Here is a 57671-nt window from a genome sequence, read left to right on the forward strand (position 1 = left end):
CCTCCTGCTGAGAAGTGGCACCATCACCAATGGCCGTATAATACATCTTCAGGTCGGGCACTTTAGTATGCGAGGCGGCTGGCAGGTACTCGTAGGCCAGGGTGTACATCAAGGCTATGTACTGTGGGCTCTGAATGGTCTGCTGAATGTACTCGCGGTATTCTGCTTCGCGCTCTTTGTACTCATTGGCCAGTACATACGGCGCTACCTTGTCGCGGAGCTTGATGCGGCGCAACGAATCATTCTTGGGCATGTACACCGTCTCCAGGGCCTTGCGGTAGCTTTCTAGGGAGTACACCGAAAGCGGATCGGGGAGAAACGTGTTGCGTATGTAGGTTTTGTTGCCGGGCAGGTTAATGAACTCGGTCCAGTCTTTATCAGCAATGGGGCGGTTTTGGCGCAGCTCGTCGGTGAGTTGCCAGAACCGGGTCACCGCATCGGTATTAATAGACTGAGCCATGGCGCCGGTGCTGGCCAGCAGGCACAAGAACAGCCCCACCAGCCGGCGGGAAAAAGAAATGGCTAGGGCCAACACGATAGACGGGCAATTATTCATGGCTCAATTCTCTTAGGTGAGATAGTGAGAGCAAAGAACCCTGGTAGCCACTACCGCCCGAAAGTATTTCGACCAAGTCTGGTCGGCACACCACCAAACCACGAAACGGGCTGCATTTTTGGCCCATCTACACACGCTAGGCCAGGGGCCTCGTCTTGAAAGCGCAGCTTTTGGGTTTAAGCCTGACACATACAAAGCCCTCAAGCAAAACAGCCCCGCTGCACAGGGCAACGGGGCTGTTCAGAACATAATGAGCGGCGGCGCACTAGGCCACTTTCTCGGTCTCGCTCACCAGCTTCACCGAAGCCGAGTTGATGCACAAGCGTAGGCCACTTGGTGGTGGCCCATCGGGGAAGACGTGCCCCTGGTGGGCGTCGCAGGTGTTGCAGAGCACTTCCACGCGGGTCATGCCGTAGCTGGTGTCTTTCTTGTACCTGAGGGCGTTTTCCTTCACTGGCTGCGTGAAGCTAGGCCACCCCGTACCCGACTCAAACTTGGTGCGCGAGTCGTAGAGCGGCGTACCGCAGCATACGCAGGCGTAGAGGCCAGCCTCATGGGCTTCGCAGTACTCGCCGGTGAAGGCCCGCTCGGTGCCGTGCTCTCGCGTAACGTGGTACTGCTGGGGCGTGAGCTGGGCGCGCCACTCAGCATCGGTTTTTTCTACTCGCTTATCGGGGGCCGGACTGCCGTGGTTGGCCAGCCGGATAACATCATTCCAGGTTTGCATGGGTTGTGAAGCTTAGGTCGGAGAATCAGTTGCTATTGCAAACGCGGCAGGTTGGCCGGAAGTTTTCAACCGTTGAGCCTGGTTATCTAAAACTGGTCAAACCCATCTCGTACCGACCACTTGCGCCACTGCTGCCGGGCAAAGCGCAGAAACATCGCCGGAGCTTTCCGAAACTCCTTTTCTGACTCATAACGCCCGGCCAGCAGCTCGTAGCCATCAGGCGCGTTTAGCTGGCGTTGGCTGATGCTATCGAGGCAGCATGGATTAGCAGGTGCCCGCCCACTTACCGGCACAGAGTCGTAGGCCACTACCATTTGTCCGCGCAACGCATACTTAGCGGCGCCTTCGTGCATAATCAGCTTCAGGTCCGAGGGGCTTACATCGCTGCGGCAGGTGAGCTTGTAGAGAAGAGTGGTTTCCGATAGGCCATCCCCGTCGAGGTCGGTCACGGCGGTAGAACCGGGGAGCAGGCCTAGCCACAAATCAAATGGGCAGTTCCGGACGGCATCTTGCAGGCGCCATAGTTGCTGCCAGCTTCCGGCCCGCTGCACATATTGGCGGGCAAACAGCTCCACGTACGACTCTTCGTCGGTGTACTTCGTGGTCTTCTCCGCAAAAGGCCCATTACGGAATACTACCAGCATATTTTCCCCATTGGTATCCGTCCAGCGCCACGCTTCCAGTAACTGGCCCGGCATCCGTAAGGCGGCGGGTAGTTGGGCAAGAGGCACGGCCTTCATGTGGCTGCTGTCTGCAGTGGCCGCTGGTGCTACGACCTCCGCGGTAGGGCTTGTAGGGGGAGTGGCTACTCGTTTCGCCTGCTCTGTTTGCTGCTCTGAACAACTTCCTGCGAGGAAGGCTAGTAAGCCTAGTGCGTATAGTAGCTTCATAAAACGCCTATCCTGGCTAGCGGATATCTGCCGCCAAGCTAGTTGTTAAACGCTGAACGATGAAAATTCTCTCCGCCGACCAAACCCGCCAAGCCGACCAAGCCACTATCCAAGCCGAAGGTATCCGCTCCGATGAGTTGATGGAGCGCGCCGCCACTGCCCTCACTTCCTGGCTAATGGAACGGGTGGCGCCCGATGAGCCCGGCCAAATCCATGTCTTCTGCGGCCCAGGCAACAACGGCGGCGACGGGCTGGTAGTAGCACGCCAGCTTCACGAAGCAGGTTATGCCGTGCGCGTGTGGTTGCTGCCAGCCACCAAACACTCCGCTGATTTTACCATTAACCGCCAACGCTTACCCGCTGAGCTGCCCTGCGCCGAGCTGAATCCGCAGAAGCTGCCCCGGTTACCCCCGCACACTATCGTGCTCGACGCGTTGTTTGGGACTGGCCTACGCCGCCCGCTAACCGACGATGCCGCAGCCGTAGTTAAACACCTCAACAAGGCCCAGGCGCGCATTGTAGCGGTTGATGTACCCTCCGGGCTGTTTACTGATGCGCCCCAACCCGCCGATAGTGTGGTGGTGCAAGCCCGTCATACTATCAGCTTTGAGCTTCCGAAACTTTCTTTCCTCTTACCCCAGAATGCGGCCTTTGTAGGCCAGTGGCACGTGCTACCGATTGGGTTGAATACTGAGTTTATCCACACTGTCCCTGTGGATAACTATTATGTGGATGCCGTTTTCCTGGCAGGCCGCTTGCCCCAACGCTCCCAATTCAGCCATAAGGGCACGTTTGGTCATGCGTTGTTGCTAGCGGGTAGCCGCGGAAAAATTGGTGCGGCCGTGCTGGCGTCACGGGCTTGCTTACACGGAGGCGTGGGCCTGCTCACGGTGCGCGTGCCGGCGGTAGGGTATGATATTCTGCAAACTTCTGCCCCCGAAGCCATGGCTCTCACCGACCCTGCTACCGACTTCGTGACGGAGTTACCGGACCTGAAGCCGTACGCGGCCATTGGTATTGGGCCGGGCCTAGGCCAGGAAGCAGCCACCAGAGACGTATTAGAACAACTGCTCCGCGCGGCCAAAGTACCCCTGGTCATCGATGCTGATGCCCTGAACATGCTCGGGGCTAACCGGGAGCTCCTGGATCTGCTGCCGCCCGACACGCTGCTTACTCCCCACCCCAAAGAGTTTGAACGCCTCACCGAGCCCGCCCGCGACGACTACCACCGCCTGGAGCTGCTCCGGGATTTTGCCCGGCAGCGCCGCTGCTACTGCGTGCTCAAAGGCGCTTACACCGCTCTAGCCGCGCCCGATGGTACCCTCTACTTTAACAGCACCGGCAACCCCGGCATGGCCACTGGCGGCAGCGGCGACGTATTAACCGGCCTGCTATTAGCACTGCGCGCCGATCAGCGCCTCTCCCCGCTCGATGCAGCATTACTAGGCCTCTACGCCCACGGCCGCGCCGGTGACCTGGCCGCCGAGGAAACGGGTCAAGCTGGCCTCGTAGCCGGCGACATAGCCCGGTTTATTGGCCCTGCCCTGCATAAGCTCACCACGTTACCCGCTCGGCTCTAACCCAAACTGTGCAGCCACGTAGTCATTACCCTAACCGTGGGACATAGTTTGAGTGGCTATACTAGGAACATACTAGCCACCCATACCACCAGAAACTGCACTACCATCACGCCATCGGCCAGCAAGGCAAAGTAGTAGTCTGAGCGTGACTCATCGGCGAACCAAATAACGCCGGCGGCTAGCAGCAGCGGCAGCAAGTACACCGTTTGGTGATGCACTGGCATCCCAATTGGCACTAGCAGGGCCGCCCCCACCAGCGCCGCTAAGGCCACCAGCTTAGTGGCGCGCACCCCAAATACCCCCGGAAACGTGCGGGTGCCAATCAGGCGGTCTTTGCTGTAGTCGCGGATGTCGAACACGAAAGCCAGGGCCAGAATGAACAGGAAGCGCCGGGCAAACAACACCAGCACCACCGGCTCCAGCAGTGGCCGGTGCAGGTAGAGTGCCGGAATCCACACCGTAACGGCGGCCCACACATAGGCAATCAGAAACACCTTTAGCAGTGGAAAATCGCGCAGGGCCCACCAGCGGCCGTGCACTTTCACGATGGGCAACGAGTACAGCAACGAGATAACGGCCAGATGCCCGATAAAACCAATCAGGTGCTGCCATCCATCCCACAAGAACAAGCTGCCTGCCACTGCCAAGGCCACCATGGCCAGCAAAAACAAGCTCCGCCGGTGAGTCCGCATCCAGCTTTTCCGCCCCGAGAGGGCCACGGGTTGGCTGTGCTTATAGGGCAGCACGCTGTCGAGGTTGTAGAGGAACAGTGTGGCCGTAAAAATCATGGTGCCCAGCCGCCACGGAATTTGCACCTGCCAGAACAGAAACGTGGCCCAGGTGAGGCCTAGCGCCGCCAGTGCCAGCCATGTGCTGCTATAGAGCACGGCATCCAAAGTGCTGCGTACCCGCGAAGGAGTAGGCAGAGGAGCGGATACAGATGCAGTGGGGCGAGCCGAGGACATAGTACTACTACGTGGCAGACATCTGAGCGCGATGTGCCAGCGCGAAGATAGAGGCCTACGAGGCTATTTGCCGGTTTCGTCGTTCCCCGCATCCACTGGCTTCGACTCCGGCGAGCCATGCTGCCGCAGAAAAATAGAGAGGCCTACAATGGACACAATGGATAGGAACTCACTCTGCCAGTTCTGAAACGACTCAAACCAGAACCGGGAAGTTTGCATGTACTCTAGGATAGTTACCGCCGGCTTCCCCTCGTGTTGCTGTTCAATGCTGTATACTTCGGCACCGCCTTTTGCGTGCAGCCAGAAGGCCCCAATAAAGAGCAGAAAGAACGCTATGCTCAGCGACCGACGATAAAGGGCCAGCTGCCAGCCACCGTGCTTTACTGGGGTGGGCGCCTCTTCTTTTGTGGGGTCAGGTTCTTTGTCTACTTCTTCGTCTTCATACAGCTTCTTCGACTCCGAGGAGCCGCGCTGCCGCAGCCAGATGGTGAGCACCACGTACAGGCCCATCTGCAGAAACTCACTTTCCCAGTTTTCGAAAGTGGCTTCCAGGAAATGGCCAGAGCCCAGGTACTGGCCTAGCGTCAGGGTCTGCATCCCCATCTCCTCTAAGTCGCTGTTATTATCCAGCCAGCCAGTGAAGATCTGACCAGTTAATGTTCCAATAACCAACACACAACCAACCAGCAGCAAGCTGTTCTCATACAGCCAGCGCAACAAGGGCGAGGAATAGGGTTTTTTCGGTATAGTGGCCTAAATACGGCTGCTCAGCTACAAAGGCTGCTACGCTTGAGCTTGCGCTGCTTTTAGGCGTAAAACAAAGCAGCCTCCCCAGGTCTGTTAAAGACCCGCGGAGGCTGCTTATTGCATTGCGGCAAACCCGCTAGGCCACTTAGCCGATAACTTCCTGCACGCTAGCAGTATCCTGCTTGTTGCCGTTGGGGAAAGTTTCGTTGTAAAGTTTGATGCTGTCTTCGATGATGCGGTAAGCATCTTCACGGCCCATGAAACGCTCTACGCTTACGTGCTTGTGCTCCAGCGCTTTGTAATCTTCGAAGAAACGCTGCATCTCCAGCAGGGTGTGCGGAGGCAGATCAGCAATGTCATTATAGTGGTTCACCGATACGTCGTTGGCGGCTACTGCAATGATTTTGTCGTCCTCTTCGTCTTGGTCAATCATCTGCATCACGCCAATCACCTTGGCATCTACCAAGCACATGGGCACAATATCAACCGAGCACAGCACCAGAATGTCCAGTGGGTCTTTGTCGTCGCAGTAGGTTTTCGGGATGAAGCCGTATGCAGCGGGGTAGTGTACTGCGGAGAACAGCACGCGGTCCAGCTTTAGGAGGCCACTGTCTTTGTCCAGCTCATATTTGCCCTTAGAGCCTTTAGGAATTTCGATAATGCCGTTGACAACAGCAGGAGCGTTTTCGCCACGCTCGACGTCGTGCCAGGGGTTAAAATGAGCCATGTGGGAGGAAGGTAGGCGCGGCCGTGCACCGCGAGTAAGTAGTAGTTGTTAATGAAGTGTGTATACGCAGCTTGTGCGTTGGGTATTAAGGGTCGGCTAGAGGCCTACGTAATTCAGATTTTTACGTTACAAGGTTATTTCTGCGACAATACCTCCAGCAGCGGCTGCCCCGTGCAACCATCGGGCTCCTGTATATGGAGCCAGCGCGCCAAGGTAGCTGCAATATCGGTGATTTTAGCCGGAGCCGACGATTCGCCGTGCTTTACATGCCAGCCCCAGAATACCACGGGCACGTGCGTATCGTAGTTACCCGACGAGCCGTGGGTGGTACCCTTATTAATGGGGTACTGATACGATTCCAGCCAGCCTGGTTCCAGCACTACCATCACATCGCCGGAGCGCTTGGGGAAGTACCCATTTTCCAGGTACATCAGCATCCCGCTTTCCCAGTGTGATTTCTGCAAATCCTCGGCTGTTATGGCGCGGGTTACGCCGGCAAAGCCAGTCATCAGCTTAGCTACTTCGCGCTGCATCTGATAGAGGTCTAGCTTTTTCTCCTCAATCAATGGCTGGTTCAGGTACACTTGCTGATTTTCGTAGCTCAATACCCACTTGCCAGCCCCATGCAATTGCACCAGCTTCCGCTGTAAGGAGTCGCGCATGATGCCGGGGCCCACAGAACCTGCCGGAATTCGCTTGTCGCGCAGAAAGTCGGGGGAATGGGCCGCGCCGTGGTCTGCGCTCAAAAATACCAGCACCTGCTTGCGGCCTACGGCCTTGTCAAGGTACTGAAACAAGCGCTCCAGGTCACGGTCGAGCCGCAGGTACGTATCCTCCGTCTCAATAGCATTTGGCCCAAACTGGTGGCCTACGTAGTCGGTGCTGGAAAAGCTCAGGGCCAGGAAGTCGGTTTGGCCGCGCTGGCCTAGCTGCTCAGCTCGTAGCGCCTCCAGGGCAAAGTCCAGGGTGAGCGAGTTTCCGAAGGGCGTCGAGCGGATCAGATCAAGATTGCGGGGCGTTGCCACCGGAGGCTTCTCCCCTTCCGTCTGCATATTCTGCTTAACGGCCGTAATAGGCGCTGCGCTCAGCGTAGGCAGGTCATGAGGAAACACGGGCTTGGCTTCACCCTTAAATGCTCCTTCCCAAGCCACATCATCCGGCGAGCTTTCTGTGTACTGGCCTATGGGCAACAGCGTTTCCCAAGGCTTGCTCAGGTATTGAGCCGCCACCTGCTTCTGGTTGAACTTCTGTACCCAGTCGGGCAGCGTGGTCTGGTAGAATGTGCTGGAGATAAATGCCCCATTCGAGCCATCGTACCAGTAGGCGGCATTAGCCGCGTGTCCGGCCGGAAGAATAGAACCCCGGTCCTTGATGCATACGCCAATTACCTTACTCTGAAAGTTGGTGGCCAGACGCAGCTCATCCGTGATAGTGCTGGTGAGCATGTGGCGCGGCGACTGTTGCCCGGCGGCCACCGTGCCCCCCACGGGCTGCACGGTTTTGTCCTCGGTCACATAGGTACCCTTGCCTTCTTCACGCACCAGCCAGTTATTGCCCACAATGCCGTGCACTGAGGGCGTAGTGCCCGTGTAAATGCTGGCGTGCCCAGGCCCGGTGTACGTAGGCACGTAGTTGTAATGGGCATTTTCATAGCTGAAGCCTTCGCCCAGCAGCCGGCGGAAACCACCGTTTCCGTATTTACTCCAGTAGCGGTAGAGGTAATCGTAGCGCATCTGGTCTACCACTATTCCTACTACCAACTTAGGACGGTCGAGGGATTTAGAGGCTTTCTGGGCGAAAGCGGGCAGAGCCAACGTGGCTGCCAGCAACAGGCTCAGGCGTTTTTTCAAAGCGGAAGGAAGTTTATGGCCTGGAGCAAGCTCCAGCCTAGCACGAGTGCCCAAAGATAGGCCTCAAGCGCGGGAATAACCTCGTCTGCAGCCTTATTAGCCCTGCGCCGTACAGCCATTCTAGGCCACTCCCCGCTTACCCCTTCGTTTACTCCCTGCGTTACAAGCCCCATTTTCATGGCAGAATCAACCTCTTACGCCCTCATTTTTGACATGGATGGCGTCTTGATCAATAATACCTCCTTTCAAGCTCGTGCCTTTCAGCTCTTATTCCGCGACCTAGGCCTCACCACGAATGCGCTCAAGCTGCTGCAGCGGCTCAACGGTATGCCGGCCACCAAAATTCTGGAAACTGTTTTCGCCAATCCGGTTCCGAAGAAACAGCTAGAGACGTACGCCAACCAGCGCGAATTTCTGTACCGCACGCTTTATTGGGAGAAACGCCGGGAAATGCCCGGCCTGACGCAGTTTCTGCAAGACGCCCGCGCTGCTGGCTTCAAAATAGGCCTAGGCACCGGCTCCGGCAACGATACCATTGGCTACATCATCGACCACCTCAACCTGCGCCGGTTCTTCGATGTAGTAGTAACGAAAGATGAAGTGGACCGCGGCAAGCCCCACGCCGACACCTACACAGTAACGGCCCGCGAGCTGGGTGTTCCCCCCGAACGCTGCCTCGTCTTCGAGGATGCGCTTGTAGGCGAACAGGCTGCTTACAAAGCCGGAATGCGCTGCATTGCCCTGAGCACCTCCATCAAACCCGATAAATTTCAGGCGCCTCTGAAAGTCCTCAAAGACTTTACAGAAATCAACTCGGCGCAGGTGCTAGAATTGCTGGAGCAGAACCTACCAATTCCAAAACCCAGCAAGCAGCTAGCTAAGCGTGAATACATGCACCTATAGTGCTTTGACATAACAGTGAGCATTCACCTGTAATTAGTCTCTCCCCTACCCGCACGCCCTACTGACGAAGGAAGCATCTTCTCGCGTCAAAATGAACCCGTTCTAGGCCAGTCACTCCAACGTGAAAAGACTCTTCACAAACTCAGGATGATGTGCTAGGTAATTCAAGTGGCCTAGCCAATAGGCTTACATACACAACAAAAAAGCAAGGCCCGATTCCAGCTGGAATCGGGCCTTGCTTTTTCTTGCGAGACTGTATTAGCGGCTGGAAGCAAGTGCTTCGGCACCACCCACAATTTCGAGAATTTCTGTTGTGATGGCGGCCTGACGCGTACGGTTGTACGTCAGCTTGAGCTGCTTCAGCAGTTCACCAGCGTTTTCGGTGGCTTTCTCCATAGCCGTCATGCGGGCACCATGCTCCGAAGCGTTGCTTTCCAGTACGGCTTTGTACAGCTGCACTTTAATCGACTGCGGAATCAGGGTCTGCACGATTTGCTCTTTCGAGGGCTCGAAGATGTAGTCCACGTTCGAGGCAGCTGGCGCGTTGGCGGGCAGCTCGGCGGGCACCAGCGGCAGTAGCTGCTCAGTGCGCACAATCTGCGTAGCCACGTTCCGGAACTCGTTATACACCATTACCACCTCGTCGTACTGGCCGGTGCGGAAGCCTTCCATCGCCTGCTCGGCAGCTTCCCGTACCGTATCAAACGACAGTTTGCCGAATACGTGCGAGTAGTTGCCCAGCAGCGGCAAGCGCTTACCATAGTACTCGTGGGCCTTGCGGCCGATGGCCAGCACCGTTACGTTACCAGCCGCAGCCTGCGCAGCATAACGCTCCTGAATGGTAGCGTTAACGCCTTTGAAGATGTTGCTGTTGAACGCGCCGGCTAGGCCACGGTCGGAGGTAATGGCAATAATCAGCACGCGGTTCACGTCACGGGCTACCCCGTACTCGCTTACCACATCATCGCCAGCCAGAGCCGTCAGGTTGCCCAGAATGTTATTGAGCCGTTGCGCGTAGGGGCGCAGGCGCAGGATGTTGTCCTGGGCCCGACGCAGCTTAGCCGCGGCTACCATTTTCATGGCTTTCGTGATTTGCTGCGTGCTCTGCACCGACGTGATGCGGCTCCGGACTTCTTTTAAGCTAGCCATTTATCAAGTGTTGATTGTCAGTTGCTGATTGTTGATTGCTGGACGAGCTCTTGAAGAGCTAAACATCCAACAATCAACAACCAACAATCAACCAGTTACTTAGAAGCGTATACTGCCGACAGGTCTTTGGCAACCTGACGGATGGCACCGGTAACGGTGTCGTCCAGCTTGCCAGCCTTCAGTGCCTGCAGCACCTCGGGGTGACGAGTGTTCATTACTTGCACGAACTCCTTCTCGAACTCACGCACCTTGCTTACAGGCACTTGGTCGAGCAGACCGTTGGTAGCGGCGTAGATTACCGCTACCTGATCCTCTACCTTCTGAGGCGAGAACTGAGGCTGCTTCAGAATTTCGAGGTTACGACGGCCACGCTCAATGGTGAGCTTGGTCGAAGCGTCAAGGTCAGAGCCGAACTTGGCGAAGGCCTCCAGCTCACGGAACTGAGCCTGGTCGAGCTTCAGCGTGCCCGATACCTTCTTCATCGACTTGATCTGCGCGTTACCACCTACGCGCGATACCGAGATACCTACGTTGATGGCGGGGCGGATACCCGAGTTGAAGAGGTTGGTCTCGAGGAAGATCTGACCGTCCGTAATCGAAATTACGTTCGTGGGGATGTACGCTGAAACGTCACCAGCCTGGGTTTCGATGAGCGGCAGAGCCGTCAGCGAACCACCACCTTTTACCAAGTGCTTGATGCTCTCTGGTAGGTCGTTCATGTCGCGAGCGATAGTGTCCGAAGCGTTGATCTTCGCGGCACGCTCTAGCAGGCGGCTGTGCAGGTAGAATACGTCACCGGGGTAAGCCTCACGTCCGGGAGGACGACGCAACAACAGCGACACCTCGCGGTAGGCCACAGCCTGCTTCGACAAGTCATCGTATACTACTAGGGCCGGACGGCCGGTATCGCGGAAGAACTCGCCGATGGCAGCACCCGTGAAGGGAGCAAAGAACTGCATGGGAGCAGGGTCAGAAGCCGAAGCCGACACTACTACGGTGTAGTCCATGGCACCACCTTTGGTCAGGGCGTTTACTACCTGAGCTACCGTAGATGCTTTCTGGCCTACGGCTACGTAGATGCAGAAAACTGGCTCGCCGCGGTCGTAGAACTCGCGCTGGTTCAGGATGGTGTCGATAGCTACCGTTGACTTACCCGTCTGACGGTCGCCGATGATCAGTTCGCGCTGACCACGGCCGATTGGAATCATGGCGTCGATAGCCTTGATACCCGTCTGCATGGGCTCGTTTACGGGCTGGCGGTAGATTACACCAGGAGCCTTACGCTCTAGGGGCATATCGTACAGCTCACCAGCAATGGGGCCGCGGCCGTCGATGGCCTGGCCCAGCGTGTTTACCACGCGGCCTACGATGCCTTCGCCAACCTTGATAGAAGCAATTTTATTGGTACGACGTACCGTTGCGCCTTCCCGGATATCGGAGTAGTCGCCGAGCATTACGGCACCTACGTTATCTTCTTCCAGGTTAAGCACGAGGGCCTGCAGGCCATTTTCAAATTCGAGCAATTCCCCCGACTGGGCTTTGCCCAGACCGTAGATGCGGGCTACACCGTCACCTACCTGCAGAACCGTACCAACCTCTTCGAGTTCGGCTTCGGTTTTGAAGTTAGACAGCTGCTCCCGCAGAATGGCGGATACTTCATCCGGACGTACTTCTGCCATGACGCTTATAGTTGAGATTGGTAGGGGTTCTTCGAGAATTCGGTGCGCAGCTTGCGCAACCGGTAACTAACCGAGTCATCGATGAGCCGGTCGCCCACGCGCAGCACGAAGCCGCCAATGAGTTCCGGATCAATTTTCTCGGTGAGCGTGACTTGCTGTAGGCCAGTTTGCTGGCGAACCAGGTTGGTTACTTGCAAGCGGGTGATGGCGTTGAGTGGCATAGCGGTAGTTACCTCAGCCAGCTGCACGCCACGCAGCAGATTGTATTGGGTAAGAAACTCAGCACCGATGTATTCCAGGGCGCTTTCGCGGTTTTTCTGCGTGATGATGGTAAAGAACTTCTCTGTGAGGTTCGATACCTTACCGCCGAACACGGCGTGCAGAATAGCCAGTTTCTTGTCGTGCTTGACGATGGGGTTGCGCAGCAATAAGCGCAGATCCCGGTTCTCGCTCAACACCTTGTTGAACAAGTCCATGTCCTGCTTTACTTGCTCCAGCGTACCCTGCTCCTCGGCCAAATCAAGCAAAGACTTGGCATAGCGGGAGGCAACTCGTAGTTCAGACATTCTTGTAGGAGTTAGGAGCTAGGAGTTAGGAGCCAGAAGAAAAACCGCCGCGGGCTTGCCTCTACTAGCTTCTAGCTCCTGACTTCTTAGTTCAGTTTTACTTCCTGCAGATACGAGTCCACGAGTTGCTGCTGAGCCGGCTGGTCAGTCAGTTCACGGCGCAGGATGCGCTCCGCGATATCGATGGAGAGCTTGGCGGCGGTGCCTTTCACCTCAGCCAAGGCTGCGTTTTTCTCGTTCTGAATGGCTTCGCGAGCTTGCTCAATCATGCGGGCACCTTCTTCGGTAGCCTTGGTTTTGGCTTGCTCGATCAGCTGATTGGATACAGCGGTGGCTTCTTTCAGAATCCGGTCGCGCTCCAAACGGGCTTCAGCTAACAACTTCTCGTTGCCAGCTTTCAGTTCCTGCATTTCCAGCTTGGCCTGGTCGGCCATGCGCAGGGCACCTTCGATTGAGCTTTCACGCTCTTTCAAAGAAGAAAGGATGGGCTTCCAGGCAAACGTGCGCAGCAACAGCAGCACGATACCGAAAATCACCACCTGCCAGAAAATCAGGCCTAATTCGGGATTTACTATGGGAGGCATGAGATAGAAGTGAGTAGTGAATACTATTACTCAAAATGGCGGCTGAGCAGTGTGGCCTAGGCCAGTGTTACTCAGTACCAGAAAGCCAAGGCAGCCCGCTGCGCCGTGCGCTGAAGCGACGCGCAGCGGGCTGCTCCTGTACTATCTCAATGCTTACAGATTAAACGAAATCAGCAAGCAAACTACTACTGCGAACAGAGCCAGACCTTCGATCAGAGCCGCTACGATTAGCATGGCAGTTTGGATTTTGCCTGAAGCTTCTGGCTGACGGCCAATGGCTTCCATAGCCTGACCACCGATACGACCGATGCCCAGACCGGCACCCAAAGCAACCAGACCAGCACCAATAGCAGCACCGAATACGGCCAGACCAGCGGAATTAGTAATGGCCTGCAACAACAGAGAAAGAAGCATAAAACAAAGGTTTGGGGAAGTGAAAAACGAAAAAATCAGGAGGGGAAAACTACTTAGTGTGCAGCGTGGGCGTTATCAGCGCCGTCGCCACCACCCATTTGGTAATCAGCATCATGGTGCTCTTCAACTGCGCCACCAATGTACATGGCCGTCAGCAGCGTGAAGATGTAGGCCTGTAGAATAGCCACCAGCAGCTCCAGCATGTTGATGAACAAACCGAAGGCGATTGACACCGGGCTAACTGCGACGCTCTTGAAGATGAAGATGAGCGAGATAAAGCTCAGGATTACAATGTGGCCCGCCGTGATGTTAGCGAACAAACGAACCATCAGGGAGAACGGCTTTACGAAGATGCCGATAACCTCCACGGGAATCATGATGGGCAACAGAGCCTTCGGTACGCCGGGCGTAGCGAAAATGTGGTGCCAGTAGTTTTTGTTGGAGCTAAACAGCGTCACCAGCAGCGTGATAACGGCCATGGTAAGCGTCACGGCAATGTTGCCGGTCAGGTTAGCGGCACCGGGCAGGAGGCCCAACAGGTTGTTAAACCAAATGAAGAAGAACACCGTCAGCAGATACGGCATGTAACGCTCGTACTTCGGTCCGATAGACTTCTTGGCCACCTCGTCGCGGATGAATACGATCAGAGGTTCGAAGAACGACTGAATACCACGAGGAGCACCAGTGCCGCGCTTAGCGTACCCACGAGCTACTGCCGTGAACACCAGCAGCAGAATAGCGGCGCTTAGCATCAGTGAGGCTACGTTCTTGGTAATAGAGAAGTCGTACACCTTGCCACCATCTTCTGCCTCTAGCTTTTCGTGCTCCAGTTTCAGGCCATCATACACCTTGCCCTCGGCGAGGTTACGCGACGAAAACACGGAAACACCTTTGCCAGGACGGAAGGCAATAACGGGCAGGTAGGTGGTGAAATGATCGTTGTCGGTGGAGAACCAGTGCCACTCGTGCGAATCACCAATGTGGTGCAGAATCATGTCGCCGGGACGGAACTCCTCCGTCTTGGCACCCTCCGCGGCAGCGGAGCCATGCTCTTGAGCAAAAACGGGAAGCGAAAGAATGCAAAAGAGAGCTATCAGTAAACGCTTCATTCAGTGGGATTTAGGGTGGGCTTCACAAAAAACTCATTTTGTGGTTTCACCCGGTTTTGAAAACGGGCGCAAGTTACTCAGAACGCTCCAGACTTCAAACCCAGCAAAGAGAAAATACAGGACGAAGAAGCTCCCTAGGAAGGCCCAGCGGGCGTCGCCTTCTTTCCCTCCTCCCTTAAAAAGGTACACTAGCACCAGTACCAGCGATAAAAGTAGCCGCACAACCATGGTGCCGAAGTAGGCCACTAAAAAATTATCGGGGTTCGCCTGCACCAGCTTTGCCGTCACCCGATAAGTCAGGAAGGTGAGTACGGCGAAGAAGGCAAATGTGTAAGGCGTGAACGGATGGATGATGCGCGGCCCAAACTGGCTGTGCAGCGCATACAACACAAAACCGATCAGTAGGCAGAAAATCAGGTAAGAGCGAAGAAATGCTTTCACGGGCGAGGCTATTGATCTTTCGTGACGGAGCGAATCACATTATATAAGGCGGCGAACAGGCCTAGCAGCATCAGGGCCACCGTAAACCAGGGCGTTTTGGTTTGAAAGTGCCCGTCGAGCCAATAACCCGCCCAAGTACTCAGGCCAATGGTAGCCAGCATTTGGATACCGATGCCCGAATAGCGGGCAAAGCTGCGGAGCCGATCAGATGAGGAGTCTGCCTCGGTGGGTTTGCGGGGTGCAGGGGTGGGCGTTGGCATGGTGGGGAGCTACCAAATGGGATGCAAAAGTACGAGGATGCGCGTAGGTAGTTGGCTACCCTGACCTAGGCCACTGCCAGAACCCGAAAAAGCTGGGAATCTGCGGCTAACGATGGTCAAAAATTAATGCCGTAATTTTACCCGTAGTGGCGCGTTACAGGAAAGAGTGCCTTTGCCCCGAACGAACTGGGGCAGATGGCGCGTTTTCTGTTTGCTCTCCCTCCCGAGCCTTTAAGCTGCCTTGTGACGAAACCGACGACTCTTTCGCTTCTCCGTTTTCTCTCTGCTCCTACCGCAGCATTGCTGCTGGCTGGCGTGGTTAGCTGTTCCTCGGAGCGCCGCTCTCTGGTAGGCCACGCCTATGACAACGTAGTAGCTCGCGACAACGCGTATTTCTTGGCGCGCGAGAAGATGCACGCCACCGAAGAAGCCTTATACAAGGCTCGCGTGAATGACTACAACCGGGTGCTGCCGCTCTTCCCCACCCTCGACGAGGCCACCGTGGGGCGCATTGCGGCGGATATGGAAGACATCATTAAGAAGTCGTCGCTGCCTATCCAACACCGCCCCGGCTCCGACTGGACCGATGACAGCTATATATTAGTAGGCAAAGCCCGCTTTTATAAAGCGGAGTATGAGGATGCAGCCAAGACGTTTAAATACGTTAACACCACCAGCACCGACCCCAATGCACGGCACGAGGCCTTAATATGGCTGATGCGCACTTTTTTAGCGACCAAAGAGCTGGAAAGCGCCGCGGCCGTGTCAGATATTCTCGATAAAGAGCAAGGTACCCCGCTCAATGCCCGGGAGCTGTTCCTGACGCGGGCCGAGTACTATTTGCTGACCGGCGACCAGCCTAAGGCTATTGACCAGCTAGAACGCGCCATTCCGCTTATCACGCCTAAAAATGAGCAGTCGCGCACGCGCTACATTCTGGCGCAGCTATACCAAGCCCAAGGCGACGACAAGAAAGCCTATGCGGAGCTGAATCAGATCCTGAAGAAAAACCCGCCCTACGAGCTAGACTTCTTCAGCAAGCTCATGCTAGGCCAGGTATCCGACCTTAACCAAAATGATCGGGCGCGGCTGGATAAGTATTTCACGAAGCTGCTCAAGGATACCAAGAACAAGGAGTATCAGGATAAGATTTACTACGAAATGGCGCGGCTTAACTACCGGCAGCAGCGCTACCCAGAGGCACTGGCGCTGCTGGAGAAATCGGCCCGCGTCCCTACTCCTAGCCGTACGCAGAAGTCATACACCTATTTATTAGCAGGGCGCATTTACTACGAGAACCTGCAGCGCTACCGTTTAGCCGCGGCTTATTACGATAGTACGGTGCAGGCCATGCCCAAGGAAGCGCCGGAGTACGCAGCCATTTCGGAGCGAGCTGCCACACTAAAGGATTTTGCCCAGCAGATCAACATTGTTGAAACTCAGGATAGCTTGCAGGCTCTGGCCCGCTTAGATACTGCTACGCTCAGAACGCGGTTAGTGGCCTACGCCCAAGCCGAACTAGATGTGCGGCGGAAGGCAGAAGAGGCTGTAGCAGCGCGGCAGGCCCGGGATGCCCAACGCGACCTGCAGACCTCTACCGGTGTTAGCACGGCCCGCGACGGCCAGCCGAACATTGACCCCATGGCCTTCGCGGACATGAGCACGGGAGCTAAGTGGTACTTCGACAACCCTACCTCGCTGAGCACTGCTCGTAGCGAGTTTATCCGGAAGTGGGGCGACCGTCCGCTGCAGGATAACTGGCGCTTTGTAACCCAAGCCAGCAACTCAGCGGTTACCCAGCAAGGTGGCAACGTGCCAGTATCTATTGCCGGAACCAGTAATACAGTTGTTAATGCCCCAGGTCTAGGTTCCCAGGGCACGTCAACTGATGCCATCGACCCAACGGCGGCACTGGTGGCCGGTTATCGGCAAAACATTCCGCTCACTGAAGTGCAGATGCAGGCTTCCCAGGCCCAAGTACAGGAAGCGCTTTACCAGTTGGGCGGTATCTATAATCAACAGTTGCGGGAGCCAGTTCCGGCCGCAGAAACCTACGAGAAGCTCCTAACACGCTTCCCGAAAGGCACCCATACTGCCGAAACGCTCTACATCCTCTACCTAATCCATAAAAACCAGAACCAGTCTGCCAAAGCCGAGGGCTACGCTGAACGTCTGCGGCAGGGTTACCCCAATTCCTCCTACGCCCGTCTAGTCGCGGACCCGGAGTATCTGCGCCATACATCCATTGCCAATGCGCAGGTGAGCATTCTGGTCGACTCGGCCTTTACCTTCTATAAAAAGCAGGAGTTTACGAAGGCCTCTGCCGTATTAGTTCGTGCCAAGAAGCAATATCCGGAAAACGACCTCAACGACCGGGTGGCCTTCCTCAACACTTTACTCTCCATCCGGACCCAGCCGCCTGCTACTGCCAAGGCTTCCGTAGAGAAGTTCGCTAAAGATTATCCGGAAAGTGCCTTGGCCCCTCAGGCGGCTACCCTGCTTACGGTATACAACGATTATGAAGCAGGCAAAATAACGGGGGCCTTGGCTTCTATGGACAAGCCTGTTGTGTCGGCTTTCAAACCGGGAGAAGTAGAGAATCGGATGCGTATTTACTACGCCGAGAATGAGTCGCCGGTGCAACCTAAGGCAACTAACGCAGCAGTTCCCGCCGCTTCAACCCCGCTCGCTACACCAGGTAGCGCGCCTGCCAGCAGTCCCTCACGGCCTGGGGCCATTACGCCTGGCAAAGCAGCGCCTGAGGTGCCCACCGCTCCGGTTGCCCCTGTACCGGAGCCCGTCACTGCTCCTGCAGAACCCTCTGCTACTCCAGTAGCACCGCCAGTTGATCCGGTTAAAGCGGCACGTATGGCGGCAGCCCAGGCTCGAGCACGTGGTAAAAAGGTGCCAGCTCCCGCAAAAACGCCTGCTACCTCTACTGCCCCGGCCCCAGCACCTACCACAGCACCGGACGCTACTACAACTCCAGTAGCAACTCCTCCAAGTGCTTCACCCTCATCTGCAGCTCCGGCCTCGGCTCCCACTACTCCTGTAACCCCGCCGGCCAAGCCTGCTACTCCCTATAAAGCTGATCAGGCTAGTGCGCATGTTGTTGCCTTGGTATTTCCGAAAGGAGCAGCACCACTCCAAGACCTGCCCAACCAATTAGGGGCCTACAACACTCGTTACTTCAAGGTAAACAACCTACAGGTGGCGCAACAGCCCTTAGGCGATACCCAGGAACTTGTGCTAATTCAGAGCCTGCCTGGTGCGAAAGTTGCTCAGAGCTACGCCACCAAACTGCGGGGCCCTCAGTCGCCCATGAGCAAGTTGCGTGGCGCGGGTTACCAAACCCTTGTAATCAGTATTGATAACTTGCCGCTTCTTCTCCAGACCAAAGACCTGGAGGAATACCAGCGTTTTTACCAGCAGAACTACCGCTAGTCTGAGAGTGGGGTAACCGCTGTACTCGCCTGCAGTGGCCTAGAGCCCGGTGGTCAGCAAACGCCCTGCTTTAGTCAAGCATTTTTCAACACTTATCACACCAATGGCTTATCCTGCCACCAAGAAAGCTAAATCAACTGCCCGAAAGCCTAACTCTAGCGGCCGCTTCACGGGTATCACCCGCACCTTCTGGGTGTTGTTTGGCGCCGGAATCTTGGGGCTGATTTTATATGTGCTGGCCGTTAGTGTCAATTTCCTGAATCTCTTTGGGCGTATGCCCAACCTCAAGACTTTAGAGAATCCCAAGAGTGAGCTAGCTTCTGAAATCTACTCGGCAGATGGGGTACTCATGGGTAAGTATTTTCATGAAAACCGCACTCCCGCCGAATATGAGGAATTGCCTCAGCACCTCGTCGATGCCCTTATAGCAACTGAAGACGCTCGGTTCGAGGAACACTCTGGTATTGACCTGAAAGGACTTGGCCGGGCCGCCATGGGCATCGTAACGTTCCGCAAAAGCGGCGGAGCATCTACTCTTACCCAGCAAGTAGCGAAGATGCTCTTCCGCACTCGGGAAGACCTGAACGATGGCGCACTGAATGATGTACCTGGCCTACGCATGATTATCATCAAGACCAAGGAATGGATCATGGCGGTGCGCCTGGAGCGAAACTATACTAAGCGCGAAATCTTGCGCATGTACCTCAATACGGCTGAATACGGGTCTAACGCCTTCGGTATTACGGTAGCCGCTAAAACCTTCTTCAATAAGAAGCCTGCCAACCTCAAGCTAGAAGAAGCTGCTCTGCTGGTAGGCGTTGTAAATGGTCCTTCCTGGTTCAATCCGGTGCGGAACCCCGAGCGCTCTAAGCGCCGGCGCAACTGGGTACTGAGCCAGATGAACAAGTATCATTACATCGACGAGCCCACTTATCAGAAAGCAGTTGCTAGGCCTATTGCCCTAGACTATAAGGTAGAAAACCAGAACGAAGGTATTGCGCCTTACTTCCGGGTGGAGGTTAGCAAAATGCTGAAAGCCTGGGCTAAGGAAACCGACCATGATTTGTATGCCGATGGTCTGAAAATCTACACGACCATTGATTCTCGCATGCAGAAGTATGCTGAGGGGGCAGTAGCAGAGCATATGAAACTGCAGCAAAAATGGTTTGACCAGCAATGGAAAGGCCAGCAGCCCTGGCGAGATGAAAACGGCAAAGTCATTCCAAACTTTCTCAGTTCCAGCATCCAGCGCACTGAGCGCTATAAGTCGCTCTTCAACCGCTACGAGGGTAACAAGGACTCCATCAAATACTATCTGAACAAGAAGTATAAGATGAAGGTGTTCACCTGGCAGGGTGGCGAGAAGGAAGTACTCATGTCACCGATGGACTCCCTGGCTTACTACAAGCGCATTCTGCATTCCGGCTTCATGGCCATGAACCCCCTGAATGGGCAAGTAAAGGCTTGGGTGGGGGGCATCAACTTCAAATACATCAAGTATGACCACGTAAAGCAGGGCAAGCGGCAGCCGGGCTCCACGTTCAAGCCCTTCGTGTATGTCGCGGCTATCGACCAGGGCTACTCCCCTTGCTACCAGCGCCCTGATGTGCCCACCACCTTCCCGGCAGAGCGGGGCCGCCCAGCTTATACGCCCAAGAACTTTGAAGGCAGCTACTCCGGCCGCTCGTTTACGCTACGCCAAGCGCTAGCGCGCTCCATGAACTCTATTACGGCGTGGCTGGTGCAGAAGCTGGAGCCCGCAACAATTGTGAGCTACGCTAAACGCCTAGGCATTACGTCTCCTATTGAAGCAGTGCCAGCCGTTGGTTTCGGCTCTTCTGATGTGAGCATCTACGAGCTGGCTGGGGCCTACAGCACCTTCGTAAATAAAGGGGTGTGGACTTCCCCCATGATGGTTACCCGAATTGAGGACAAGAATGGCAACGTACTGCGTGACTTCATGCCACAAACCCGCGAAGCCCTCAGCGAGGAAACCGCTTATCTAATGACCTATATGCTCCGTGGTGCTACCGAGGAGCAGGGCGGCACTTCTATCATCCTAAAGAACGGTTTCAAATTTCCTTATGAGATGGGGGCGAAAACCGGTACCACTAGCAACTACTCCGACGGCTGGTTTATGGGCCTAACGCCGGATCTGGTTTGTGGTATGTGGGTAGGTGGTGAAGACCGCAGCGTCCACTTCCGCACGGGCGCCTACGGTCAGGGGTCACGCTTGGCACTGCCTATTTATGGGTTGTTTATGCGGAAGGTATACTCCGATAAAAGCATTGGCATTAATACCGGTCCGTTCCCAAAACCAGAGAAGCCGCTCAGCATAGAAATTGACTGCTCTCGCTACTATGGTGGCAGTGCTCAGCGCGACACCATTCCTTATGACCAAAAGCTGAACCAAGTGGATTTGAATGATCTACAGGATCAGGACATTTAATCTACTTTTTGGGCGCGATTTACGGGTGGCAGGTGTTTTTCACCTGCCACTTTTTTGTTATTACCGCTCAATTCTGCCTGCTGCACTGGCCTAGCCGAACAAAAGGCGCGCAACTGAGTACTCTGACAACACCCCGATTCAAGCATAATGGCTGCCAAAGACCATCTACAGGATCAAATTCGCCAGCTTCCCCACCGGCCTGGCGTGTATAAGTATTTCGACGTTACGGATACCATCATTTACGTGGGTAAAGCCATTGACCTGCGCAAGCGGGTGAGTAGCTACTTCACGAAGCAGGACCACAATAAGAAGACCCAACAACTGGTCAAGAATATTGACCGGATTGAGTTCACTATTGTTGACTCCGAGTCAGATGCCTTTCTGCTGGAAAATAACCTGATCAAACAGCATCAGCCGAAGTACAATATTCTACTGAAGGATGGTAAAACATACCCTTACCTGCTGCTGACAAACGAACGTTTTCCACGGCTCATTCCTACGCGTAACAAGAAGCCCGGCGATGGCCGCTACTATGGACCTTACGCTAACGTAACCGGTATGAACCTGCTGCTGGAACTGATTAGGTCACTATATCCGCTCCGCACCTGTACCTACAACCTATCACCCCAAAACGTAGAAGCCGGCAAGTTCAAAGTGTGTCTGGAATACCACTTGGGCAATTGCAAAGGCCCATGTGAAGGTCTGCAGGATGAGGAAACCTATAACCAGTATATCCAACAGATCCGGCAGATCCTGAACGGCGACCTACGCCTGCCCAAACAGTACTTCCGTGAGAAGATGATGCAGGCCGCGCAGGATCAGCAATATGAGCTAGCCCATCAATTCAAGCAGAAGCTCGACAAGCTCGATGAGTTTCAAGCTAAGAGTACTATCGTTAACGCTTCGCTTTCTAACATCGACGTCTTTAGTATCGCCTCGAACGAAAAGTCTGCCTTCATCAACTATCTCAAGGTGATGAATGGCAGCATTATCTTGACTCAGTCAGTGGAGGTACAAAAGAAGCTAGATGAGCCTGATGAAGAGATTCTAACTTCTATGATTATGCAGATGCGGGAGGAGTTTGAAAGCCAGTCGAAGGAAATCCTTACGAACGTAGCAGTTCCGACTTTGCCTCTTCCGTCTGTTACGGTCACTCAACCCCAAATTGGCGACAAACGCAAACTGTTAGAGCTTAGCCTGAAAAACGTGCTTTACCTGCGCAAGGAGAAGGAAAGCATGAATGACCGGAGCAAAGACCTGAATGAAGTCCGCATCATGGAGACTATCAAGAAGGACTTACGCCTTACGGAGCTTCCTAAGCACATTGAATGCTTCGACAACTCTAACTTCCAAGGCGACAATCCTGTGGCTGCCATGGTGTGTTTCCGTAACGCTAGGCCTAGTAAGAAGGATTACCGGCATTACCACATCAAAACCGTAGTCGGTCCCAACGACTTCGACTCTATGTATGAAGTAGTAAGCCGCCGGTACCGGCGTTTGGTTGATGAAGGGGCCAGCCTTCCGCAACTTGTTATTGTCGACGGCGGCAAAGGCCAATTGAGCATGGCAGTAAAAGCGTTGAAAGACCTGAACCTGTGGGGTCAGATAGCAGTGATTGGTATTGCTAAACGCCTAGAAGAGATCTATGTCCCCAACGACCCGTTACCGCTTTACATTGATAAGAAAAGCGAGTCCCTACGTCTGTTCCAGCGTATGCGCGACGAAGTTCACCGCTTTGGCATCACCTTCCACCGCAGCCGTCGTGATGCGGCTACGTTGAAAACAGAGCTTACTGATGTAAAAGGCCTAGGCCCCATAACTGCTGATAAGCTGCTGACTAAGTTCAAATCTGTCAAAAAGATTAAGGAACTCTCGGAGCCAGAATTAGTCGCAGAAGTAGGAAAAGCTAAAGCTAGAATCCTGTTGGACTATTTTAGCCAGAACGAATAGCGTATAGGCAACAATAAAAAAGCCCTCACAGAATATCCGTGAGGGCTTTTTACTTAACTCTGTTGTGGTCTAGAAGCTCCAGAGGTTATACTCATATTCGATCAGGTCGGCTGCAGCTTGCTGCGAAGCAAGGATACCTTCCCGCTCACCACCATAGATGTCCGAGAGGCGGGCATCATTGGGGTTAGAAACTTTCACGATATAGGAGTTGAACAACCAGAGTTCGAAAGCATCCGCCAGGTTTTTATGCTGAGCGTCGTTCTGTGGATTGAACCAAATGGCTTTGTCTGGATTGGCGCGGAATACCTTTACAAGGTCGCTGTATTTGAAAGTACCGATTGGCTTTTCAATACCCGAAACGTTAGAGCTCAACGTAGACGGAACTAGCAGCGTGATGCACTTGATATCGTGATACATCCGCGACCGTTTCTTGTCGAAGATCATATCTTCCTTCAATTCCATCTGGTAGATGTCCTTGGGACGATACTCGTAGCTCGGCGCAGCAGCTGGCTTCGCTGGAGCAGCAGCTACCGTTTCATAAATGATCCGGCCTTTGCTATCCTTCAACGGCTTGCCGTTAGCGCCAAGTTTAGGACGCTTGGTGGCCGCAGGCTTTGGGCCCCAATCGTCTGCTCCCGTGTCTTCGGTAAAACCGGCAGCTCTTTCCTCATCGCTCAAACCAGCATTGGCCTCAGCATATGATACGTTAGAGGTAACCTCCTTTGAAGAGAAAGTAGATGTTAATGAGTCGTTCCGATAGGCCTGCAGCTCACCGCGTTTTACGGCGTCCAAGATTACCTTGCTAATTTCCCTGCCTTCAGAGAACATTGGTTTGTTCTGCTTTTCGCGCAGGTCAATTGCACGCCAAATCGTTTTCCGGAACATAATGTCCGAGTTCGGAATTGGGCGGTACGAGCCATTGCTGCTCGCGGTGGTAGCTTGTTCCTGAGCCGAAGCTGCCACCGACAGCGCTAGGCCAGCCGTCAGAGCGGCAAAGGAGAGGAATTTGTTCATACCAGGGTAATCAAAAAAACGTAGCGGTTAGTTCAGATCAATAACGCTTAGAGTAGCGGAATATTGAACTGCTTGGAAACGTTTACTTGCTCCGTGTTGCCTTGGAAGTTCATACGCTGCACCTCTTTTACTTCGATGTACAGACGGTCACCTTCGCGAGCTGAGTTTACTACGCTGCTCAGGTCGACGTTAGGACCATTTACAGGTATAGTTGGTAGAGCAGGACGACGGCCACGTACCAGGGTTACTTCGTAGCGAGTTACACGGAACTTAGCATCGTCCGGCAGGAAGGTAGAGAAGCCGGCATCAGCTACGGCACGAAGCTGCATGTTACGCACAGCCGTGATAGGAGTACCCTGCTTTTCGTTAGCCTCGCGGCCACCTACGATGCACTTAATTTCAGGCTTAGGAATCGGACGAACTTCGAACGTCTGCGAGCCGATAGCATTACCACCGCTGCTAACACTTAGCGTTACTTGCTTCGAGTTCGGTACCAGAGTAACCTCGCCCTTAGCTGAACCTTTAATTGTGCTAGCACCCGAAGCCGAGAAGCTAGGATCATACTGAGCACCTAGAGCAGGTACCTGTACGCTCAGCTTGTTACCGCACTTGAAATAAAGAGCTTGTACAGAAGCCGACTGGATCTGCATTACAGGCTTAGTAACAGTATAAGGAACCGTTACTTTGAAGGTCGTGTCACGACCGTTCTGCTTGAAACGGATGGTGCCAGTCCACTGTGCCTTAGCGTTACCAGCTGCATCAAAGCTACCGGGGCGGGCCGTGAATTCAACTTTACCTTTACCGTCAGATCCTACTGACAGGGGCGAACCATTCAGCGTCATGCTTGGGTTCAGGCCCGAAGCAGATGCCGTCAGAAACAATTCTGCTTTGTATTTCGTACCAGCAGCAACGGTATTCGATTCTGCGCTAGCGAAGGCACCGATCTTGTCAAATACAATTACGCTACCACCAACCTTTGCGGCCTGTGCAGCTAATGCATCAGACTCGTACTTTAATACTTCGGCTTCTTTCTGAGAAAGAACAGCTAGTGCTGCTACAACAGGCGTGTTCTCGAAGTTCAGTTCAGCAAAATTCTTGCTTTTCTGCTCCGGATCAGTCACCATAGCATCTTCACGAGCATCAAGCGCTAAAGGACCAGCATTAGGAACGAATTGCTTGATGTAGGAAGAATACTTATTAAGTTCTTCCTTCATCTTATATGCCTCGCCATTACGGGTGCCACCAAGCATGGTGATGGCTACCTTGTCTTCGGCGCTCATATTTTTAAATTCGTTTTTGCCTTTGTTCTCCGTAGCGGTGAGCAGTTTGCTACGTACCTCGTCCAGATACGAAACCATTTGTTTCGTACGGTCCCGGATCTCCTGGCTCTGCTTCAGAACTGCAAGGTCCCGAGCCTGGTTACGGTTCTTTTCAACTTGCGCTTGAATTCCTTTTACTGCTCCTTCGTTCGCATTCGATACTTTATCGTTGATGGAGCCGAGGCTTTCGTCGAGGAATTTAAATTTAAGTAGAATTGCTGAGTTTACTTGAAGGGCCAGAAGAGCGGTGAGTACCAAGTACATCATCCCGATCATCTTCTGCCGTGGAGTCTCTTTACCTCCCGCCATCTTGTCTTACCTATCTATATGGGGTGAACTAAACCTGAAGTTGTCAAGCAAGACTAGCCTTAGCTGGTAGCGCGCATGGCGTTCAGCATGTTGCCGTACACGCGGTTGAGCGAGCTGAGGTTGGTAGTCAGGCTGGTAACTTCCTGCTTGAACTGCTCAGTCTCTTTACCGGCTTCAGTCAGGTTTTCCATAGCCTGCGACAGAGTGCCATAGAACTTGTTCATGGATTTGAGGTGCGTGTTAGCATCCTGCAGTTCCATTTCGTACACTGCATTCAGAGCGCCCAAGTTCTTGGTTACGTTCTGCACTTGCAGGTGGTATTCTTTAGCATCGCTCGTAGCGTCGGCCATAGCCGTCATAGCCTGAGCAGTTTTGCCGTAAGCCTCATTGATACGCTCCAATGACTGGGCAGCCGAACGAACTTTCGTCGTATACTCGTCGGTAGCGCTAGTAGCATCACCGAGAGTCGAGAGTTGCTGAGTAGTAGTGCTCAAGCGGTTCAGGCCCTGGCCCAGCGAAGCAATAGCCTCTGGAGTTACGTTAGCATCTTTCAGCATGTCGTCCAGCTTACGGGTCAGGCCCGTGCCGGTGCTGCTTTGCTCAACGAATTTATTGCTATTAGTAGAGGGGTCGTAACCTTCGCTCAGCTCGGGATACACCAGTGACCAGTCTACCTCTTTAGCATTGGGTTGGAATGCGCTCAAGAAGAAGATCAGGGCTTCAGTGCCTAGTCCAACCATCAGCATTACGTCAGCACCTTTCCAGTGCAGAATTTTAAACAATGCTCCGATGATTACGACTGCGGCCCCGATGCCATACACCTTGGGCATAACCACGTCATACATGAAGTTACCGCCTTTTGCTGCCATGTTAGTAAGAAATTAAAAAAGAGAAGTTGGTGAGTTGATTGACTAAGAAGAAAAATGCAGAAGGTGTAAGTAGGGGGTCGTTAGGTTAAGAAACGAAGCTCAAGGACTTAGAAAGCAGAGCTTAGTTTAGGCTACCATTTGTTCCCATGCCAATTTGGATCATGGCAGTGCGGAAGCCGATATAGGAGCGGGCTGAATCTTGGTATTCGAAGTTGCGGGTGCCAGTTTCCAAGAAATAAGCGATGTCTTTCCAAGAACCACCACGCACTACTTTGCGGGGCTCGTTATCATCTGGGTTAGTTGGGTTCATGTCCCACACTACAGGTACAGAAGCTTCCATGTAAGCATCATCGCACCACTCGGATACGTTGCCGGACATGTCGTAAAGGCCAAAGTCGTTGGGGAAGAAGGCACCTACTGGTGAAGTGTAAGCGTAGCCATCAGATGCGTAGTCGCCGCGGCCAGGCTTGAAGTTAGCCAGCATGCAGCCTTTAGAGTTACGCAGATAAGGGCCACCCCATGGGTAAGTAGCGAGGTCACGGCCACCGCGAGCTGCGTATTCCCACTCAGCCTCCGAAGGCAAACGGAAGTTAGGCGTAGGTGCCAAGCCGGCTTCTTCGTTGGCAGCATTCTTATGCTTAGTGCGCCAGTTGCAGAAATACTTGGCAGCAAACCAGTCAACACCTACCACAGGGTAGTCGTCGAAGGCTGGGTGAGTATAATAGTACTCCATCAGCGGATCACCCATGTGGTAAGTGAAGTCACGCACCCACACCGTAGTATCAGGATAGAGCTCCGTCATTACATACTCTTCCCCTAAGACATCAATGGAGTCTTGGCGAATAGCGTTCATAAACTGACGATACTCATTGTTGGTAATCTCGGTCTCATCCATGTAGAAGCCGGCAATAGTTACCTGCTTATTCATGTTGACCATAGAGGCCGAAATGTCTTGGTCGGTCTGTCCCATGTGGAACGTACCGCCTGGGCATGGCACCATACCATAAGGAACCTCCTGTGGATTGAACTCAGGACGATCCTCAGCTCCGACTAGGTCGCCTTGCGGTCCTTTGCCAAAACCACAGCCTCCCAGCAAGAGCGTCGAGAACGCAACGAGAGGCAAAATGAGAAACTTGTTCATGTGAGGAAGAGAAAAAGACTTTTCAGGCGGCGATACCCAAAGATTACAATTTTGTGAGTCGGCAAATCTAGCTATTTGTACGTTCGTACGCAAGCCTTTTGCTCAATGCATTCCGAATGTTTTTAAACCGAAGCACGCGTCGGTTAAACGATGGAAGGCAAGGAGTTAGTACAGGGAAACCAAAATTCATAGATAACACGTACTCAGGGCGCCCATAAACCCTGTTTTTAGCTTTTTATTTAAAAGCTGTAGCGTGGAGTGCGAATTGCAGGCTTAATCGAAAGCCCTGGCTTAGGCAGACGGTAAGACAGCAAAATCTCAAATGAGTTCAGAGCACGGGCATCTGGGTTAAATGCAACTAAGTCGTAGGCTAGTCCCACGCGCATAGCGTTATCCTTAGCAAAACTCAGGCCAGCCATACCCGTGAACGACTCATCATACCGATACCCAATTCCACCCCAAAAACGGTCGTTGAAAGTAGCACGTGCGCCCACCTCATATGAGTTGTTTTTCAACGCAAACTTATTGTTGTCCCCGAACTTGCCCGGCAGCACCATTTTTACCAACACCGTAGGTGTTACCACAACGGAAGAAGAGGCCTCAATATTGTAACCAGCAGTAAGATAGGCATGGTTCTCATTGATATATTCAGCCGTTTTACCTCCAGCTACTTCGCTCTTAAACTTATAACCGGCTCGGAGTAGGTTATTGAAGTTCAACCCAGCATACAGCTTTTCTGACTCATACCATACTCCAGCACCAGCGTCAAACTTTTGGTCTGATCCTTCCCGCGGTATCTTAACGTCTCCTTCGTCTATAAAACGGTATGAGCCCTGGTAAATATTATTAAATATAGCTTGCACCCCTAGACCTAACCGGCCCTCTCCCACTTTAATATGCTTGGAGTATGAGAGTTGCGCGTTAGTCGTGGAAAGCTGCGCTACCTTATCGCGGTAAATGCCAATACCCAAACCGCCACCAATTGCAGCTATTGGCAAAGAGGCGGTTAACGAAGCTGTTTGCAGGGATCCACCACTATCAAAAGTGGCGTCGTACCCATAATATTGTGAACGGCCAATTGCCGTTATTTCTCCCTGTCCCTTTATCCCGGCATACGCTGGGTTCAGGTACATCCCATTGAAGCCATAGTGGCTGAACTGAGGCTGTTGCTGGGCTAGCACAGATCCAGCAGTACTAAAAAATAAGAAAGCAGGAAGTAAAATCTTCTTCATAGAAGCGGCTGACCTCGCGTAAGTTACACAGGATTCAGGAAGACGGCAGCTTCCAAATGTATACAAAAAACCTCTGTAACCAATCCTGGATAAAGATCAAACGGGAAAACCACCGTGGTAGTTCTCCCGCTCTCAGGATCAAGCGCTTTGCTTACCGCTTTTGTTCTTTTCCTTACTACTGTCAGTTCCGTGGTGCAGTCGAATGTAGGCCTCAATTGCCCCCGTCATTGACGGGGCATTAGGTTGAGGGGCTTCGATATCTAACTCTAAGCCAGCATCAAGTACAGCCTTGGCAGTAGTTGGCCCGAAGGCAGCAATGCGAGTGCCGTTCTGCTCAAAATCAGGAAAATTGATGAAGAGCGAGCTGATGCCGGAAGGACTGAAGAAAGCAATGCAGTCGTACTTCACATCCGATAAATCGGACAGATCACTGGCAACTGTACGGTAGATTACCGCTTCTGTGAATTTGAAGCCATTGGCCCGCATGAACTCCGGGATATCGTCCTTGCGGATATCGGAGCAGGGATACAAGAACTTCTCGCTCTTATGCTTCTTAATTACCTCAAACAGGTCAACAGCCGTACGCTGGCCTACGAATAACTTGCGCTTGCGGAGCACAATGTACTTTTGCAGGTAGTTAGCCGTTTGCTCAGAGATGCAGAAGTACTTCATCTCAGCAGGCATCTCAATCTTGGCTTCCTGGCACGTGCGGAAGAAATGGTCTACGGCATTACGGCTCGTGAATATGATAGCCGTATGATCAAGGATGTTGATCTTCTCTTTGCGGAAATCCTTATAGGAGACCGGCTGCACCTCAATAAACTCACGAAAATCTACTTTGATGCCATACTTCTCGGCTATAGCAAAGTAGGGGGAAACGTCGTTCGTGGGCTTGGGCTGGGTGACAAGAATGCTGGAGATACGCTTGGCATGACGGCCCGTCCCCGGTTTGTCGTTGCTTTCGGCCATAAGTAAAAAAGTAAGTCTAGGGCAATAAGTCGGCTTTGCGGACACTACTGAGCGGCAGCACCGATAGTAATGTGTTGTTCAGTAGGTAAAAACGATCAGCTTGAGCAGAATGACCAAGGGTATCACTTCTGTGGCGCAAAGGTACGAAAACAAATGTAGATTCAGTAGAGATGCCTTTCTGTGTAGTGTGCGGGCCACGCGGATAACTGAACCCACCAACAGCAAGGAAACCACCCCGTTGGATACCCACAATACTGTTTCTGGTAGCCGTTGGTTAAGCCCTAGATAGAGGAACATTACCAAAGGCAGAAACAGCCCCATAAATAAAATAGTGCGGATAAACTCACGGTATTGTACCATAACTAGTTCGGTTACATCAAAAATGTATCCCATTAGCTCCAAAAACAGGTACTTCCCTATTACGAACCCAGCAATAAGCGCTGTGTATAGCAATACACGCAATACAATAGCTGACTCTGGCACATCAAACAGACGCCGCAGAATAACGATACTCTGAATGTTGGTATGAATAGCTACCAGAAGCAGAGCAAATGACAAGGAGAAAAGCAGCACTAGGCCCAGGTTGAGCCATGTAATAGTAGGCTTGGTTAGGAAATCTTGTTCAGCGGCAGCTTTTCCCCATAGGCCTTCTACCTGATAGATACGGGCAAAGCCTGGTTGGTACGTAGCTCTAATTCCTCCGTAGGCCATACCAATTACAAGCAGAAAGCACAGAAATACCGTTTGCCCCTGATGGCCTCGGGGGCGTGGCTGCGCTAATAAAGGTGCGGCGGTAGGCTTACCCTTGGGCGCTACAGGCGAGGAAGCAACATTACTGAAAGATGCCAAATTAGGCACCGCTTCCCCCTGCCATACACAAAGCAGATGAGGGCCGCTGGAAGAGCCCACCGGAAGCAGTTGAGCTAGATCAACAGTGTAAGAAGCAGGAGTACGGGCTGTGAATACTAGCCGGTTGTCGATAAATAAGCTCAGCCCCTGGCGTGCCGTGAAGCTGATAGGCAATGGCTTATTGGGCCTAATTGTCAGCCATTGGTAATAGGCATGAGCCGGAGCGTGGTAGTCAGGCAGATACAGAACCAACCGATTACCTTGCTCATCATGAATAAGCCAGTCGGCTGTAAGGCCGCCGCGCGGGGCAGAGGGTAAGGGTCGGTACTCGACTGCTGAGGCAAGCTGGCCTACGCTTAAGAGCAGCCCTAACAACAGCAGGAAAGCACGTATAGCAGAGAAGCGCACAGCCATTATGGAGTAAAAAGTGGCCTAGGAAGCCACTCGCTGCTGAGCTGTACGGCTTTGGTAAACCCCCAGTAGAAAGCTTAACAGCACCGAGAACCCCACCAGCCCAATGATCAGCAACGTATTGCCCAGATAAGCGAAGTTAATAACGAAGAGAATTACTACCAGATTTAGTGCGCCAAGCAGCATTACAGTGCTGATCTGCTGGAAGCCCATAGCCAGAATACGATGGTGTACGTGGTTTTTATCTGGCGAGAAGGGCGAGCGACCCGCCATCATGCGCACAATAAAGACGCGCAACGTATCGAACAAGGGTACGAACAGAATACCTACCGCTACGGAAGGCGCCGAAGAAGCAAATGGTTGCCCCACCTTCAGTCCCATTTCAATGAATTGGATGGTCAGGATGGAGACGATGAAGCCACACAGCAAGGAACCCGTGTCGCCCATGAAGATACTGGCCTTATGAAAGTTGTATCGCAGAAAGCCCAGCATCCCTCCTATCACACATACTGATACAAACGCGTAGTTCTGAAAGTTGGGCCCACCGTACTCGTAGAAGTAGTAGCCGAAGGTGCTAACAATAATCAGCACGATAGTACCGGCTAGGCCATCTAGACCATCAATAAGGTTGATGGCATTGGTGATGCCCACAATGACTAGAAAGGTGAAGGCGTAGCTGATACCGATAGGCAACTCCTGAATACCTAGAATGCCTTGGAAACTGGTGATGCGTACATCGGCCATAATCATAACGATGCCGGTGGCCAGCAACTGGCCTACAAACTTCTTCGCAACGGAAATGGTCACTAGGTCATCTTTCAACCCCACGAAGAATAGCACAATACAGCCAGCTAGCAATTGCTGAATGCCGTGCGATAGGTCGGCGAAGATGGTGAGAGCCGACATGAAACCGGCAAACACCGCGACACCACCAAGGCGGGGAGTTAGGGACTCATGCACGGTTCGCACGTTGGGCGTGTCGAGCATGTTCTTCAGGTGGGCAATATAGATGATGGAAGGCACCGCAAACATCGATACCAGAAATGCCCAAAGAGAGGACAGGCCCAACTGAATTCCAAGGTGACTCATGGTGGTTCGGCTCAAGCAAAAACTACGCTCAACCGGTGATTTCCGATTGTAGCAATGAAAATATAGGCCTAGCTATGCAACACCCCAGAACGGTTGAGCATAGCTATATGGATGAGGTTATCGGGCACGATTGAATCGGGCACGAAGATGAATTTTTTATCGAAGATATTCTGGTCGCGGTAGTAGCTTACCCAGTACTGGTTGTTCAAGTGAAACAGGGCTGGGTCAATGGGCTCGATGGGCACGGCCGTATGAGGCTCCACTTCAAGTAGCACATGCCGCAAGGTGGAAGTACGAATGGTGTTGCCATCAGCCGGATCAATGCCATAGCCATTAGAGCTGACGATGACATTGCTTATGGAATACTCGTTGTGGTTGAGCAGGTATACCAGCCAGCCCGGCTTGCCTTCTTCCGTAGCGGCAGCATCTTCCGGCACAATGGCGATAGATACGCCTTCTACCGGATCAAATGAGATATCTTTCTTCATGCTAAAAACTCAAGAGCAGAGCTCGGCGCCCAATAATCCGGCCAAATGCAGCAGCAGGCGCTCCTGAACTTCTGAAATCGATACTACCTGGCCTAGCTCCTGCTGCAAGGACGTAACAGCTTTATCAGTGATGCCACAAGGCACAATGTGCCCGAAGTATGAGAGGTCAGTGTTTACGTTCAGGGCAAAACCGTGCATGGTTACCCATCTACTACATTTTACGCCCAGCGCACAAATTTTACGAGGGTTGGTAGCTCCTTCCTCGAAATCGAGCCACACTCCAGTGAGCCCGTCGATGCGGCCAGCGTGCAGGTTGTAGTCAGCCAGCGTCAGAATTACGGCCTCCTCCAGCACCCGCAGGTAGCGATGAATATCGGTGAAGAAGTTGTCGAGGTCGAGGATGGGGTATCCTACTAGTTGACCAGGACCGTGGTAGGTGATGTCGCCGCCACGATTGATACGGTGGAAGGTAGCGGCGTGGGCAGCTAGGCCAGTCTCATCAAGCAACAGATGCTCTGGTTTACCACTCTTACCCAAGGTATACACGTGCGGATGCTCACACAGCAGCAGGTGATTAGGTGTAAGCTCGAGAGGCTGGTTAGCTTCCTGAGCAGCGCGATTCCGAGTTTTAATCGCCAGTGTATCAGCCAGCAGTTGCTCCTGCAGTTCCCACGTAGGAACATAGTCGACTAGGCCTAGCCGACGGACTTGCAGTTGTCGGTTTTGCCCCGGCAGCGCAGGCGCTATCGTCGGAGTGGCCGCCACTTGGGTGGTAGGTGCTACGCAGGCTGAAAGAAAGTCCATGGGCAGGTATTATTAGCAGCAAAAGAGCGAGAGGCTAAAGACGTTGTATGATTGTAAAGCTCAACCATCATTGCCTTTATCATCAAGCAATTTAGCTATTTAGCGCAAAGAAACTAAGCTGGTACTGCCTGAGGTGAAGCCCAGTAATTCTCTTCTGTACAGCTAACAAAAAGCATTTGCTATCAGGTTATTGCTAGCCCGCAGCTTCTTTACCTCATTCGAAAGAGGAAATCTGACTGATAAAGGCCCGCACCCGCATCTTGTTGTCGCACAGAAAACGCGCAAAGGTACCATTTTTAGTCCCAACCTCAACGGAGGAGTTAGCTTTAAGGTGGGTCTTTACTCTCTAATACTAGACCTTACCCGGCTCACTATTACATCATTTTGCACTTGTTCTTATAACTAATGCCTGCTACCGCACACATCCTTGGTCAAGCCGGTGAAGATGCGGCGCTAGAGTTTCTGCTGGCTCAAGGCTATGAGTTAGTACATCGGAATTACCGCTACCGTCGGGCCGAGGTTGATTTGATTGTGCGATTAGGCCAAGCACTGTTGGTGTTTGTAGAAGTGAAAACCCGCACAACCATTCACTATGGCTACCCTGAGGAGTTTGTGACTCCCCGCAAACAGGAGCTGTTCCGGCGTGCAGCCGAACAGGTACAGGAAGACCTCATCTGGACCGGTGACATCCGCTTCGATATTCTGGCGCTTACCCCCAGCAGCACTGGCCTACGAGTAGAGCATTTCGAAGACGCGTTTTATTAAATAGAGTGGCCTAGATAGATGAAGGGCCCCGCTCGCTGTAGCGAGCGGGGCCCTTCATCTATCTAGGCCACTCTATTACTTTTTCATTCCTGGCCTAGCAGTATCGGCTTCGCCACGCTTATCCAGCTTATCCTTCTCGAAGATTAGCACCCCGTTGCGGTTGTACTCCTTTACCAGTACAGGGTCTGTTACTTCAGGATCGTAGCCGGTTTCGCCATACTGGTATTCATAGCGAAGGCGGTTGCGGGCGTTGCGGAAGCCCCAATACCGATTCCAGGTACCAATACGCTTACCGTTTTCAAATTGCCCGTCCCACTCCAGCTGCCCGTTTTCATTGTAACGCACATAGTCACCTTCCAGCTTTCCATTCACGAAGGGTATTACCTCTTTCACCTGCTTCTGAGCAGCATCGTAATACGTGATATTGGCGTCGCGTGGGAACCCCATCTCATAATGGGTCTTGGCAAGCAGGATATTATCTCGATTGAAGGTTTCCCAGCGAAGATGCTTAGTGCCAATAGCGTAGTACCCGGTTTCCACTACTTTACCCCCTTCAGTTTTTTTGTAGGGTCCGTGTAGTACTTTAAACTGGTTGCCATCAATTTCTCCAGTCGCCTTTAAAAGGCGACGCTTCTTTGGATCGTAGACGTAGCGGGCCGGAGCGTAAGGGTTGGGCTGTTGAAAAGTGCGCAGGTAATAAAACGTTTCGGTTTTCTGGTTTTTACCCTTGCCACCCGACTTCACATACGCCTTTTTGATCCGCTCCCCGAGGAAGATGTTTTTCTTCTTCTTAGGCTTACGCTGAGCTGCTTTTTCTTTCTCCTTAGCGGCTCGCTCTTGCTCTTTGGTCAGAGCAACGCGTTTGGCCACCAAGGATGGTGCATTAGTTGTATCGCCGGCAGTAGTAAGCGTGTCAGTACCCGCAGCTAGGCCAGTAGTATCTGGTTTACTACTAAATGAAACTGTTTTCTTAGAACAAGCTGCCAGCGACAATGAAAGGCTAACAAGCAAAAACAGATACGGGTGGAACAGACGCATTAGGAGTACAGGCAGAATTCGCAGCATCGAACGTAAATATAGACGTATTTGGTGCCCTGTATCTTAAACTGCTACTACTGCTACTACTGCTTAGTACTTGGCCGATGTCATAAGTTCTGAGTATGTAGTACGCCGATAGCTAGTAGTATCCTCAACGGGAAAAGGGAAGTACCGAGGCGGTAATTGCACGTAATCAAATACTCCCCAGGTGGCAATAAAAGATTGCGTCTTACCTAACGACCAAAGCTTTTCCTCAGGGTTCGTGCTGATGCAAATTGAACGTGCCTGTTTCTTACCCTCTAAGGAAGAAAGCAGCCAGAACTCGTAGGGTGTAGCCCAGGCCATCATAACGGTATCCATCGGAACTCCTTGTTCTGGCAACAAAAGCTTACGTTGGGCCAAATGCTCCGTTCGATGCAGCATTCGTTTAGCCCAGTTAATCCTGTTAGTGTACGGTGAATGAGCAAAGCCAATACTCACAATTCTAACAGCCAGTATGACTAGTATTGTCGCCACTGCCCATCGCATTGGCAGCTCCGGTATTATATCAAAGGCCAGAGGTACCGCTACGAATATGGTAAGTGGTAGCAACAGGTTTTCCATATAAAACTGCGGGTCTTGGCCGTTGGGGTAAGAACCTGTTACTAGAATCGCGTAAGCGGCGAAAAACCCTCCTACTAATACTAACTGAAGCCACTGCCTCTTCCAGGTATAATAAGCCAAGGAGGCAAGCAGCCCGAGTGCTAGAATGTAGTAATCATGCAGAACCCAGCGGACAAAGTTGTGAAATGAGTTAGTGGTGAAGTAGTACGGAAATAAATTGATGAGCTGCTCAATTCGCTTTATATTCTCTGTATCATAAACGGTATGAAACACCTTGTTCTTGATGTAAGTCATTAAGAGCATAGCTGTTAGCAACCACATATGCCTTACACGCCCATGAGGATTGCGGAACACAAAAAACAAGCAACAAAAGGTAAATGGGATAAAGAGCGTTGGATGGAAAAAACACAGGGTAAATAATCCCGCTGTTAGCACAGGAACACTCCAACCCGGCCATTGGTCGTGTAGCAACCACCGTTGGTATATGGCTAGAAAAAGCACCATAAAGGCCATACCTTGCTGCAACTCCGACTGCACCCAGTAGAACGTGTGAGTTACCATGAGTGTGCTCAGCAGCAACATCACTACTCCCCACCGCGCTGCCCGGCAAACCCATACGCAAAAGGCAAAAACAAATGCATACCAGCCTACGAAGGCCAATGAGTACAACAAGGCTACACTATGCAGGCCTAGGCCTAAGCGGCTGCTTAGCAAGGGTACTATCTGGGTGATAGCAGCTCCAAAACGGAAGTTCTGAATGGTGAGGTTATTTTCTTGAAGAATAGTAAATAGCTGAAACGACAGATCAACGAAGGCTACCCGCTCCTTATAAAAAACAACTGCCAACACAGCTAATACTATGTAAGTGGCTATACCAGCCCACGTGATAGTTTTTCGTAAGGGCGCGGAATAAGATAAGTGTTCAAACATGCGAGATGATCAGAAGACTACTAACTATCCTTTTTGGAAAGCGGCCCAAGTTACTGACTATAGCCCTTCTCACTGCAGCATAACCAAAACACAAAAGCCCCGACTATTATAGCCGGGGCTTTGTACTACTTTAAACTATTAAGACTTTTTTAGACTACTCAGCAGCTAGTAAATCAGCGCTACGCTTCACAAAGGCCGTTAATGCCTCTCCCTTTAACATGCCCTGCGCCAGCAGCGCGAGGTCGTAGGCCTGCCGAGCCAGCTTGCTACCAGCTTCTCCTTCAGCTTTCAGCACACGCTGCGCAATGGGGTGATTGGCGTTAACACTCACTGTGTAGCTGTCGGGTAGGTTGCCGAACATTTGCATGCCGCCTCCGCCGCCAGTGCGCTGCATGTCCTTCATGCGGCGCATAAACTCAGGTAGGGTAATAATAACGGGAGCATCCTGCGGCGATAGGGCTTCTACCTGCACGTGCATCTGCTCGTTGCTGATAGCGCCTTTGTAGAGCTCCTGCAGCTTGGTCTTGTCGTCGTCGCTGAGCACGCTTTCCTGCTGCTCATCCTTCTCGATGAGTTTGCCAACGGTGTCAGCATCAACGCGCTTGAAAGTGGTTTTTTCCAGCTTCTGCTCTAGCTGACCAATGAAATGCGGGTCAAGTACGGCATCCAGCTTCAGTACATCGTAGCCCCGGTCTTGGGCAGCTTGTACAAAGGCGTGCTGCGACTCTGCGTCGGTGGTGTAGAGCACCACGGTCTGCTCGTTCTTGTCCTTCTGATTCGCCTGTACGAACTCCTGGTATTCCTTCAGCGTGAAGAATTTGCCGGCTACGTTCTGTACTAATGCAAAATCCTTGGCCTTCTCGTAAAACTTCTCGTCGGAAAGCATACCGTATTTCACGAACAGCCCGATATCCGACCACTTCTCCTCGAAGCCTGAGCGGTCTTTGCGGAACAGCTCCGCCAGCTTGTCGGCTACTTTCTTGGTGATGTAGGTGTTGATTTTCTTCACGGCCGCATCTGCCTGCAGGAAGCTGCGCGATACGTTCAGAGGAATATCAGGCGAGTCGATGACGCCGTGGAGCAGCATCAGAAACTCGGGCACTACATCTTTCACCTCATCGGTGATGAACACTTGGCGCGAGTAAAGCTGAATTTTGTTACGCTGAAACTGTAGCTCATCCTTCACCTTTGGGAAGTAAAGGATACCCGTCAGATTGAAGGGGTAATCGACGTTGAGATGAATCCAGAACAAGGGCTCATCCATCGACATCGGATAAAGTTCGTGATAGAACTTCTTGTAGTCTTCGTCGGTCAGCTCTGAGGGCTGCTTGGTCCAGATGGGAGTAGTCTGGTTAATAACCTCGCCTTCGAACTCAATCTCGATGGGCAGGAATTTGCAGTACTTGGTTAGAATGGTGCGCAGACGAGCCGCTTCCAAGAACTCATCAGAGTCTTCGGCCACATGCAGTACTATGTCAGTGCCGCGGTCAGCCTTGTCAGTGGTTTCGAGCGTAAACTCCGTGCTGCCGTCGCAGGTCCAGTGGGCGGCTTCGGTGCCTTCCTGATAGCTTTTGGAGAAGATTTCTACCTCGCTGGCTACCATGAATGCCGAGTAGAAGCCCATACCAAACTTACCAATGATCTGGTCTTTGGTAGCGGCATCCTGCTCCTTGTACTTCTCCACAAACTCAGAAGCGCCTGAGAAGGCAATCTGGTTGATGTATTTCTTAATTTCTTCGCCCGTCATGCCGAGGCCGCGGTCGGAGATAGTGATGGTACGGGCTTCTTTATCCACGCTCACCTTCACCTTCAGCTCGCCCAATTCACCTTTAAACTCGCCTAACTGGCCTAGGCTCTTCAGCTTTTGCGTGGCGTCCACGGCATTGCTGACCAATTCCCGCAGGAAGATTTCGTGGTCAGAATACAGGAACTTCTTGATGATGGGAAAGATATTCTCGGTGTGAATCGAGATGCTGCCTTTCTCTTGCATAGCGCGTTGGAAAAGAGGAGTTAAAAACAGGAAAACAGACTAATTGCCAGCACATATATCTACTGGCTGGTGAAATTCCCGTCTTCAAACCATATTCCACTTCTACTGCGGCTGTCAGTTTGACAGCGCATTTCTCTTGCTTAGCCGAGGTATGACCGGCTATGCTAGTGGCCTAGCGACCCACCTCCCATAGCTGCCGCATAGCATTGCGATATATTCGCTGAGAAGGTGGAAGTGCCGCCTGCCACTCCTGCTCCAGGTTTTCCATCAAGGGGGTTGTTGACTTTGTGAGCCAGTCAAGCGCCGCGGGTATATCCGTGAAAAACTGCACGTTGGTCTTTGTATAACGCAGCCCTTCACTCAAGATGCTATCAATCACTAGCTGATTATGCATGCTAGCAGGCTCAATGAGAGCTAGGTACTGTACTCCCAGTTTGCTGAACTGCGGTAGCCATATCTCACTAAGCCAGGTTTGTTCATCAATACCAATTAGTGGCATAGTACCAATATCTGCCAACCAACGCGTCAACTGGTGCTCACGCGATATATCAAGCAATTTTTCAAAAGCTTGCTGAAAATAACTATACGACATTGGTCCGCGCCACTCCCAACGGGCCATGTGGAGATGCGGTGATACCTGGATAAATAGTGAATCTAGTACCTGAATCATAGCTGACTGCCAAATAAGCACCAGCATAGTACCTAGTGCATGACACAAAGCTATAATCTTATCTTCTTAGACAAATTCAATTTCGCTATCCGGTATAATTAACTCGCTAAACTCGTCCGTTTCTTCGTTTAGTGATGAATACCCTCTATAATAAGAGTATTATTTCCCAAACGTAGACTTGTCTTTTGCGTCTCCATCATCAGCCGTAAGTATGGTAGCCGCCAATGGAGCGCGGATGGACTGCTTGATATTCTCAGCCAGAGAGGCGGGGCTACGCCGTCACTTAATAGCGGCGAGGACCTTGGGCTTGCTGCTTATACAAACAGGGGGTCAGAGGTAGTGGCCGCAGTACGTGTAGTAGCTGGGCGCAAAGCAGCCGCTAAACGGCGCAACAGGTGAAAAGTGATGGTTTTCATAGCTGATGATTTTGCAGACGAGGAACAGCACAAAGGTCCACTTATAGTATTGACTGCACGTTGTCAGGGCATTAAGCTTTTATGAACCCGCTAAGGCTTTTCACACTTTGGCGAAGGATTAGAAATTTTTCCTCCTACATTTGCCTTGCTACTGATACAATGTTGCAAATGCGTACCCTTCGGTCTCGTCTGGCTTTTGTGCTGCTCCTGTGCTTTGTGCGGGTGCTGCTGCCTGATGCGTGGGTATTAGCCTTGCACACACATGAGCACACTACCGAGGAGCCTACGCAATCGGTGAAGTGGCCTAAGGGCAAAGCTCTGCTCTCAGCGAAGCACCAGCACTGCGATGTTGATCAGTTTTTCAAGGAAGCTTTCCAGACTCCGGAGCCGCTGGCGCTGTCAGCTGAGCTTACCAGCTACTCTTCTGTAGCAGCGCCAACGATGCTACCCGCGAGCGTGGCCGCTTTCACCCCCACCACTGGCCTACGCGGGCCACCTAGCCTACGCTAAACCTGCAATAAGCCAGCTGTAGCCCCGCCTGCCTCTGTTGAGGTTTAATGGGCGCGTGTACTCCGTAGGGAAGCTACGCCTCTCCCCTACCCACTGATGAAGTGTGCTACGCTGGTTGGTTTAGTTTCTTGGCGTCTCTCCTTTCTGTATGCTTTTCCGTGTTCCGGGCACTCCGGACCGGTTTAGGTGCGTGTGGCTCTTGCTCCTGCTGTGGAGCACGGCCACGGTAGCCCTAGGCCAGTCGGGTACTTGTGCCCTGTCGCTGAGCGGCCGCGTTTCCGACCATGAGAGTCGGGAAGCGCTGGCCAGCGCGACGGTGGTAGTGCTGGAAACCCAGCAGGCCACCCAAACTGAGCCCGATGGCCATTACCATTTCGAGCTGTGCCCTGGTACGTATCACGTGCAGGTTACCTTCGTGGGCTATGCCCCCGAAACCGCGGAGGTGCGCCTGGGCCCCGCCGCGGTGCGCGACTTTAAGCTGCACCCAGATGCCATACTGTTGCAAGGCGCAACGATAAATGGTCAGCATGTAGAGGCCTCTACCACGCAAGCTACGGCTACGCTAAGCGGGCAAGCCCTGCAGCAAACACGCGGGCAAACACTAGGTGAGGCCCTGCAAAAGGTTTCCGGCGTAACGGCCATCCAGACTGGACCAAGCATCTTCAAGCCCATGATTCATGGGCTGCACTCCAACCGCGTGACCATTCTCAACAATGGCGTGCGGCAGGAAGGGCAGCAGTGGGGCCAAGAGCACGGACCAGAAATCGACCCGTTTATTGCCTCTCAGCTTACCGTGGTGAAGGGCGCTGCCAGCGTGCGGTACGGCTCCGATGCTATTGGGGGCGTGGTCTTGGTGCAGCCCAAAGCTTTGCGCGACTCGGCGGGCACAGGCGGGGAGCTTAACCTTGTGGGCATGAGCAACAACGGCTTAGGCGCGGCCTCGGGCACCGTAGAAGGAAACTTGGCCAAGCTACCAGCTTTAAGTTGGCGGGTGCAGGGTACGGCTAAACGGGCCGGTACTATGCGGGCCCCAGGCTACTACCTGAAAAACTCAGGCTTTGAGGAGTATGACTACTCGGGAGCTGTGGGCTGGCGCAAAGATACCTATGGTCTGGAAGTGTTCTACAGCCAGTTCAGCACGAAGCTGGGCATTTTGCCAGCAGCACATGCGGAAAGTCCATCCGACTTATCTGCTGCCATTGCTCGGTCTAGGCCACTTGAAACCACAAGTTTCAACTACCACATCAGCCGGGCTTATCAGCAGGTAAGCCATGAGCTATTGAAGCTGACAGGCTTTGTGAAGACCGGCTCGGTGGGGCGCCTGACGGCCACCTTAGGCCAGCAGACGGACTTCCGCGATGAGTATGACCTGTACTCAGCCCGCAATGCTGAGCGGGCGGCGCTGAACCGGCCCGCGCTAAGCTACTCCAACCGCACTACCACGGGAGAGCTCATCTGGGAGCATAAACCCCTAGGCCACTTCACGGGCAGCGTAGGGCTGGCTGGCACCTATCAGTTTAACCGCTATGCCGATGGCACGAAGGGCTTTATTCCCTTCTACAACAACTATGTGGCGGGCGCCTTTGCTATTGAGCGCTGGCAGCAGGGCAAGTGGCAATTAGAAGGTGGCCTACGTGCCGACTACCGCGACCTGCAGACCCGCCGCGGTACCCGCAATGCACAAGGCGTGTACTACGTGGACCGGCGTGAGTTCAGCTACGTGACGCCGGCCGCCTCACTAGGGGCCATCTATGACCCAGGGGCGCACCTCACGCTGAGCCTTACCACCAGCCTAACCCAGCGTGCCCCTGCCCCCAATGAGCGGTTCAGCGACGGAGTGCACAACGCCCAGTATGAACTCGGCTACGACTTGGTACCGGGTAATGGGGCATTGCATCCTGAAACCGCCTACCACACGGCCTTAACGGCTAACTGGCACGATAACCCACGCCTGAACGGAGAATTGACGGTGTATCAGACTGTCATCAACGGCTTTATCTACCAGCAGCCCATACTGCCGCCAGTCATCAACATCCGAGGCACGCTCATTAGCTGGCAGTACTACCAGACCAATGCCACCTTGCGCGGCCTCGATTTGGGCCTCACTTACCGCTTGGCTCCGCAGTGGCTACTGGCCGGCAAAGCCTCTTTAGTGCGGGGCCGCGACACGAAAGCCGATCAGTGGCAGGTGTTTATGCCCGCCGACCGGGCGGAGCTTTCGGTGCGCTACGAAGCGCCCAACGGCAATGGCCGCCTCACCGGGCGCTACGTGAACCTGGGCGGCTATGCCGTAGCCCGCCAGACTCGCGTGCCCGATAATTACGCCGCTAAAGACTACGCCCTGCCGCCAGCTGGCTACGCCTTGCTAGGCCTAGAAACCGGTGCCACGGTGCATTGGGGCGGCTTACCCCTGGAGGTGAGCATAGCAGGCTCGAACCTGCTTAACCAACGCTACCGCGACTACCTCAACCGCTACCGCTACTTCGCCGACGAAATGGGCCGCAACGTGACGCTCCGCGTGCGGGTGCCCTTGGAGTTCGGTCGCAGCCGACAATAACATCCTTCCTCCACTTACATCATCCTCTCTCCTCCTTTTTATGCAGAACCCAGTTTTCCTTCGCCCTACCCTCCTAGCCTTGCTAGCTTCCGCCACCGTTTTCTCGGCTTGTAAGAAAGACAACGACGACCCTACCCCCGACGAAGACAACGAGCAAATCACGACGGTAACCTACACGCTGACTCCTCAGGGCGGTGGAACGCCCCTCTCTATTCAGTACCGCGACCCAGATGGCGACGGCGGTCAGCCGGGCGTTATTACGCCTGCCACGCTAGTGCTAGCACCCAACACCACCTATACCGGTACCCTGGCCCTGCTTGACGAGACCAAAACCCCAGCGGAAAACACTACGGCTGAGATTCTGGAGAAAGGTGATGAGCACCTGTTCGTCTTTACTCCGAGCAACGTCAACCTGACCGTTACGGCCACCGACAAAGACAAGAACAACCTGCCAATAGGCCTTGCCACCCAAGCGGTTACAGGTGCAGCCAATGCTAGCGGCACCACCGGCAGCCTGAAAGTGGTACTGCGTCACCAGCCCAACTCCAAAAATGGCACGGCCACTCCCGGCAGCACCGATGTGGAAGTTGATTTCCCCACGGCAGTACGCTAACTGTAAATGAGTGAGTAGGTAATGAGTGAAGTGGCCTAGAGGGTCCCTACAGCATATGGCCGCGAATTGAAGCCGTGTCTCAACCTTGCTCATTCCTTTCTCTCTCAACTGCATTAGAAGAGGCTGGCTGCAAACAGCTTCTTCACCAAATTTTTCTCCCTGTTTGGTTGTGGAGAATTTTGGGGAAGGCACCGGCCAATGGCTGGTGCTTTCTTTTGTTTTGTGCACTCGTGCAGCCTTTCTACCTCATCCTTCGTTCATTGGCTTCCGCGTAAATTGCCTTCTATGTCTCGACTTCTCCTCACAACCAGCCTGCTACTGCTAACTGGCGGTGTACTTGCCCAAACTCCTGCTCCTACCTCTACTCGCGCCGCCCGCGTTGCTACAGCGCCCGTACGGGGACGGGTAACCGATGCCGCTTCCGGCGACGCTTTGCCAGGCGCCACTGTAGTATTCCCTGACCTGCGCCAGGCCACGTCGGCGGATGCGGAGGGCAATTTTCAGTTTGCCAACTTACCTAAAGGTCGCTTCCTGATGCAGGTACGCTTTGTGGGCTTCACCACTGTGGCCCGCACCGTAGATACCAGCACCGGGCAGCCACTAGAGGTAGCCCTTACGCCCGCCGAGACGGAAATTGGGCAGGTAGTGGTAACGGGCGTGTCGGCCAGCACAGAAATGCGCCGCTCCCCTATCCCAACCAGCGTTATTGATCAGACGCGCCTGCGCCAGACGGCAGTTACTAATGCCGTGGATGCTATTGCGCACACACCAGGCCTCAACCAGATTACCACGGGCGCGGCCATCAGCAAGCCCGTTATCCGAGGGCTGAGCTCTAACCGGGTTATCACGCTCAACAACGGCGCGAAGCAGGAAGGCCAGCAGTGGGGCGATGAGCACGGCATTGAGATTGACGAGTTCAGCATTGATCGGGCGGAGGTAATTAAAGGTCCCGGCTCCTTGCTCTATGGATCCGATGGCCTAGCCGGTGTCATCAACTTTCTGCCCGCCGACCCCGTGGAAGACGGCCGCATCATTGGCTCGGTAGCCGCTAACTACCAGACCAATAATTACCAGCAGGGCTACTCCCTGATGAATGCGGGCAACTTGAATGGCTTCAACTGGCAGGTGCGCGGCTCGGGCAAAGTAGCCGCTGACTACCGCAACCGCTACGACGGCCGCGTGTACAACTCCGGCTTCCGGGAGCTAAACAGCAACGGCTACGTGGGCTTCAACAAAAGCTGGGGCTATTCTCACCTGACATATAATAGCTTCAATCAGATTCTAGGCCTCATTGAGGGTGAGCGAGATTCTACCTCGGGCCGCTTCCTGCGCACCAACGGCCTCGGCGACACTGAAATAGTAACCGGCCGTGGCTTCTCGGGCTACGGCATTGACGTGCCCCGTCAGCAGATAAACCACCTGCGCATTGGCACCGACAACAACTTCATCCTGGGCCAGCACCGGCTTACCCTGAACGTGGGCTGGCAGCAGAACCTGCGCCGGGAATTCGGCAACCCGCTTGATTACTACGAGAAGTCGTTGTTTTTCCAGCTGCGCACCGTCGACTATGCCGTGCGCTGGTTCCTGCCCGAAATGCAGGGCTGGAACACCACATTTGGGGTGAGCGGCATGCAACAGCAAAACCAGAACAAGGGCGTTGAATTCCTGATTCCCGCCTATAAGCTCTTGGACGGCGGCCTGTTTGGCGTCACGAAGAAGTCGTTTGGCAAGCTGGATGTGAGTGGTGGCCTACGCTACGATATTCGCCGCATCAACGCCGATCCGTTGTACCTGAATGAAGACGAACAGCCAGTACCGGCTGGCCAGGGCGAAGCCAAGTTTACGGGCTTCAAAAGCACTTTCCGTAACGTGAGCGGCAGTGTAGGCGGGGCCTACAACATTAATGAGAAGTGGCTGATTAAAGCCAACGTAGCCCGCGGTTTCCGGGCCCCAAACATTGCCGAGCTCGGCTCGAACGGCGTGCATGAAGGTACCACGCGCTACGAGGTGGGCGAGCCCAACCTCAAGGCCGAAACCAGCTTCCAGCTGGATGGCGGCGTGAGCTACATCTCCGACCACGTAAGTCTGTCGGTAGATGCTTTTCGCAACCGCATCAGCAACTACATCTTCCCGCGCCGCATTTCCAACGCCGCTGGCGAAGATTCCATTGCCGTAACCGGCGACCGGCTGTTCCGCTACGGGCAGGGCGACGCGCGCCTAGCGGGCGGCGAAATTAGCATTGACCTGCACCCCCACCCCCTCGACTGGCTGCACTTCGAGAACTCCTTCTCCATGGTACGGGCCATTGAATATGACCAGCCCGAGGGCCAGAAATACCTGCCCTTCATTCCGGCCGACCGGCTGCAGTCGGAGTTGCGGGTGAACTTTCGGAAAGTGGGCACCACGCGCCTGCATAACCTGTACGCCCGCGGTGGCGTGGAGCACAACTTCACCCAAAACCGCATCTTCTCCGCCTTCGACACCGAAACCCGCACCCCCGGCTACACGCTGGTGAATGTGGGCGTGGGCACTGAAGTGACGAATGGCCAAGACAAAACGCTGTTTTCGCTGTATCTGGCAGCCAATAACTTGTTTGATGTGGCCTACCAGAACCACCTGAGCCGCCTCAAGTATACTGACATAAATTATGCTACCGGCCGGGTGGGCGTGTATAACATGGGCCGCACTATCAGCGTAAAGCTGGTGGTACCGCTGAGCTTTAAATAGTAAGCGGTGCAGTAGAGCGTTACGGCAACTTGAACGAGTGGCCTAGAGCAAGTTGTTTGCTTAGGAATACGGGCAAGCACCTTCCGAATTTCGCCTGACTTACAACTTCAGCCGTACCTGATTCCTATGGCCCACGACCACCACGGACACGACCACGCTCACCATCACCACGGTCCGCCGGCCGATGGCAATTTCAGCCAAGCCTTTAAGTGGGGCATTGTGCTGAACCTCGTGTTTGTGGCGGGTGAAGTAGCGGGTGGCCTATGGGCCAACTCGGCGGCGTTGCTCTCCGATGCGGGCCACAACCTCTCCGATGTGCTCAGCCTAGCTCTAGCCTGGGCGGCTTCTCTGCTGGCCACGCGCCGGCCCACCGAGCGCTACACCTACGGCTACAAAGGGGCCACCATTCAGGCGGCCCTGCTAAACGCGGCACTACTATATCTGGCGCTGGGCTTTATCCTTTGGGAGACCATCGACCACCTGCGCCACCCCGCTCCCGTAAATGGCCCCGTGGTCATGATGCTGGCGGGCTTGGGCATTTTGGTGAATGGCTTCACGGCTTGGCTGTTCCGCCGAGGGCAGAAGGGCGACGTGAACGTGCGCGGTGCTTACCTGCACATGCTGACGGATATGCTGGTCTCAGTGGGGGTAGTAGTGGGCGGCGCGCTGGTGTATTTTACGGGGTGGCAGTGGCTTGATCCGGCCATCAGCTTCATTATTCTGGCAGTAGTGGGCGTAAGCTCCTGGGGCTTGCTGCGCGAAACCGTGCAGCTTAGCCTGCAGGCCGCCCCCGAAAGCATTGATGTGGCCGAAGTACGGCGCTTCCTGCTCTCGCGCCCCGGTGTTACGCAAGTTCACGACCTGCACATCTGGCCCCTGAGCACTCGTGACACCGCCCTCACGGCCCACCTGGTGCGCCCCGGCAGTGAAAACGGCAACCTGTTCCTGCGCGACCTGCAGCACGACCTTCAACACGAGTTCAACATCAGTCACTCCACAGTGCAGCTAGAGGATGCGCTGCCGCTGATGGGCGCCCACGGCTGTTGCGACGAGCAAGTGGCCTAGCACGCCGGGGCTGGAAGAGAAGAAGAAATTTGCGTAATCTGCATTTCGCAATTCCTTCCCACGTTTCATGCAGCCCACCGCTCCTACTTCTCCTCCCAAAACTGCCCGTCTGTTTAGTGCCATTGTAGTAGTAGCCGCCCTTGGCTACTTCGTGGATATCTACGACCTGATTCTGTTCAGCATTGTGCGGGTGAAAAGCCTAAACGACCTGGGCATCACCGCTAAAGACGCGGTTACTACCCAAGGCCTTTTCCTCATCAACATGCAGATGGGCGGTATGCTGCTCGGCGGTATTCTGTGGGGCATTTTGGGCGATAAGCGCGGCCGGCTGTCGGTGCTATTCGGCTCTATCCTGATTTACTCCTTGGCCAACATTGCCAACGGCTTCGTGCAAACGCTGGATCAGTATGCTTGGCTGCGCCTCATTGCGGGCATAGGCCTAGCGGGCGAGCTAGGGGCGGGTATCACGCTAGTTTCAGAAACACTACCCAAGGAAAAGCGCGGCTACGGTACCATGATTGTGGCCACCGTGGGTGTTTCGGGGGCCATGCTGGCCTACTGGGTAGGTGAGCGGTTTGGCTGGCGCAATGCCTACTTTGTGGGCGGTGGCCTAGGGTTGGCGCTACTAGCGCTGCGGGTAGGGGTGTACGAGTCGGGGATGTTTGAGCAGGCCAAGAAGTCGCAAGTAGAGCGCGGGAATTTCTTCGCCCTGTTTACCAACGGCCCGCGGCTGGTGCGTTACCTCAAATGCCTGCTAATTGGGGTACCACTGTGGTTTGTGGTGGGCATTCTGATTACGCTGGCCCCGGAATTTGGCGAAGCGCTAGGCCTCACTGGCCCAGTCACGGCTGGCCTAGGAGTGTTCTGGTGCTACTTTGGGCTGGTATTCGGTGACTTTATCAGCGGCAGTCTTAGCCAGTTGCTCCGCAGCCGCACCCGTGCGCTGCAGCTGTTTCTGGCTTTTTGCGCAGTGATGGTAGGCGTATACTTGTTTGCTTTGCGTGGCGCCTCGCCCACTGCATTTTACACCGTGTGCTTTATACTCGGTATTTCAGTTGGCTTCTGGGCTCTGTTTGTTACGGTAGCAGCCGAGCAATTTGGCACCAACCTGCGGGCCACCGTAGCTACTACGGCGCCTAACTTTGCCCGCGGCTCGGTAGTAGCGCTGGTACCTATCTTTAATGGCGTAGCAGCAGCCCTCAGCACTGCTGATGGTCCCAACCGCATCAGTAGTGGCGCTATCGTGGGAGGCATCTCACTACTAATAGCTTTTTGGGCTGTGAGCACTTTACCCGAGACTTTTGGTAAGGACTTAGACTATGTAGAGGAGTAAGCTTGCCAGCAATAAAGCTAAACTATTGCTTTTCAGGAACGTATCAGCAGTGAGCTTTTTCCTCACTACTCATGAAACATTTCCTATTAGGCACTGCCTTTGTCTTGGCAGCCCTCGGCAGCCATAGTATTCAAGCACAAGCAGTTGATTCTGCGCAGGTGCGCCTACAGCAACAGCAGCAGCGCGCCGCTGATGCCAAAGCTACCCTAGAAGCCCAGAAGCAACAAGCTGCCTCATCACGCAGCAGTGTAGACCAGACCAAATCTCAACTCAAGGACCAAGAAAACGCTATGCGCGAGCAGAAGCGTCAACTGAAAGAGCAAAAGCTGGAGCTTCGGCGCCAGCAGGATGCCGCTAAGGAAGCCCGTCGTCAAGAAAGCGCAGCTAAATCAGCCCTGCGCGATGAAAAGCGCAAGGCCCGTGAAGCTAAGAAAGCTTCTAAGATGTAGCTTTGCATAGCATTTCCGCTATATGATTACTTAAGACTCCAGCCTATGGCTGGAGTTTTTTCGTATTTGAGGATACCTGTCTTACTTTCTACTTACCATCCTATGGCCAATCAGCCAACCAAGAATACCCCCATGTATTACCCGTGGCACCACTTTGTGCTGCTGCCGGCGCTGCTCATCTTATCGGGCTACAGCATCAGGCGTTACCTAGCCGTGGCCGGCGACGACTCTGAAGACTCTCGCTTGTGGTTCACGCTCATGGCCTTGGCAGTTGTGAGCTTTGGTGTACTCGTAATGCTGCGCCAGCACTATGCCCTGCAGCTCCAAGACCGTGTCATTCGGCTGGAAGTGCGCCAGCGCTACTTTGAGGTTACCGGCCAGAGCCTTCGCCCGCTTGAAGATCAGCTGACCTTGAAACAGATCCTTTCGCTACGTTTTGCCGGTGATGCAGAGCTACCCGAGCTAGTGCAGGCGGCCATCCGTGAGAAGCTTGCTCCCAAGGATATTCAGGCTCGCATTCAGGATTTCCACTTCGACCACCTGCGGGTCTGACGCAGAAATACCCGGGGCCGAGAGACTGAAATGGATGGTTGATCGGCGAACTTTGTTGCTTTAATTGTGCTTGTAAGCACTACTTCTGCTTTTTTACGGGCAACTTAATGGGTTGCCACTTCATACTGCCTCATGATTCTGTACAACGTCACCACCAGCCTCGACCCGGAAATTGCCGACCAGTGGGTGGCCTACATGCGCGATACGCACATGCCGGAGGTAATGGACACCGGCTTTTTCCTGAAAAGCCAGCTCTGCCGCCTGCTCAACGAAGAGGATGGCGGCATCACATACGCCTCGCAATATTATTGCGTGAGCCTAGAGCAGCTGGAGGAATATCAGCGGGTAGCAGCCCCGGCCCTCATTCAGGAAATAGAAAAGCACTTCGGCGGCCGCTATGCGTCCTTCCGCACTATGCTGGAAGTAGTAGACTAACCAAATGCTTCCTCTACCAACTAGAAGGGCCCGCTGAGCTATCAGCGGGCCCTTCTAGTTGGTACTGGCCTAGCGGCGGCCACAAGACGTGGAAAAGCTTATTTCCCCTCCTGCGGCTGCGTTACAATCATTTCCACTGCAGGGTCGCAGGTGTAGGCCTGTAGCTGCTCCATTGTGAGGTTGCCGTTGTGCCACTCGGGGTCGAGGTTGGCTCCTATTTTTTTGTAGAAGCCAATAGCGGGCTCGTTCCACTCCAGCACTTGCCACTTCATACGGTTGGCACCGGTATGGCGGGCTTCCGCCACCACGGCATCGAAAAGGCGCTTACCAATGCCGGTGCCGCGCAGCTCTTCCGTCACCACCAAATCCTCGAGGTAGAGCATCCGACCTTTCCAGGTAGAGTAGGCCGTGTAGTAGAGCGCGATGCCCTGAATCTTACCTTCCTGCTCGGCCACAAAGAACTTGAAAATGGCATCTGGCCCAAAGCCATCGCGCTGCATGTCTTCCAACGTATTCGTGACTTCATGCGGAGCGCGCTCGTACACGGCCAGTTCCTGAATGAGGGCCAATACTTGGGGTAAATCGGCCTCCTGGCCTCGGCGGATGGTGATAGTTGACATAGGTACAAATGTAGTGGCCTAGGCCACTTTTCATACCTCAACAATTGTTCTAGGCCACTATAAAACGCAAGGCCCCTCCGCCTAGTAGGCAGAGGGGCCTTGCTACAAATAGCCAAGGGCTAGAATTACATTACAGGCTGCATCTTTTTGATGTCCTCCGTTGCGTTAACCGCGTTGATTTCGCGCGTAGCAGGAGTTTCAACTGCTTTTTTGCCACCCGTGGTGTCGGGAGCAGCCGGAATGGGAGGCAGCGGCTGATCTACAATATCTTCGTCCCGCTTGATATCGGGGTTACTGCAGGAAGTTACGGATAGCGTCATCGAGGCGGCCAGCAGACCGAACAGGAGCGTTTTTTTCATATCTGAATGCAAAAGAACAGAGGCAATTACGCGAGTTGCGGCCGCGAAGATACGGGTTGATGCGTTGATTGTTGATGTGTTAGGTGTTGATTGTTGCTGGTAGAGGTTTGTTGTTGGAGGGTGTTGCACCCATCAGGCTAGGCCTGTTCCCTCCAACAATCAGTCATTTCAAGCTATAATCAACCGTTTAAGTATTACTTCTTATACGGGTTTACGCCCATGTTCTGGTACGCAAACGCCCAGATGTCGGCCCACTCATCAATCTGTAGCTTGGTGCTTTTGCCGGCACCGTGGCCCGCATTCACATCCACCCGAATGAGCTGGGGCTTGGGGCCTGCATTAGCAGCCTGCAGCGCGGCGGCAAACTTAAACGAGTGCGCCGGCACCACGCGGTCGTCGTGGTCGGCGGTGGTGATGAGGGTGGCGGGGTAGCTGGTGCCGGCCTTGAGGGTGTGCAGGGGCGAGAACTTGTACAGGTTCTGAAACTGGTCGTAGTTGTCGGAGGTGCCGTACTCCGGGGCCCAGTTCCAGCCGATGGTAAACTTCTGGTAGCGCAGCATGTCCATCACGCCCACAGCCGGGAAGGCCACCCCGCACAGGTCGGGGCGCTGGGTCATGGTGGCACCCACTAGTAGGCCACCGTTCGAGCCGCCAGCCATGGCCAGCTTCTCGGTGGTGGTGTAGCCCGTCACCTTCAGATACTCAGCGGCCGCAATAAAGTCATCGAACACGTTTTGCTTGTTGGGCGTCATGCCGGCTTTGTGCCAGGCCTCACCGTACTCGCCGCCGCCACGCAGGTTCGGAATTGCCAGGATGCCGCCATTCTCCAGCCACAGCATGCGGGCCACGCTGAAACCAGGCGTCAGGGAGATGTTGAACCCGCCGTAAGCGTAGAGGTAGGTGGGGTTTTTGCCATCCAGCTTAATGCCCTTCTTGTGGATGATGAACATCGGAACCTTGGTGCCGTCCTTGCTGGAGTAAAACACCTGTGTGGTCAGGTAGTCATCAGGTTTCACATCCACCATCGGGGCCCGGAACACGGTGCTGGTGTTCGAGGCCAGGTCGTACTTGTAAATGGTGGTGGGATAGGTGAAGGAGGTAAACGCGTAGTACACCGACTTGGAGTTGCGTTTGCCGCCGAAGCCTGAGGCCGTACCAATAGCAGGCAGGGCTACGTCGTGCTTGAATACACCTTTCTCGGTGTACACTTTAATCAGGCTGCTGGCATCCTTTAGGTAAGAGGCCACCAGGTAGCCACCTACTTGGTCTACGCCTTCCAGCTTGTTCTCGGTTTGGGGCAGTACTTCTTTCCAGTTGGCCTCCTGGGGCTTTTTAGGGTCGATGAGGACCACGCGGTAGCGGGGTGCCTTGTAGTTGGTGTGCACCAGCAACTGCCCGCCCACATTGCCTACCACCGAGTTGTTGTACTCGTAGCTGCTGATAAGGGGCGTGAAAGTGTTGGCCTGTTTAGGGTCGGTGAGGTCGCGCACTGAGAGGCGGTTGCCATCCGCTTTGCCATTGGTGAGGTAGAGCACCAAGAACCGCTCATCCTCGGTAGTTCCCACCGTGCGGAAGCCTAGGGCCATTTTGGGGTCCTCGTACACCAATTTATCCGTGCTCTGGGGCTTACCTAACTGGTGGTAGTACACTTTGTGGTACTCGTTCTTGCCAGAAAGCTGGTTTTGGCCGGCTTTGGGGGCATCATAGCGGCTATAGAAGAACCCATCCTTGTACCAGGCCGCGCCAGATACTTTCACCCATTGCAGCTCATCGGCGAGCGGCTGCCGGGTTTTCAGGTCCAGCACTTTCATCTTCTGCCAGTCGGAGCCGCCGCCGCTGGTAGCGTAGGCCAGGTACCGATGGTTGGTGGAGAAGTAGGTGCCGGCCAGAGCCGTGGTGCCATCGGCGGAGAACTTGTTAGGGTCGAGCAGCACGTCGGGCTGACCTTCCTGCCCGTCTTGCTGGGTGTACAGCACCGCCTGGTTCTGGAGGCCGTCGTTCTTGCTGAAGTAGAGCTGATTGCCCTCCTGCTGCGGAATACCGAACCGCTCGTAGTTCCAGATTTTGGTGAGTCGCTCCCGAATTCTATCTCGGAACTTAATCTGGCCTAGGTAGTCAAACGTGACCTTGTTTTCGGCCTCTACCCACGCTTTGGTTTCGGGCGAGTCGAGGTCTTCAAGCCAGCGGTATGGGTCGGCCACGGTGGTGCCGAAGTAGTCGTCTTTGTGGTCGACTTTCTTGGTTTGCGGGTATTGCACAGTTGAGCGGGAAGTAGAGGCCACCGCGTTACCAGCCGGCGCAGAAGCAGCGGCCGATGGGGCGGGAGCCGTGGTTTGCGCGGACCGGCAAGAAGCCAGCGCCGCCAGAGCTAATACGGAAACAGTAATTTTTTGCATGATAGGAGTAACATGGCAGGGCGCCGAAGATAACCCACAACTCCTAAAGTCGGGGTTACTACATGCGGCCCACCTTCGGAATCACCTGAATCAGGAAGCGCTTATTATCCCCCTCGCGGCGGCCCTGGTAACGCCCAGTGCCATAAAACCCACTGCCGCCAATAATCAGTTCAATGCTCCGGTCTTGCCCGAAGTTGATACCGTTCTGCTCCCAGAAGTTCAGCAGGTTGAGAGCCCGACGGTAGCTGAGTTGGTAAGTAGTCTGCTCCTCGGCCTTGTTGCGCGGGTCGCCCTGGGGGTAGCGGGCGGCCATACCTTCCACAATTACGAGGTAGCGCACGGGCTGGTCAGTTTTGATATTTTTCAGAACCGAGCGCAACGTGCGACCGGCTTGCAGCAAGGCCGGCTTGTAGGCCTCCTGTATCTCGTCGCGGCCCGCTTTGAACTGCACCGGTACCAGCAACTCGTGCCGCTCATTGGCGGGGTCGTACTTAAAGTATCTGCCCTCCAATTTCTGCAGAGAGCGGCGAATTTTGGTAATCTGCTCCAGCTCAATGGCCTTAGCTTTTAGCTCGCCGTTAGCCTGTTGCAGCTCTCCTTCCCGGTCTTTGAACAGCTTAAAACTGTACACAAACAGCACCAGCATCACCACGAACAAGGACGTCATCAGGTCTACGTAGCTGGGCCAGAAGAAGTCGTTGCTTTGGCGTTTGTTGGAGGTGGTGTTGTTCATGGATATGGGCAATAGTTTCTAAAACTTATCGCTGGATGTTTTTCTATTGTTGAGCTTGATCAACTTAATGACTTGCGTATTCAATGAAACACTTGTGTCATAAGTGACACACTTATCGCTGTTAAGAGTCTTTGCATAGTAGTTGTTAACGAGTTGTTTATGTTCTAATTGACTTTTGCCATCTCGGGCATACTGTAATTCATCTCCAACCTTAATAGCAACCCGATACCTGGCGGAGGTATGATCAGTTGGTCCTTGACCGAAATAGTATACGCCATTTCCTCCACATACTTCTAGCGTGGTTAAAGTAGTATCGGCGGCAAAAATGTACGCTGTCCTATCAAGTTCTGGTAGAATCACTAGTCGCTTGATGAGCTCCTCGCTGTATAACTTGCTATACTGAACAGGAATTTTAATCCTAACTATTTCGCTTTGCTGAGCATATCCAGCAAATGAAAAGCTCAGGCACAATCCTAAACCTACTTGAAACCTCTTCATAAGCGCTGAGAAATTATTGCGGCCGTACGCCTCCAAAAAGCTTATCCATAAAGCGCTGGAAACGGTTCTTGGAAGTCGCTTTCACCAGCACTGTGTTCAGGTTGGAAAGCTCACTCAATAGCTTCGCCTGAATCTGTGAGTCTAGCTCTACTTTGCGCATCAGCTCGCGCTGGGTGGCCGTTACGTCGCGGCTGAGGTCAGCTTGCTGCACGTTGAGGTTCTGGAAAGGCTCCAGCTGTTTCAGCAGCTTATCGAAGATGTTGTCGGCGTTGAGGCGTTCGAAGTACTGCTGCCACTTCTCGTAGGCCAGTTGAGCCTGCCGCTCATTGTAGGCCAATCGTTGCGTCATCACGTCGGCCAGGGATACGCCGGCTTGGTCAATGTGCTGCTCGGCCCGGTCGCGGAGGTTGCGCAGCTCTACCTGGTGCTTCTGGAAGAAATCCAGCATGAGCTGCACTGAGTTGTTGTTGCCGCCAATGTACTGGCCTAGGTCGTTGATGCCCTTCTCAAAACCACGCAAACGGTCGAGAATACTGTTCACGCTTTCCGCCGATTGATAGCCTTTGGCTAGCATATCGTTGAGCTTCTGCTGGTAGCCTGTAAAGGCCGCAAACATCTCCGCCGACTCCCGCACTTTCTCAAACACCAGAATATTAGCAGCGGCCATCTTATCGTAGCCAATCGTATCGAGCCGCTCCAGGAAGTCGCTCTGTACCTTGATGTTCTGGGTGACTTTGTCCATCAAGGGGTTGAACAACTCCACTTGGCCTACAAACTGCTGATTAAACGCATCCAACACCGACTTTAGGTTGGTGAGCGAGCTGGCCATATCGGCGTGCAGTACCGGTAGCAGGCGCGCCTGCAGGAAGGTGTAGTACTGGTTCTGCTTGCGGTCGAGCTGCTCCCGGGCCTGGCGCAGTACTCCGTTACCGAGCAACGTCAGCAACAGGCCTACAAAGGAGCCTGTCATGGCAATCAGTACACCGGTCAGGAACGGCGTGAGGGCATTCTCATCCGACACGCCATTGCGGGCAATGCCCAATAGGCCTAGAATTACACCTAGGAAAGTGCCCAACAGGCCTAGATAAAGCGGCGTGGCTACGTTGGCCTGCACGCTGTTGTCCAGCACTTCACTTTGCCGCTCCGATATATCCTTTAGAATCCCAAAGTCGGCGGCGGCACCTTTGTTGTGGCGTAGGTAGTCGTTGGTGTCAAGCAGGATTTCCTGGAACTCCGGCGAGGCATTTTCAGCCTTGATGAGGTTGGAGGCAAAGGCATCAGCAGGCGCATCGGCGGCATAATCGGGCAAGTCGCGGCCGTCGGGCAGCACAATACGCTGCTCCACACGCAACGCCTCCTTCGAGGGATACAGTTGGGCCAGCCGCTGGGCATTGGCCCGCGTCCGCAGAAACGTGCGGATCTGCAGGCCTACCACGATGGCCACTACAGCAACTTCAAGAATGATTTCAAGCATGGCTAAAACTACGCAACTTGGCTGCGCTCGAGCCATTCGTTAGGCAAAAAGCTATTGTAGGGCAGAGCAAGCCGACTTCCTGAGCGAGAACCACAGGCTTTTTCCCGAATCCTTCGCTTCTGATAAAGATGAATGCTAAACAGATAAATATTACGCCGTCGATCTAAATCTAGAACAGCTTTTTGCAAGAGCGAATCGCCCATTAGGGCATCTATGTCTGGCGTACTCAAACTAGCTAGCTTGAACTGCTCATTGTAAAATGGTAATAGCTGCCTTTCATACCAGTCTCGCGGCAGCACTTGATGCTGCCTTACCAACCACATACAACAAACTAGACAAGAACGAAATGAACTAAGCCGCCATGCCAATGGCAAATCAGTTCGCCTTGCACGGTTCAGCTGTGCCCGATAACTCATTCAAATCGAATGGAGGCCTTCTGCTCGATCTGCCAGTTGCCGGCCACCTTGCGTAGCACCCCTTCTTCCTCCGTTACAATGCGCGTGACCGGGCCACTGGGCTGCTGGTACTTGCAGGCTTCGCGCAGGGAGTACTGGGCACTCTGGATGGCGTAGGCGTGTACTGCCGGGTTAGTGGTTACGCTGAACGTAGCCAGTTCCGGCCACTGCGGATCAAGGTGAATTTCATAGATGCTGTCGTGCTGAGGTTCATCGCTGAAGTCGTACTCGTTGAAAGTACCATTCACGGGTACCTTCACGTAGCGCGTTTGCTGAACCGCAGCAGCCGGAGCAGCGGGGGCCGCCGGAGTGGGCAACTGCACCGGCGGTACTAGGCTCTCAAATTCGTCGCGGGGAGAAGCCGTAGGTGCACCAGCCGGTACTACCGGGGGCATGGAAGGTACTTCGGTCATCGGCACAGGCGCTGAGTAAACCGAGGCTACTGGCGCAGCCGGCTGGGGTTCAACACGTGGCGCTGGCGCAGGAGCTACCGGAGTGGGTTGTGGCGCCACCTTTTCTGGAGTAGAAGCTACTATGGCAGCGGGTGCCATGGCAGCCAGTTGGCCTCGTTGCTTTTTCACTTCTTCCTCCACGCGTTGCTGCACCAGCTTTTCTACCTCACGCTGCTGAGCAGGAGTCAGACGGTCAGCAGCCGGCGCAACACCTGGCCTAGGGCCACCGGCCGGAGCATTTTGCAGAGCCAGAATCTCATCACGACGCTTGTCAATACGGGCGCCCAACTCTTTCTGGAAGCCATCAATATTGCGGCGCAGTAAGTAATAGAGCACTAAGCTTAGCAGCGACATAATCAGCGCCAAGGGCCCGAAGAACTTATTCATTAAGCTCTCCCCTGCCCCACTGCTGGTAGCACTGGCCGTGGTGGAGGCTACACCCGCTTCTGCTAAACCAGCATCCTGCGAGTCTGCCGTCATGGTATTGTCGGCAGCTGTAGTGGTATCTACCTGCTCCGTAGCCGCCTCAGCATTGCTTAGGTCGCCG

51 protein-coding genes (2 of these 51 running past the window's edge) are annotated in these 57671 nt (G+C 53.7%); 15 read left to right on the forward strand and 36 right to left on the reverse strand.

From position 1 onward, the window contains the following. The 3 genes from EU557_RS19850 to EU557_RS19860 all read right to left on the reverse strand — a co-directional run. Window positions 1–556, reverse strand: partial view of a DUF5700 domain-containing putative Zn-dependent protease gene (locus EU557_RS19850; RefSeq protein ID WP_135532224.1) — the start only. The gene continues 575 nt to the left of window position 1, outside the view; 556 of the gene's 1131 nt are visible here — the first part of the coding sequence; its start codon is at window positions 554–556; its stop codon lies off the left edge, out of view. A 265-nt stretch (window positions 557–821) separates the two neighbouring features. After that, the gene (gene msrB, locus EU557_RS19855; RefSeq protein WP_135532225.1) at window positions 822–1283 is read right to left on the reverse strand and encodes a peptide-methionine (R)-S-oxide reductase MsrB; all 462 of its coding nucleotides are present in this window, start codon (window positions 1281–1283) and stop codon (window positions 822–824) included. An 86-nt stretch (window positions 1284–1369) separates the two neighbouring features. Further along, window positions 1370–2173 (reverse strand): M949_RS01915 family surface polysaccharide biosynthesis protein, encoded by an 804-nt coding sequence (locus tag EU557_RS19860; protein WP_425351969.1) that lies wholly within the window; start codon window positions 2171–2173, stop codon window positions 1370–1372. Window positions 2174–2232: 59 nt separating this feature from the next. Between EU557_RS19860 and EU557_RS19865 the strand changes: the two genes are divergently transcribed. Then, window positions 2233–3753, forward strand: coding sequence for an NAD(P)H-hydrate dehydratase (locus tag EU557_RS19865; RefSeq protein WP_135532227.1), 1521 nt, complete (start codon window positions 2233–2235; stop codon window positions 3751–3753). Window positions 3754–3809: 56 nt separating this feature from the next. On the opposite strand, the gene EU557_RS19870 is transcribed toward EU557_RS19865, so the two are convergent. The 4 genes from EU557_RS19870 to pafA form a co-directional block, all read right to left on the reverse strand. Further along, on the reverse strand, window positions 3810–4718 hold the full coding sequence (locus EU557_RS19870) for a UbiA family prenyltransferase (protein WP_135532228.1): 909 nt from the start codon (window positions 4716–4718) through the stop codon (window positions 3810–3812). A gap of 63 nt (window positions 4719–4781) precedes the next feature. Further along, entirely contained in the window at window positions 4782–5438 is a 657-nt protein-coding gene (locus tag EU557_RS19875) for a DUF6766 family protein (RefSeq protein WP_135532229.1), read from the reverse strand. 172 nt (window positions 5439–5610) lie between these two features. Next, on the reverse strand, window positions 5611–6192 hold the full coding sequence (locus EU557_RS19880) for an inorganic diphosphatase (protein ID WP_135532230.1): 582 nt from the start codon (window positions 6190–6192) through the stop codon (window positions 5611–5613). A 134-nt stretch (window positions 6193–6326) separates the two neighbouring features. Further along, the gene (pafA, locus tag EU557_RS19885) at window positions 6327–8042 is read right to left on the reverse strand and encodes an alkaline phosphatase PafA (RefSeq protein WP_135532231.1); all 1716 of its coding nucleotides are present in this window, start codon (window positions 8040–8042) and stop codon (window positions 6327–6329) included. A gap of 177 nt (window positions 8043–8219) precedes the next feature. On the opposite strand from pafA, the gene EU557_RS19890 reads away from it, so the two are divergent. Then, on the forward strand, window positions 8220–8945 hold the full coding sequence (locus EU557_RS19890) for an HAD family hydrolase (RefSeq protein WP_135532232.1): 726 nt from the start codon (window positions 8220–8222) through the stop codon (window positions 8943–8945). A gap of 258 nt (window positions 8946–9203) precedes the next feature. Here the strand turns inward: EU557_RS19890 and atpG are convergent, their stop codons facing one another. The 8 genes from atpG to EU557_RS19930 all read right to left on the reverse strand — a co-directional run bounded on the left by atpG (window position 9204) and on the right by EU557_RS19930 (window position 15147). Further along, the gene (atpG, locus tag EU557_RS19895; protein WP_135532233.1) at window positions 9204–10094 is read right to left on the reverse strand and encodes an ATP synthase F1 subunit gamma; all 891 of its coding nucleotides are present in this window, start codon (window positions 10092–10094) and stop codon (window positions 9204–9206) included. A 95-nt stretch (window positions 10095–10189) separates the two neighbouring features. Beyond that, complete coding sequence (gene atpA / locus EU557_RS19900; protein WP_135532234.1) at window positions 10190–11773, reverse strand: F0F1 ATP synthase subunit alpha; 1584 nt, start codon at window positions 11771–11773, stop codon at window positions 10190–10192. 5 nt (window positions 11774–11778) lie between these two features. Beyond that, window positions 11779–12339 carry an ATP synthase F1 subunit delta gene (gene atpH / locus EU557_RS19905; RefSeq protein ID WP_135532235.1) on the reverse strand — a complete coding sequence of 187 codons (561 nt, stop codon included), beginning with the start codon at window positions 12337–12339 and terminating at the stop codon, window positions 11779–11781. Window positions 12340–12425: 86 nt separating this feature from the next. Further along, entirely contained in the window at window positions 12426–12923 is a 498-nt protein-coding gene (locus EU557_RS19910) for a F0F1 ATP synthase subunit B (RefSeq protein WP_135532236.1), read from the reverse strand. Window positions 12924–13076: 153 nt separating this feature from the next. Then, window positions 13077–13337, reverse strand: coding sequence for an ATP synthase F0 subunit C (gene atpE, locus EU557_RS19915; protein WP_019946527.1), 261 nt, complete (start codon window positions 13335–13337; stop codon window positions 13077–13079). Between the two features lie 53 nt (window positions 13338–13390). Then, window positions 13391–14446, reverse strand: coding sequence for a F0F1 ATP synthase subunit A (gene atpB / locus EU557_RS19920; protein ID WP_135532237.1), 1056 nt, complete (start codon window positions 14444–14446; stop codon window positions 13391–13393). 33 nt (window positions 14447–14479) lie between these two features. Then, window positions 14480–14887 carry a hypothetical protein gene (locus EU557_RS19925; RefSeq protein ID WP_135532238.1) on the reverse strand — a complete coding sequence of 136 codons (408 nt, stop codon included), beginning with the start codon at window positions 14885–14887 and terminating at the stop codon, window positions 14480–14482. Window positions 14888–14895: 8 nt separating this feature from the next. Then, window positions 14896–15147 carry an AtpZ/AtpI family protein gene (locus EU557_RS19930; protein ID WP_135532239.1) on the reverse strand — a complete coding sequence of 84 codons (252 nt, stop codon included), beginning with the start codon at window positions 15145–15147 and terminating at the stop codon, window positions 14896–14898. A 243-nt stretch (window positions 15148–15390) separates the two neighbouring features. Here EU557_RS19930 and porW point away from each other — a divergent pair, with 243 nt between their 5' ends. The 3 genes from porW (at window position 15391) to uvrC (ending at window position 22990) form a co-directional block, all read left to right on the forward strand. Then, window positions 15391–18591 (forward strand): type IX secretion system periplasmic lipoprotein PorW/SprE, encoded by a 3201-nt coding sequence (porW, locus tag EU557_RS19935; RefSeq protein WP_167855288.1) that lies wholly within the window; start codon window positions 15391–15393, stop codon window positions 18589–18591. Window positions 18592–18694: 103 nt separating this feature from the next. Then, complete coding sequence (locus EU557_RS19940) at window positions 18695–21040, forward strand: penicillin-binding protein 1A (protein ID WP_135532241.1); 2346 nt, start codon at window positions 18695–18697, stop codon at window positions 21038–21040. A 147-nt stretch (window positions 21041–21187) separates the two neighbouring features. Continuing rightward, window positions 21188–22990 (forward strand): excinuclease ABC subunit UvrC, encoded by a 1803-nt coding sequence (uvrC, locus tag EU557_RS19945; protein WP_135532242.1) that lies wholly within the window; start codon window positions 21188–21190, stop codon window positions 22988–22990. 69 nt (window positions 22991–23059) lie between these two features. Here uvrC and porN read toward each other — a convergent pair whose 3' ends face one another. The 10 genes from porN to lipB all read right to left on the reverse strand — a co-directional run bounded on the left by porN (window position 23060) and on the right by lipB (window position 33484). Beyond that, complete coding sequence (porN, locus tag EU557_RS19950) at window positions 23060–24004, reverse strand: type IX secretion system ring subunit PorN/GldN (RefSeq protein ID WP_135532243.1); 945 nt, start codon at window positions 24002–24004, stop codon at window positions 23060–23062. Window positions 24005–24051: 47 nt separating this feature from the next. Next, window positions 24052–25632, reverse strand: a complete 1581-nt coding sequence (gene porM, locus EU557_RS19955; protein ID WP_135532244.1) for a type IX secretion system motor protein PorM/GldM — start codon at window positions 25630–25632, stop codon at window positions 24052–24054. A 59-nt stretch (window positions 25633–25691) separates the two neighbouring features. Continuing rightward, entirely contained in the window at window positions 25692–26501 is an 810-nt protein-coding gene (porL, locus tag EU557_RS19960) for a type IX secretion system motor protein PorL/GldL (protein WP_135532245.1), read from the reverse strand. A 121-nt stretch (window positions 26502–26622) separates the two neighbouring features. Continuing rightward, window positions 26623–27642, reverse strand: a complete 1020-nt coding sequence (porK, locus tag EU557_RS19965) for a T9SS ring complex lipoprotein PorK/GldK (RefSeq protein ID WP_135532246.1) — start codon at window positions 27640–27642, stop codon at window positions 26623–26625. Between the two features lie 239 nt (window positions 27643–27881). Further along, window positions 27882–28874: a PorP/SprF family type IX secretion system membrane protein gene (locus EU557_RS19970; RefSeq protein ID WP_135532247.1), complete on the reverse strand. Its 993-nt coding sequence runs from the start codon at window positions 28872–28874 to the stop codon at window positions 27882–27884. A 138-nt stretch (window positions 28875–29012) separates the two neighbouring features. Next, a complete protein-coding gene (locus tag EU557_RS19975) occupies window positions 29013–29843 on the reverse strand; it encodes a uroporphyrinogen-III synthase (protein WP_135532248.1) in 831 nt (276 codons plus the stop codon). A 78-nt stretch (window positions 29844–29921) separates the two neighbouring features. Next, on the reverse strand, window positions 29922–31100 hold the full coding sequence (locus tag EU557_RS19980) for a DUF4271 domain-containing protein (RefSeq protein ID WP_167855289.1): 1179 nt from the start codon (window positions 31098–31100) through the stop codon (window positions 29922–29924). 24 nt (window positions 31101–31124) lie between these two features. After that, window positions 31125–32192 carry an MraY family glycosyltransferase gene (locus EU557_RS19985; protein WP_245326336.1) on the reverse strand — a complete coding sequence of 356 codons (1068 nt, stop codon included), beginning with the start codon at window positions 32190–32192 and terminating at the stop codon, window positions 31125–31127. Window positions 32193–32260: 68 nt separating this feature from the next. After that, on the reverse strand, window positions 32261–32680 hold the full coding sequence (locus tag EU557_RS19990; RefSeq protein WP_135532250.1) for a hypothetical protein: 420 nt from the start codon (window positions 32678–32680) through the stop codon (window positions 32261–32263). Between the two features lie 9 nt (window positions 32681–32689). Then, window positions 32690–33484: a lipoyl(octanoyl) transferase LipB gene (gene lipB / locus EU557_RS19995; protein WP_135532251.1), complete on the reverse strand. Its 795-nt coding sequence runs from the start codon at window positions 33482–33484 to the stop codon at window positions 32690–32692. Between the two features lie 405 nt (window positions 33485–33889). Here lipB and EU557_RS20000 point away from each other — a divergent pair, with 405 nt between their 5' ends. After that, window positions 33890–34249: a YraN family protein gene (locus EU557_RS20000; RefSeq protein WP_135532252.1), complete on the forward strand. Its 360-nt coding sequence runs from the start codon at window positions 33890–33892 to the stop codon at window positions 34247–34249. 75 nt (window positions 34250–34324) lie between these two features. Here the strand turns inward: EU557_RS20000 and EU557_RS20005 are convergent, their stop codons facing one another. The 4 genes from EU557_RS20005 to EU557_RS20020 all read right to left on the reverse strand — a co-directional run bounded on the left by EU557_RS20005 (window position 34325) and on the right by EU557_RS20020 (window position 39480). Next, entirely contained in the window at window positions 34325–35287 is a 963-nt protein-coding gene (locus EU557_RS20005) for a toxin-antitoxin system YwqK family antitoxin (protein ID WP_135532253.1), read from the reverse strand. A gap of 90 nt (window positions 35288–35377) precedes the next feature. Next, window positions 35378–36820, reverse strand: a complete 1443-nt coding sequence (locus tag EU557_RS20010) for a hypothetical protein (RefSeq protein ID WP_135532254.1) — start codon at window positions 36818–36820, stop codon at window positions 35378–35380. 154 nt (window positions 36821–36974) lie between these two features. Next, a complete protein-coding gene (htpG, locus tag EU557_RS20015; protein WP_135532255.1) occupies window positions 36975–38810 on the reverse strand; it encodes a molecular chaperone HtpG in 1836 nt (611 codons plus the stop codon). A 172-nt stretch (window positions 38811–38982) separates the two neighbouring features. Continuing rightward, entirely contained in the window at window positions 38983–39480 is a 498-nt protein-coding gene (locus EU557_RS20020; RefSeq protein ID WP_135532256.1) for a hypothetical protein, read from the reverse strand. A 575-nt stretch (window positions 39481–40055) separates the two neighbouring features. Between EU557_RS20020 and EU557_RS20025 the strand changes: the two genes are divergently transcribed. The 9 genes from EU557_RS20025 (at window position 40056) to EU557_RS20065 (ending at window position 50137) form a co-directional block, all read left to right on the forward strand. Further along, window positions 40056–40406: a hypothetical protein gene (locus EU557_RS20025; RefSeq protein ID WP_210116094.1), complete on the forward strand. Its 351-nt coding sequence runs from the start codon at window positions 40056–40058 to the stop codon at window positions 40404–40406. A gap of 148 nt (window positions 40407–40554) precedes the next feature. Then, the gene (locus tag EU557_RS20030) at window positions 40555–42963 is read left to right on the forward strand and encodes a TonB-dependent receptor (RefSeq protein ID WP_135532258.1); all 2409 of its coding nucleotides are present in this window, start codon (window positions 40555–40557) and stop codon (window positions 42961–42963) included. Between the two features lie 40 nt (window positions 42964–43003). Continuing rightward, complete coding sequence (locus EU557_RS20035) at window positions 43004–43576, forward strand: hypothetical protein (RefSeq protein WP_135532259.1); 573 nt, start codon at window positions 43004–43006, stop codon at window positions 43574–43576. Window positions 43577–43861: 285 nt separating this feature from the next. Then, window positions 43862–46303 carry a TonB-dependent receptor gene (locus EU557_RS20040; RefSeq protein ID WP_135532260.1) on the forward strand — a complete coding sequence of 814 codons (2442 nt, stop codon included), beginning with the start codon at window positions 43862–43864 and terminating at the stop codon, window positions 46301–46303. Window positions 46304–46429: 126 nt separating this feature from the next. Beyond that, window positions 46430–47368 (forward strand): cation diffusion facilitator family transporter, encoded by a 939-nt coding sequence (locus tag EU557_RS20045; protein ID WP_135532261.1) that lies wholly within the window; start codon window positions 46430–46432, stop codon window positions 47366–47368. A 67-nt stretch (window positions 47369–47435) separates the two neighbouring features. Further along, the gene (locus EU557_RS20050; protein ID WP_135532262.1) at window positions 47436–48701 is read left to right on the forward strand and encodes an MFS transporter; all 1266 of its coding nucleotides are present in this window, start codon (window positions 47436–47438) and stop codon (window positions 48699–48701) included. A gap of 71 nt (window positions 48702–48772) precedes the next feature. Further along, window positions 48773–49150 carry a hypothetical protein gene (locus EU557_RS20055; protein ID WP_135532263.1) on the forward strand — a complete coding sequence of 126 codons (378 nt, stop codon included), beginning with the start codon at window positions 48773–48775 and terminating at the stop codon, window positions 49148–49150. Between the two features lie 102 nt (window positions 49151–49252). Beyond that, on the forward strand, window positions 49253–49702 hold the full coding sequence (locus EU557_RS20060) for a DUF6526 family protein (RefSeq protein WP_135532264.1): 450 nt from the start codon (window positions 49253–49255) through the stop codon (window positions 49700–49702). Between the two features lie 132 nt (window positions 49703–49834). Then, the gene (locus tag EU557_RS20065) at window positions 49835–50137 is read left to right on the forward strand and encodes a DUF4286 family protein (RefSeq protein ID WP_135532265.1); all 303 of its coding nucleotides are present in this window, start codon (window positions 49835–49837) and stop codon (window positions 50135–50137) included. 98 nt (window positions 50138–50235) lie between these two features. Here EU557_RS20065 and EU557_RS20070 read toward each other — a convergent pair whose 3' ends face one another. The 7 genes from EU557_RS20070 to EU557_RS20100 all read right to left on the reverse strand — a co-directional run. After that, window positions 50236–50757: a GNAT family N-acetyltransferase gene (locus EU557_RS20070; protein ID WP_135532266.1), complete on the reverse strand. Its 522-nt coding sequence runs from the start codon at window positions 50755–50757 to the stop codon at window positions 50236–50238. Window positions 50758–50882: 125 nt separating this feature from the next. Further along, a complete protein-coding gene (locus EU557_RS20075) occupies window positions 50883–51116 on the reverse strand; it encodes a hypothetical protein (RefSeq protein ID WP_135532267.1) in 234 nt (77 codons plus the stop codon). A gap of 194 nt (window positions 51117–51310) precedes the next feature. Continuing rightward, window positions 51311–53512, reverse strand: coding sequence for a prolyl oligopeptidase family serine peptidase (locus tag EU557_RS20080; protein ID WP_135532268.1), 2202 nt, complete (start codon window positions 53510–53512; stop codon window positions 51311–51313). A gap of 58 nt (window positions 53513–53570) precedes the next feature. Next, complete coding sequence (locus EU557_RS20085) at window positions 53571–54245, reverse strand: hypothetical protein (protein WP_135532269.1); 675 nt, start codon at window positions 54243–54245, stop codon at window positions 53571–53573. Window positions 54246–54263: 18 nt separating this feature from the next. After that, window positions 54264–54743, reverse strand: coding sequence for a hypothetical protein (locus EU557_RS20090; protein ID WP_135532270.1), 480 nt, complete (start codon window positions 54741–54743; stop codon window positions 54264–54266). 13 nt (window positions 54744–54756) lie between these two features. Continuing rightward, window positions 54757–56217, reverse strand: a complete 1461-nt coding sequence (locus tag EU557_RS20095; RefSeq protein WP_135532271.1) for a hypothetical protein — start codon at window positions 56215–56217, stop codon at window positions 54757–54759. Window positions 56218–56629: 412 nt separating this feature from the next. Then, window positions 56630–57671, reverse strand: the 3' portion of a protein-coding gene (locus EU557_RS20100) for a hypothetical protein (RefSeq protein ID WP_135532272.1). Its footprint extends 446 nt past the window's final position; only the last 1042 of its 1488 coding nucleotides appear in the window; its start codon lies beyond the right edge, outside the window; its stop codon occupies window positions 56630–56632.

The organism is Hymenobacter wooponensis (assembly GCF_004745865.1).
Classification (GTDB): domain Bacteria; phylum Bacteroidota; class Bacteroidia; order Cytophagales; family Hymenobacteraceae; genus Hymenobacter; species Hymenobacter wooponensis.

Excerpts from the sequence above, each read along its gene's own strand:
- msrB (WP_135532225.1), bottom strand. The coding sequence starts at position 1,283 with ATGCAAACCTGGAATGATGTTATCCGGCTGGCCAACCACGGCAGTCCG.
- EU557_RS19860 (WP_425351969.1), bottom strand. The coding sequence starts at position 2,173 with ATGAAGCTACTATACGCACTAGGCTTACTAGCCTTCCTCGCAGGAAGT.
- EU557_RS19865 (WP_135532227.1), top strand. The coding sequence starts at position 2,233 with ATGAAAATTCTCTCCGCCGACCAAACCCGCCAAGCCGACCAAGCCACT.
- EU557_RS19870 (WP_135532228.1), bottom strand. The coding sequence starts at position 4,718 with ATGTCCTCGGCTCGCCCCACTGCATCTGTATCCGCTCCTCTGCCTACT.
- EU557_RS19880 (WP_135532230.1), bottom strand. The coding sequence starts at position 6,192 with ATGGCTCATTTTAACCCCTGGCACGACGTCGAGCGTGGCGAAAACGCT.
- EU557_RS19890 (WP_135532232.1), top strand. The coding sequence starts at position 8,220 with ATGGCAGAATCAACCTCTTACGCCCTCATTTTTGACATGGATGGCGTC.
- atpG (WP_135532233.1), bottom strand. The coding sequence starts at position 10,094 with ATGGCTAGCTTAAAAGAAGTCCGGAGCCGCATCACGTCGGTGCAGAGC.
- atpA (WP_135532234.1), bottom strand. The coding sequence starts at position 11,773 with ATGGCAGAAGTACGTCCGGATGAAGTATCCGCCATTCTGCGGGAGCAG.
- atpH (WP_135532235.1), bottom strand. The coding sequence starts at position 12,339 with ATGTCTGAACTACGAGTTGCCTCCCGCTATGCCAAGTCTTTGCTTGAT.
- EU557_RS19910 (WP_135532236.1), bottom strand. The coding sequence starts at position 12,923 with ATGCCTCCCATAGTAAATCCCGAATTAGGCCTGATTTTCTGGCAGGTG.
- atpE (WP_019946527.1), bottom strand. The coding sequence starts at position 13,337 with ATGCTTCTTTCTCTGTTGTTGCAGGCCATTACTAATTCCGCTGGTCTG.
- atpB (WP_135532237.1), bottom strand. The coding sequence starts at position 14,446 with ATGAAGCGTTTACTGATAGCTCTCTTTTGCATTCTTTCGCTTCCCGTT.
- EU557_RS19930 (WP_135532239.1), bottom strand. The coding sequence starts at position 15,147 with ATGCCAACGCCCACCCCTGCACCCCGCAAACCCACCGAGGCAGACTCC.
- EU557_RS19940 (WP_135532241.1), top strand. The coding sequence starts at position 18,695 with ATGGCTTATCCTGCCACCAAGAAAGCTAAATCAACTGCCCGAAAGCCT.
- uvrC (WP_135532242.1), top strand. The coding sequence starts at position 21,188 with ATGGCTGCCAAAGACCATCTACAGGATCAAATTCGCCAGCTTCCCCAC.
- porN (WP_135532243.1), bottom strand. The coding sequence starts at position 24,004 with ATGAACAAATTCCTCTCCTTTGCCGCTCTGACGGCTGGCCTAGCGCTG.
- porM (WP_135532244.1), bottom strand. The coding sequence starts at position 25,632 with ATGGCGGGAGGTAAAGAGACTCCACGGCAGAAGATGATCGGGATGATG.
- porL (WP_135532245.1), bottom strand. The coding sequence starts at position 26,501 with ATGGCAGCAAAAGGCGGTAACTTCATGTATGACGTGGTTATGCCCAAG.
- porK (WP_135532246.1), bottom strand. The coding sequence starts at position 27,642 with ATGAACAAGTTTCTCATTTTGCCTCTCGTTGCGTTCTCGACGCTCTTG.
- EU557_RS19970 (WP_135532247.1), bottom strand. The coding sequence starts at position 28,874 with ATGAAGAAGATTTTACTTCCTGCTTTCTTATTTTTTAGTACTGCTGGA.
- EU557_RS19975 (WP_135532248.1), bottom strand. The coding sequence starts at position 29,843 with ATGGCCGAAAGCAACGACAAACCGGGGACGGGCCGTCATGCCAAGCGT.
- EU557_RS19985 (WP_245326336.1), bottom strand. The coding sequence starts at position 32,192 with ATGAGTCACCTTGGAATTCAGTTGGGCCTGTCCTCTCTTTGGGCATTT.
- EU557_RS19990 (WP_135532250.1), bottom strand. The coding sequence starts at position 32,680 with ATGAAGAAAGATATCTCATTTGATCCGGTAGAAGGCGTATCTATCGCC.
- lipB (WP_135532251.1), bottom strand. The coding sequence starts at position 33,484 with ATGGACTTTCTTTCAGCCTGCGTAGCACCTACCACCCAAGTGGCGGCC.
- EU557_RS20000 (WP_135532252.1), top strand. The coding sequence starts at position 33,890 with ATGCCTGCTACCGCACACATCCTTGGTCAAGCCGGTGAAGATGCGGCG.
- EU557_RS20005 (WP_135532253.1), bottom strand. The coding sequence starts at position 35,287 with ATGCGTCTGTTCCACCCGTATCTGTTTTTGCTTGTTAGCCTTTCATTG.
- EU557_RS20010 (WP_135532254.1), bottom strand. The coding sequence starts at position 36,820 with ATGTTTGAACACTTATCTTATTCCGCGCCCTTACGAAAAACTATCACG.
- htpG (WP_135532255.1), bottom strand. The coding sequence starts at position 38,810 with ATGCAAGAGAAAGGCAGCATCTCGATTCACACCGAGAATATCTTTCCC.
- EU557_RS20020 (WP_135532256.1), bottom strand. The coding sequence starts at position 39,480 with ATGATTCAGGTACTAGATTCACTATTTATCCAGGTATCACCGCATCTC.
- EU557_RS20025 (WP_210116094.1), top strand. The coding sequence starts at position 40,056 with ATGTTGCAAATGCGTACCCTTCGGTCTCGTCTGGCTTTTGTGCTGCTC.
- EU557_RS20030 (WP_135532258.1), top strand. The coding sequence starts at position 40,555 with ATGCTTTTCCGTGTTCCGGGCACTCCGGACCGGTTTAGGTGCGTGTGG.
- EU557_RS20035 (WP_135532259.1), top strand. The coding sequence starts at position 43,004 with ATGCAGAACCCAGTTTTCCTTCGCCCTACCCTCCTAGCCTTGCTAGCT.
- EU557_RS20040 (WP_135532260.1), top strand. The coding sequence starts at position 43,862 with ATGTCTCGACTTCTCCTCACAACCAGCCTGCTACTGCTAACTGGCGGT.
- EU557_RS20045 (WP_135532261.1), top strand. The coding sequence starts at position 46,430 with ATGGCCCACGACCACCACGGACACGACCACGCTCACCATCACCACGGT.
- EU557_RS20050 (WP_135532262.1), top strand. The coding sequence starts at position 47,436 with ATGCAGCCCACCGCTCCTACTTCTCCTCCCAAAACTGCCCGTCTGTTT.
- EU557_RS20055 (WP_135532263.1), top strand. The coding sequence starts at position 48,773 with ATGAAACATTTCCTATTAGGCACTGCCTTTGTCTTGGCAGCCCTCGGC.
- EU557_RS20060 (WP_135532264.1), top strand. The coding sequence starts at position 49,253 with ATGGCCAATCAGCCAACCAAGAATACCCCCATGTATTACCCGTGGCAC.
- EU557_RS20065 (WP_135532265.1), top strand. The coding sequence starts at position 49,835 with ATGATTCTGTACAACGTCACCACCAGCCTCGACCCGGAAATTGCCGAC.
- EU557_RS20070 (WP_135532266.1), bottom strand. The coding sequence starts at position 50,757 with ATGTCAACTATCACCATCCGCCGAGGCCAGGAGGCCGATTTACCCCAA.
- EU557_RS20075 (WP_135532267.1), bottom strand. The coding sequence starts at position 51,116 with ATGAAAAAAACGCTCCTGTTCGGTCTGCTGGCCGCCTCGATGACGCTA.
- EU557_RS20080 (WP_135532268.1), bottom strand. The coding sequence starts at position 53,512 with ATGCAAAAAATTACTGTTTCCGTATTAGCTCTGGCGGCGCTGGCTTCT.
- EU557_RS20085 (WP_135532269.1), bottom strand. The coding sequence starts at position 54,245 with ATGAACAACACCACCTCCAACAAACGCCAAAGCAACGACTTCTTCTGG.
- EU557_RS20090 (WP_135532270.1), bottom strand. The coding sequence starts at position 54,743 with ATGAAGAGGTTTCAAGTAGGTTTAGGATTGTGCCTGAGCTTTTCATTT.
- EU557_RS20095 (WP_135532271.1), bottom strand. The coding sequence starts at position 56,217 with ATGCTTGAAATCATTCTTGAAGTTGCTGTAGTGGCCATCGTGGTAGGC.